A 57,671-nucleotide genomic window follows, 5' to 3' on the forward strand; every position below is an offset into this window, starting at 1 on the left:
GATAGAAGTTGACGGGTGCGACGCGGAAATTGCTGCCGTTCTGCGTGAGCAGTTCACGCACAAACCGGTCGTAGGGCATGTTGTCGCGGATGGCCGTCTTCACCCACCGGTGGTACGCCTGCACGGCGTTGGGCCACAGGTTGATGGGAAATTCCGACTTGATCCGCAGGACATCGCCCCACTTCATGGCCCAGTAGTCGGCATACTCCGGGCGCTCGAGCAGGCGATCAACCAGCGCCGCCCGCTTCGACGGGTTCTGGTCGTCGAGAAACGTCCGAGCCTCGTCCGCGGTCGGCAGCGTGCCGATGACGTCGAGGTACGCGCGGCGCACGAAGACGGCGTCCGACGACGAGCCGGCCGGCTTGAGATTGAGGCGCTTCAGCTGGGCGAAGACGATGTCGTCAATCTTGTTGTTGGAGGTGACCGCTGCCGTGCTCTCGAACGGACTCTGAGCGCCAGGCGGGCCAAGCGTGACTGCTGTCGCGGGCAGCGGCGGATTCTGCCCGGCATAGGGAGCCGCCGTGGTAGCCAGCGTCGCCGAAGCGGCGAGCACCGCGACGAGCAGCGCTCTCATCGCGCTCATCGGCGGCGATCACGTGGAACGACCGCGATCGCTTCGATCTCAACCAGCAGGTTCTCGCGGCAGATCCTGGCCTGGATGGCCGTGCTCGCGGGCAGCGGATCGAGACCCAGCCACGTGAAAAACAGGGTCCGCACCTCGTTGAAGTCCGTGTAGTCGCGTTCGATATCCCGCAGATAGCAGGTCGTCCGCACGATGTCGTGCCACGTTGCGCCTTCCGAGGCGAGCAGCGCGGTGATATTGCGATACGTGCGCCACAACTGCGCCCGGAAATCGCCCACGTGCGCGGTTCGACCAGCGTCGTCCACGCTGGCTGTCCCCGAGATCATCAACATCGACTTGTCGCCGATATCGAAACGCAGGCCGCGCGTAAACGACGCGGGTCTGGCGTAGTCGTACGCCTCGTTGAGGACCGACGGGGCTTCGATCGCGGTCCTCGAGATCGGGAGATCGGCGGGGGAGCCGCGGCGCGCTTCAACTGGCGAAGGCGGCGGGGTGGCCGTCCCGCCATCCGCCCGGATGACGCCAAGCGCCATCATTTCGTCGCGTTCGCACTCGGATCGCGGTGCGGGAATCGTCGCCGCGCGCGCGCGGGTCTCTGGTGCCATCGTCGCCATTAGTGATCCTTGTCGGCCCCGGCCAGATTGACGCGGGTATCAGGTTTAGACAGACGGTCTGAGCCGGCGGTTACATAGAGGAGGCGCCTATTTCACGATAATCGTGGCTCCCTCCAGAATGACGGCGTACGAGTAGCCGGAACCCAGATCCTTGTCCAGTGCGATCTTGCCCGTGACGGTGATGACTTCCCCCACCTTGGCAGCGGCCTGGGACGTGACCGTGATGTCGTTGGTGCCGTCCTTCGCCGTGCCGGTGCCATCCTGCAGGTGGAGCCAGTTGACACCCAGGATGCCGCCATTGAACTTGACGACCCTGCCGCGGATCGTGACCGTCTTCCCGCCGAGCGTCTTCCGCTTCGTCCAGACATCGGCCACCGTCATGCCGCCCGCTGCCGGTGCGACATTGATCACCGCCTGTGCAGGTTTCGCCTGCGGTTCGCCTGCAGGAGGCGGCGCGCCCGCAGGAGCGTAGGCGGGGGTTGATCCGTGCGCCGACATCATTGCCGGCTGCATCTGTGGCTGCATGGCGGGCGGCATGGTCTCGCCTTCACGGCCAACCCGGCTCACGAAATAGATCAGCGGAAAGTCGCGTTTGAGCGACTGGCTGTGGAAGTTCTGCATCGGCATTTCGAGCGGCACGACCACCTTATCCCCGACCGCGGCCTTGAACTGCGCGGTCGCCACCCACACGTCGGCCGTATTCACCTTCACCCTCAGGTAGGTGTAATTGGAGGCGTTCATCGTCTCCATCACCGTGCCGGTGACCGTCTGCGGAGCGGCGTTCGGCCCTTCGGCGGCAGGCGAAGCCGAGGCTGGTGCCGCTCTCTGCGGGGCCGCCTGCGTCTGAGCGGTGGATTCAATCTTGGCCGCAGGCTGGCTCGAGCAGCCGGCGACGCCAATCAGGACAACCAGGGAAATGAACACGAGTAGCCGTTTCGTCAAGATATCCTCCCAATACCAGCAAGGTACCATAGATAGGGGAACTCTCGAAGGGCGCCGTGCGTTCTACTGAATTAGAGCGGTGATGCAACTGGAACTGGCCGACCTGCTTGCGCGATGCCATGCCGGCGACCCACTGGCGTGGGAGGCGTTTGTCCGCCGGTTTCAGGGGCGCATCTACTCGATTGCCTACTCCTATACCGGGAATCCGGAAGATGCCCGGGACCTGGCGCAGGACATCTTTGTACGCCTGTATTCGAGCAGACGACAGTGGGCGGCGGCCGATCGGTTCCTGCCCTGGCTCATCGCGATTGCCCGCAACCTGTCGGTGGACTATCTGCGGCGTCGCCGGGCGAGAACGTCGGCAACCGAGGTCGGCCTCGATGCGGCGGCCGAATTGACCGGCGGAAGTCCGGACCCCGAGGCGCAGATGACGGCGAACCGTCGACGATCGCTCGTGTGGCAGGCTCTGCGCCGACTGACACAGATCAGCCGCGAGACGATAATCCTTCGTGATATCCACGGATTGTCGCTTAAGGAAGTCGCGACGACCCTGCACATTCCGGTTGGCACCGCCAAGTCGCGCACGAGCCGCGCGAGGATTGAACTGGCGCAGCAGGTTCTCGCGATCAGCCAGCCGGTCGAATCGCCTGGCATAGGGAGCCGTGAGGGATGAAGCCCCACACGCAGCAGCCGATCCTCCGCCGAATGCGGCTGACTCCGGCCGAGCGCCGAGCCATGACGTCTGCGGTGCTGGCGCGAACGACGGGGTCCGCGTGTCAGCGGGCACTGACCCTGATCGGTGGCCAGCCCGACAGCCCAATCGACAATCAGACGACGACGCTGATCGAGGGCCACCTCGAGCAGTGCGCAGCCTGTCAGGCCGTGGCGCAAACGCTGGCCGAGACGCGCGCGGTGCTCGCGACGCTGGCTGAGATCGAACCAGCAGCAGACTTCGCGACAGGCGTCGTTGCCGCGACGTCGGGCCGGCGGGCCGTCTCGCGGGGCGTGCCGTGGGTCTGGCTCGTCGAGCGCTGGGCCTGGGTCGAGACGTGTCGCGAGTGGGCAGGTTCGACGTGGGAACGGGTGCTTGCCCGGCCGCGACTGAGCCTCGAGGCGGCCTATCTGGCCACCGTGCTGCTGGTGATCGTCGTCGGGAATCCCGCGCTTGTCGCGAATGCGATCGGCGGACGCACGAACGGGATCGTGGCCGGCGAGACCACCTCCTCGGCCGGCGCTGGCGCCAGGCAGCAGGGTGCAATCTGGCAACGCGCCACATCCGCGGTGCCGGCGTATGTCGAACGCGCGATGCGGGAGATCGAGAGCAGGCAGGCGAGTGCCTCGAAGGGCTGGGCCTGGCTTGTCGATCGGACGTCGCACTGGGCGGCCTCGGCGTGGGACTGGCTGCGCGGGCTCTTTGGATGGGTCGAGGCGCAGACGGTGCCGCCCGCCCCGACCGAACCTGCGAACCCTCCTGTGCGTGGTAGTCAGTAGCAGTGAGTACCGGAGCGAGGGTTCACTCGGATATCGGTGAAGAAGGCAAAGCGCCATGTTGCGGCGCGCGAGGAATCAATCATGGATGCGACACACGATCAACAGCCCGTCGCCGACACACCGCCACCATTCGTGCGGAATGTACCCAGTGGCCTGGATGGTGCCAGGTGGGATCGCCAGACTGGCATGGTTGCCGATCCACGGCGCAAGCACCCGCTGCTGGCCATCGTCTTGTCGGTGATGCCGGGACTCGGACAGATTTACGTGGGGTACTACCAGCAGGGAATCACGCTCGTGATCATCGCGGGAGCGCTGGTGACTCTGTCGACACAGAATCGGTCATTCGGACTTCACGAGTTCATGCCGCTGCTCGTCATGTCGACGATGTTCACGTGGCTGTACAGCTGCGTGGACGCGGGGCGGCGAGCGTCTCTGTACAACCAGGCGCTCTCGGGCCTGCGGCCCATGGACCTGCCCGAGAACCAGCGGACGCCCGAGTGGCACGGCTCGCTTGTGGGCGGTGCATGCCTGGTCGTATTCGGGATCGTGCTGTTCATGCACACGATATTCGGCCTGCCGATGGAGTGGGTGACGCGATGGTGGCCGCTCGCGCTCGTGCTGGTCGGCGCCTGGCTGGTCTACGCCTCGATTCAGTCGCGCGCCGCCGACGCCGCGCCGCCGTCACAGCCATCCGACACCGGCAACCTGGAATCGTAAGGGCGCTCGGCGCTGCTCAGTATCTGAATCCCAGCGTGAACGAGAACTCCCGGGGCGGCTGGTAGTCGCCGGGCGTCGTGGGTCTGCCGAAGTCCGGTCCCAATACATAGTTCACGCCCCGGACCGGCTGATCGGTGAACGGATTGAACGCGACGTAGGCCGTATTGTCGTTGCGCGTGAGCACGGTCCGGGACACATTGATGACGGCGGCGTGATTGAACACGTTCATGCAGTGCCCGCGGAAGAACAGCTGCACTTTCGTCTTCGTTCCGAACGTGCGATTGATGGTCATCGACACATCCGTGGCGTTGAGCGTCTCCGTGCGAAAGGCTCCGCGGCCGCTGAAGTAGTAGGGCACCGATGTCGGCGGCGTGACGTATCCGGGATTCGCCACGTACCCGCTCGGGTTGATGTTGCCCACCGCACTGTAGGGCCGTGGCGTGTCGACTCGCTGAATGATGGTCGCACTGACGCGGCCCAGGAGTCTGGGGGCCGGCACATCGATCGTCGCCCACGTCCGCAGCTTGTGGCGCTGGTCGATCGCCAGCCAGCCGGTGGGCGAGTGCCACGTCGGGTCGCGGTACTCCGGGTAGTCGGTGTACGCGGCGGCATCGGGACCGATGCTGGTGGCGGTCTCTCCATCGGCATTGCCGCGCGCCCACGAGAGCGTATATGAGGTCGACCACTGGATCCGCGATCCGAGCCGGTACGAAGCCAGGGCGTTGACGGCCCCGTAGGTCCGCGCCACCTGGTTCGCGTTGGTCACGATCAGCAGGTCGTAGACGTGGCCCAGCCCGTCGCTGACGCGGCCCGTCGACATGTCACGCCGGTTCGCGTAGAAGTTGCCGGACGTACGGTAGACGCCGTCCATGCGCAACGATCCACTGTCTCCCAGCCGGCGAGTGAGGCCGAGAGCCAACTCGTCCGCATGGGGCGGGCGGAGCGATGAGGCGATCCGGCTCGTGAGGCCGGGAATGCTCGGTGCGCTTCGCGGCGTCCGACTGGTCCCGCCGTTGGCCGTGAACCAGCCGAACAGCGTCTTGAGCGCGTCGGTCGACACAACCGTTGCGGAGGCGGCATTGACGGCCGGGCCGAGGTAGTCGTAGACGAACGTCGCCGGCCGCCCGCCGGACGAGGCCGAATCGGCAATGGCCGAATTGATCGCTGTCACGTAGCGCGCGACCGCCGCATTGAGCAGCCATCGGCCGTCGCCCCGCACATCCCAGGTGAACCCGACGCGCGGACTGAATTCATAGTTATGGACCACGCTTGCGCCAAGGCTGTCCTTGTCGGCATCGTAGTCGTACCGCACACCCAACCTGGCGGTCATCCGCCGGTTCACCCGCCAGGTGTCTGCGAGGAATCCTGACAGCGTGCGCAGATCGTTGCCAGCCGCGCTCTTCAGGATCGGCGTCCAGTAGATCCACGTGGTCTTGTCCGACAGAAACACCGGGTAGATCTGTCCGCCGACAAGGCTCGACCGCGTCGCCAGCACGCGAAAACTACTGCCGCTCTGGTAACTGTTGTTCCGGCGGGACTCCTGAAACGCGTCGATGCCCGCGGTCACTTCATGCGTACCGCGCGTGCGAGTCGATCTGGTGAACCAGACCTTGGCGACCAGGTTCTGGTTGTCGCGTTCGTCATCCGATCCCGGGCATACCGCGCACCCGAAGGGCGAATTGAATCGCGCGCTCGATCGCGAACGGTCCCAGATCGGCGTACCGCCTCCGGCCAGCGTCGTCTCCTGCGAGCCAACATTGGTCATCGTCATTTGCCGGTTGGAGTACCGCGCCTCGACGAGCATGCGCGATCCGACGGTGGCGTTGTAACTGCCGGCGTAGAGCGTCTCAGGGGTGGCGTCGTTGTACAGACTGGCCAGATCCATCACCGCGCCGTTGGCGACGCGCGTGCGACGGTCGTCGACGCGGTAGTAGAAGAGACGGACGGTCCGCCGTTTTGATGGCGACCAGCTCACTTTGCCTTCGTAGTGCTGCTGCGTGTCCCCGAAGACGTAGTTGATCCTGGTATAAGGCAGGATCCGATTCTGCTCATTCTTCTCGAGCTTGATGGCGCCGAAGTACCAGAGATGGTCCTTTCGGATCGGCCCGCCGATGGTGGTCTCGAGCGTCGGCATGCGCCGATTGATCGTCCTGTCGCCTCCAAACGGGGTCAGGGCGCGCCAGCCGTCGTTGGTGAATCCGGCGCGGAACGAGAGGGCCAGCTTGTTGGTGCCCGATTTGGTGATGCTGTTGACGACCCCGCCCTGAAAGCGGCCGAACTCGGCCGCCACGCTGCTGGCGGCCACCCTGGTCTCCTGCAGCGCATCGGCGATCAGGAATGGCCGTGCCTGCTGGCGGAGGTTCTCGTTGATGACGAACCCGTCGATCAGAAACAGGTTGCCGAACGATGGCGCCCCCGACATCGTGATGGCGCCTCCAGGCCCGTTCGCGTTCACGCCAGGCGCCAGCGTGATCCGGGCCTCGAGCGATCCGTCGATGGGCATCAGCTCGAACATCGAGATCCCGAACGACGTCCCCTGGGGCAGCTCGGGATCGAAGCCGAGCGGCGCCGGCTCAGGAGTGACGGTAATGGTGGCTGGAATGGACGCAATCGAGAGTTCCACTGAGAGGATCGTCGGGGCGTCAGCCTGCACGACGATCTTGCGTCGCCGGGTTTCGAAGCCCACCAGTTCGAACGTCACGTCGCAGGCACCCGGCATCACCGGACGCAACGCGTAGGTGCCGTCCCTGCCTGTCAGCACCGCCACCGGGCGCCCGGCCTGTGTCGTCGCCGTGACGCGGACGCCCGCCAGGCGCAATCCGCTGGGATCGGTGACATCACCCGCAAGCGAACCTGCCGGTCCGATCTGCGCCGACACACCGGCGCAGGCCGAAACGATCACGATCGCGGCGACCAGGTTGCGGAACTCTGTCACGCACCAACGCACCGACGGGAAAGGCAATGCGCGCTCCGATCCGCAGGACTGAGAGAAGATGGCCGAGCGCGCATTCTATCGTCAATGTCCGCGTCAGTCACGCCGGAAACAGGCCCTCGATCGAGAGGTAGCGCTCGCCGGTGTCGTAGCAGAACGTCAGGATGCGCGCGCCGTCAGCCACGCTGGGCAACTTGGACGCGACCGCGGCCAGTGCAGAACCTGAGGAGACCCCGATGAAGAGGCCCTCCTCCCGGGCGGCGCGAGCAGCGTATGTGAACGAATCCTCTTCGCTCACCTGGATGACGCCGTCGAGGATGTCGCGATGGAGGTTGACCGGCACGAAGCCCGCGCCGAGTCCCTGCAGCTTGTGGGGCCCGGGCGCCCCGCCCGAGAGGACAGCCGATTTCGCGGGCTCGACGGCAAACACCTTCAGCCGAGGCATCAGCGGCTTGAGCACCTCCGCCACCCCGGTGATGTGGCCGCCCGTTCCGACGCCCGTGATCAGGTAGTCGAGCCCGTCGGGGAAGTCCTGGAGAATTTCCCGCGCGGTCGTTCGCTGATGCGCGGCAATGTTGGCCGGGTTGTCGAATTGCTGGGGCATCCAGGCGCCTGGCGTGTCGGCCACCAGTTGCGATGCCCGTTCGATCGCGCCCTTCATGCCCTGCTCGCGAGGGGTGAGGTCGAGTGTGGCGCCGTAGGCGGTCATGATCCGGCGCCGCTCGACGGACATGGAGTCAGGCATCACGAGAATCAGCCGATAGCCCTTCACGGCCGCGACCATCGCCAGCCCGATGCCGGTATTGCCCGACGTGGGTTCGATGATGACCGTGCCTGGCTTCAGCAGGCCGCGCACCTCCGCGTCTTCGATCATCGAGAGCGCGATCCGATCCTTGATGCTGCCCCCAGGGTTGGCTCGTTCCATCTTCATCCAGACTTCGACTCGCGAATCGAAGAGGCGGCGGATGCGGACGTGGGGCGTGCTGCCAATCGTGTCGAGAATGGTCTGGGCGTTCATGACGGTCCCTCAATGTCGAGTGCAGGTCAGAGCGTGAGTCGTGAATGGCCGGCAACTGGTTCACGAACGCCCGCGCTCTGTCAGTGGCATCGTCGTCCACGTACCCGGTTTCGAGCATGAAGTGGCGCAGCGATTCCTGCAGCCGGGCCAGTTCGGCCTCCACGCCCTGAGTGTCGCAGCGGCGCTGCGACGCAAAGTGCGGGAATAACAGCGCCAGCGCGTCGGTCACGAAATCGGTGGCCAACACATCAGCGCGGAAGGGAAGATGGTAGGCTCCGCGCGCAGCACACACCTTACTGATCCAGGACTCAATGAACGGTGACATTCAGGGCCTCACCCGTATAGACGCTGTAGACGCGCCCGAAGGCCCAAGAAAGGTCCTGTCAGCTTGCGTCACGGCCCCCACATCGTCGAGAATCGTGCGCATGTTCAAACGCACTTTCGCAGCGTCCGCCCTGCTCGGTCTCGTGATTGCCCAGACGGTCGCGGCCCAGGCGCCGAAGCCGAAGACACATCGCCTCGAGGCCACTCCCGAGACAGTCGCCTACGGCTACTACTGGTCCGAGGCCAGACCCGTGCTTCGAATTGCGTCAGGCGACATCATCGACGTCGACACGCTGTTGGCAAGTAATCCCACGGCGCTGGGGCGTGCAGGAGTGCCGCCGGAGAAGATCCAGGAGTCGCTCAAGGCGATCACCGCCCACGTGACCGGTGACAGGCGCGGGCCAGGCGGCCACATCCTCACGGGACCGGTCTACGTCGAAGGCGCCGAACCTGGTGACGCGCTCGAGGTGAAGATTCTCTCGATCGATTTCCCGATTGACTACGGCTACAACGGCTGCAGCGGGTTCGTGCCCGAGAATTGCGACAAGGCCGCGGGCATGAAGATCATCCCGATCGACAAGAAGAAGATGACGGCTGCGTACCTGCCGGGTATTGTCATTCCGCTCCGGCCGTTCTACGGCAGCATGGGGGTGGCGCCTGCGCCTGCACTGGGCCGCGTCAGCAGCGTTCCGCCGGGCCGGCACGCGGGCAACATCGACAACCGCGAGTTGATCGCAGGTTCGATCGTGTACATCCCGGTATTCGTGCCTGGTGCGCTCTTCGAGGTTGGTGACGGCCACGCGGCACAGGGCGATGGCGAGGTCGACCAGACAGCGATCGAGACGTCGCTCCGTGGCCGGCTGCAGCTCACCGTGCGGAAGGGCATGAAGCTGGCCTGGCCGCGCGCGGAGACCCCGACAGACTACATCGCCATGGCGACGGATCCTGACCTGAAGGTCGCGACGTCAGCAGCCATCCAGGAGATGGTGAACTACCTGGTGGACGCGAAGGGCCTGACCGCTCACCAGGCGTATCAACTCACGAGCATCGCCGGCAACGTCGCCATCACACAACTGGTCGACAAGCCGAATCTCGGCGTCCACGTGCGGATGCCGAAGAGCATCTTCAAGCCGACACTATAATCCGGCGATCTCGCTTCACCCGGCAGCGTCTATTTCGACGCTCCCGCTCCCAGGAACTTCTGCAGGAACCCGTCCATCCGGCCAAGCAATTGCAGCCACCGGCTGTAGAGCAGCGAGTCGTGCACATCGTCCGGGTAGACGATGAGCTCGGTGTAGACGTCACGCTGGCGCAGGAGCTGAACGAGCCCGACCGTTTGTGAGAAGGCCACGTTGCGGTCGTCGTCGCCCTGGATGAGGAGCACCGGCGACTTCCACTTGTCGATCTGCGAGATGGCCGACGACTGATACGAGAGATCGTTTGGATCGAGCGAACTGCCGTAGAGGTGCACGCCGGCATAGTCGACGCCGGCGGCGAAGATGTCGGAGTTGCGGGCCAGCGCCTGAGCGGTCAGCAGGCCCCCGTACGAGAGGCCATAGATACCGACGCGCGCGGGATCGACGTCCGGCCGAGACTGCAGGTACTTCGCGCCCGCAACCACGTCCTGATATTCCGAGTTGCCGCGCGCCTCCGTGTTGGCGGCGGTGCGGAACGATCGCCCGTACCCGACGCCGCTCCGGTAGTTGACCGACAGCACGACGTAGCCGTGAGCCGCGAGCCACTGGTTGGTGGCGTAGAACTGGTGGTAGACGTAGCGGTAATGGTAACCGAGCAGCATCTGCCGCGACGGTCCGCCGTGTACGAAGATCATTGCCGGCCGCCTCTCGCCGGGCTTGATGTCTTTGGGCAGAAACAGTTGATTGGGGATCTTGAGCCCGTCCGGCGCGGTCGTTGTGATGAGCTGTGGCTCGACGTGTGCCGCGGTTGGAAATCCCGGGCGCGATGTCGGGAAGACGATCTTCTGCGCGGCCGCCGGGGACTGGAGGGGCCAGATCCCGAGAGACTGCGGCATGTTCCACGTGGCGCTCAACGTCGCCAGTGTCTTGCCCGACGCGAGCGGAGCCGGGTACGTTTCGATGCCGGCGCCCGTCGTGACTTGTTTCGGCTCGCCGCCCGAGGTCGGGACGGCCCAGATGTGCCGCCGCTCGATGTCCTTCGCGTTGGTGCAATAGAAGAACGTCTTCCCGTCGTGCGAGACGATCACCGAGGTCTGATCCTCGATGATGCCGTCGGTGGTAGTGAGTAGCACCGGCGAGGTGTTCGGCTTCGTGAGGTCGAGGCTGTAGTACCGATCCCACTCATCCTGCGGGAGGGCGAGCGCCGCCTGAGGCTCGGTCGATGGTGCCGCAGAACCGCGCCCCCCGCGTCCGCCACCGACGGTGAGGGGGAAGACGATGAGGTCGCCCGCCCATCGGATGCTGTTCACGGTCGCGAAGAGACGGTCGTTGGGTTGATTGTGCCAGACCTCGTGGCCCTCGCCGCTGGCCGCATCCGCGACCCAGATGGACTGCGTATATCCGCCCTTGAAAGTCGCGCGCACCAGGCCCGGCACCTGTGCCGCCGCTGCCGCGACGGGCGAGCCTGCTCCGCGCCCCTGTCCGCCGCCTCCCGTCCGGCCCGTCGTCGCGGCCGCTTGAGACGCCGGTCCGGGCGGCACCCCGATTCCGCCGCCGCCCGCCTGCGACTGCTGTCCGAACGGCGTGCCAGGCCGGCGCGTGAAGACGACACGCTGGCTGTCGGCCGACCAGACCGGATTCGTGTCGAAGTCCACGCTCGGCGCCAGATACGTCACCGATCGCGTCTTTACGTGATAGACCGTCACGAAGCTGTGATCGCCACGGTTGCTCACAAAGGCGATCCTGTTCCCGTCCGGCGACCACAACGGTCCACTGTTGGTTCCGTACTGGGTGATGAACGGCTTCTCCCCTCGATCCATCTCGGTGGCTGGCTTCACCTGGGTCACAGCGGCGCGGTAGATCTGGCCGTCTCTGACAATCAGGACCCACCGCCCGTCCGGCGACAACTGCGGGTTGCTGCCTTCGGCCACCCGCCACGAGACGCCCGGACTCGCGATGCGCGCCGCCCAGACCGCCTCGTCGGGGCCGTTCGGGTCGCTTGCCGGATTCGCGTGCCAGCCCGCACGATTGGCCGCGCTGCCTCGCACGAACACCACTGTCGATCCGTCGGCGGAGATGCGGACGGCCGTCAGATCGACGCCATCATCCTTCAGGTAGTTCGTCAGCCGAACCGGCGTGAACGCCGCAGCCGCCGCCGTGTAGACGTTGCGTTTCCCCTCTTCGAACGCTATCCACGCGATCCGATCCACGTTTCTGGCTGCCACCACCTCGATTGGCGACGCGGAACTGAGGAACTGCGCGATTGTCGGTGCCGATCCGGTCTGAGCCCAGGTCGGGAGAAGCGCCGTGACGAGGAGCGTCATCGCCAGCGGGACGACATAGAGGTAGCGAGGGAGACGCATCGTATTCCTCCGTGGGTACTCGACAGGGCGTCTGAGCCGTTGAGGTCGCGGTGAGCTTACCACCAGCCAACCAACCCGACAACGCGGAGCCGGGCAGGCGGAACGTCGAAGCACATCAGCACAAGTTACGTGGAGCGCCAGAACCTCACGATGCGGATGTCCATGCGCCGGTTCACGCGCCTGACGAACGGATCTTCAAAGAAGGTCGAGAACCACACGGCGGCGGCTGCCATCCACTATATGCACTACAACCTCGCGCGGATTCATCAGACGCTCGGTGTGACTCCAGCGATGGAAGCCCGACTCGCGAATCACGTGTGGAGTCTCGATGAAACCGTCAGTCTGCTCGAACGCGCCTGACTCGGGCTACAATCGGCCCGACATGAACCAGCTCTACTACGGCGACAACCTAGACGTGCTGCGGCGCCACATTGATGACGAGAGTGTGGACCTCGTCTACCTCGACCCGCCGTTCAACTCGAATGCGAGCTACAACGTGCTTTTTGCCGAGCGGGACGGGGCACGGGCCGCCTCACAGATCAAGGCGTTCGGGGACACGTGGAAGTGGGACGACAGCGCGGCGCGGGCCTGTCAGGAGGTCATCGAGGCGGGCGGCAAGGTATCGGAGGCCATGCAGGCGTTTCGGACGTTTCTGGGTGACTCCGACATGATGGCCTACGTCGCGATGATGGCGCCGCGCCTCGTGGAGATGCGCCGCGCGCTGAAGCCGACGGGCAGTCTGTATCTGCATTGTGATTCGACCGCCAGTCACTATCTCAAGATACTCCTCGACGCGGTATTCGGCCCGGCTCACTTTCGGAACGAAATAATCTGGCTGCGATCAAAGAACCCGAAGGGATCACAGCACGGACTGACGCGGTTTAGCCCGTTTACGGACACGATCCTCTACTACACAAAGTCCACGTCAGCCCCGATCTACTTGGATCGGATTCGCACCGCGCTGAGCGCCGAGGAATTGGGCGGTAAGTACTCGCATTCTGACGAGTACGGGCCGTACGAGGATGGCCCGATGCTCCGGTCTGACAGCATGGGACCGCGGCCGAATCTCGTCTATGAATACAAGGGATTCACACCCGGGCCTGCTGGCTGGCGCGTCGAACGGTCAGTACTTGAAGAAATCGACCGACAGGGTAATCTGAATTGGACAAAGAACGGAGTGCGCCGGAAGCTGCGACCTTCGACTGAGAAGGGCCAGCCTATTGGTAGCTTCTGGGGAGACATCCCACCGATCAACTCCCAAGCACAGGAACGACTCGGCTATCCGACGCAAAAACCGGAAGCTTTACTCGAACGGATCATCTCGGCCAGCTCGAACGAACGCGACGTCGTGATGGACCCGTTCTGCGGATGCGGAACGACGATCGCCGCCGCGCAGAAGTTACACCGCCACTGGGTCGGGATCGACATCACGACACTAGCGATCAGTCTGATTCGGCATCGCTTGGCGGACGCGTTTGGCGCACGGGCGAAATACGAAGTCGTTGGTGAGCCGGTATCTCTGCCCGACGCCGCGAAGCTGGCCACAGACGACCCATACCAGTTCCAGTGGTGGGCGCTTGGACTGGTAGGTGCGCGACCCGTCGAAGGCAAGAAAGGTGCGGACCACGGAATCGACGGCCGCATCTACTTCCACGAAGGCGACACCGCGAAGACGAAACAGATCGTCCTGTCGGTGAAGGCCGGACACGTGACGGTGTGCCATCTGCGAGATCTCCTCGGCGTCATGGATCGCCAGAAGGCCGAGATCGGTGTCCTGCTCTGCATGGATGAGCCGACAACGCCGATGCGGAAAGAATGCGCCAGCGCCGGGTTCTACACGTCTCCGTGGGGCAAGCACGCGCGGTTGCAGATCCTGACCGTGGAAGACATGCTGACCGGCAAGACGATTGACCGGCCTCCGGCCCAGACGAGCGTCACTTTTAAACGGGCTCCGAAGGCACAGCTAGAAGTCAGAGAGACAAGCCCCATGCCATTCGGCGATCCTGAAGAATGACACTTGACCACTACCCCGGCGAGTCGACGCTGGACAGGCGCGACCCCGGTGGAGTAGAAGCAGACTCCGACCGGCCGACTCGTCACCGTCTCCGGGTCTTCTGTCACAGCGGATCAGGGCTATGGAACTGACTTCCGACCGCCGCCACGCTAACCCGTGCGAACGTGCCGCCTGGATTCTCGCTGGGATTGCCCTCGTGCTGATTCTGGGCCTGCACCTGGTGCCCGCGCTTCTGGCCGGCCTGCTCGTCCACGAACTCGTGCACGTTCTTGCGCCGCGGTTCAAGATCTTCCGTATCCATCGGAAGCGACGCAAACTAGTCGCCGTCGCGTTGCTGGCGACGTTCGTCGTGCTGGCGATCGTGCTTGTGGGGATCGGGATCGTGGCGTTTGCCAGGAGCGACGCCGGCAATCTGCCGACATTCCTCAAGAAGATGGGGGAGATCCTCGATCGATGGCGCGCCGTACTGCCGGCGTCGGTGGTCGGAAGTTTTCCAGGCGACATCGAGGAGCTGAAGACGGTCCTGGTGCAAGGTCTGCGCGGGCATACCAGCGAGGTCGAACAGTTCGGCGCTCACACCGGTCGCGTGCTCGCCCACATACTGGTCGGGCTGGTCGTTGGCGCGCTGGTTGCGCTGCGTGAGGTGGAGCCGGGCCTCACGCCTGGTCCGCTGGCCTCAGCGCTCCAGGAACGCGCGCGTCGCCTCTGCCGCGCGTTTCGTCGAGTCGTATTCGCTCAAGTCCGGATTGCGTCTATCAACACACTGCTCACCGGTGCGTACCTGCTTGTAGCGCTTCCGCTCTTCGGCGTCCATGTCCCGCTCGCCAAGACGCTCGTCCTGGTCACGTTCGTGACCGGGCTGCTGCCGGTCGTTGGTAATCTCATCTCCAATACGCTCATCGTCTTCGTGAGCGTGAGCGTATCGGTCTCGGTGGCGATCTCGTCGCTCGTCTTCCTCATCGTCATCCACAAGCTCGAGTACTTCCTCAATGCCAGGATTGTCGGAAGCCAGATCAACGCGCGAGCGTGGGAGATGCTGCTGGCGATGATGGTGATGGAGGCCGCCTTCGGCTTGCCCGGACTGGTCGCGGCACCCATCTACTACGCGTACGTCAAGGATGAGCTGACGAGTCGGCAGTTGATCTGACAACGCACGCAGCCAGCATCACCCAGGAGCCACGCTGGAGCGTGGCGATCCCAGGCTCGCAACGGATCGGACAGCTGGTCAGCGTGACACCCCTGGAATCGCCGGGCTCCAGCCCGGCCTCCAGCACGAGGCCCCCGCCCTGCCGAATCCCGAACCCTGAATTCCCAATCCCGCCCCTTCTTCCCCCCCGGGCGTCGCTCGACGAACTTCCAGCCGCCCGCCATCGACGAGATGATGCCGCGGCCCTCGACGTAGTCGTGATAGTAGACGAGGTACACGTGGAGGATGTTGAGGTTCCGGTTCAGGATTGCGCCGCACGGGCCGCGGCCGTGCGGGAGAGGGCGAACGTGGCGCGGATCGAATCCGGAGAGAGAACCAGAGAGACCCACGTCGCGAGTGGTCGATGGCCGACCGCATCGAAGACGCGAAGTCAGAACCCTGCCGGAGACAGGCGCGGGACATCGTGTTGTGTTGTGCTGGTTGTCCAAGTTCGGGTCAACCAGACGCGCGTGAATACAGGCATGCCGACCGGCTACCAGGTGGCTGATTCTAACGTCGTGACGAAGTTGATCGCGTTGAAGAGATGAATTCCTATGTGGAAAGTCGGTACTGACCCCGCCTCACGAGCACGGGATACAGTAGAGGCCGGAGGGCACGTGAATTCTGCAGACGTCGCGACCCTGACTGAACTGCTCCGCCTGCGCGAGACGGAGACACCGGATCGCGCGGCGTTCCGTTTCCTGCCTGACGGGCTGGCGGTCACGAAGGAACTGACCTACGCCGAGTTGGGCGTTCGCGTGAGGGCCATCGCCGCCGAACTGCAGGAGCGCCTGCCGCCTGGAAGTCGCGCGCTGCTGCTGTACCCGCCCGGCCTGGAGTTCGTCTGCGCGTTTCTCGGCTGCCTCCACGCCGGCGTGATCGCCGTACCGGTCTATCCGCCGCGCGGCCACGATGTCGATCCGCGAATCCGTTCGATCGTGCAAGATGCCGCCCCGGCCCTCGGCCTTGCACCCGCGTCGATGCTTCCCGCCGGGACAGCGCCGCCCCCTCTCGCCGGGCTGAACCCGGGCATGGCCTGGCTGGCGACCGATTCAGTCGATCCGGCGGGGCAGGCCGATTGGCGCCACTGGAAGCCAACGCCTTCGACGGTCGCCCACCTGCAGTACACGTCTGGCTCGACGGCCGCTCCGACGGGAGTCATCGTCACGCACCACAACCTGCTGCGCAACCTGCTCGACATGCACCACGGTTGGCGCCACGAGCCAGACAGCGTGATTCTGTCCTGGCTGCCGCATTTCCACGACATGGGGCTGGTGTACGGCGTGCTCGAGCCGCTTTTCGCCGGCATTCCCGGATACCTGATGCCAGCGATCACCTTCATCCAACGGCCGGTCCGGTGGCTGCAGGCCATCACCACGTTCGGGGTGACGCATAGCGTGGCGCCGAACTTCGCCTACGACCTGTGCGCCAGAAAGATCAAGGCGGCCGATCGCGACCGGCTGGACCTGAGCCACTGGCACGTCGCGATCAACGGCGCCGAGCCGATTCGCGCCGAGACGCTGAAGCAGTTCGCCGCGTACTTCGCGTCGTGCGGGTTCCGCGAGGAGGCGTTCTGCCCAGGCTACGGATTGGCAGAAGCGACGCTGAAGGTGACGTCTTCGCGTCGCGGCGAGCCGGTTCGGTACGCGCGCGTGGACGGGGATGCGCTCGATCTCGGGCGTGTCGAAGCCCGGCCGTCCGACGACACGCAGGCGAGGACGCTGGTCGGCTGCGGGCGCTCCGAGATCGACACCGAGGTGGTGATTGCCGATCCCGCGACAAGTCGCGCCCTCGGCGACGGCGCGGTTGGCGAAGTGTGGGTGGGTGGGTCGACCGTTGCCTCCGGCTACTGGCAGCTTCCGGAGAGGACGGCAACCAGCTTTGCCGCGACGCTGGCCGACACGGGGCGCGGGCCGTTTCTGCGGACGGGCGATCTCGGGTTCATCCTGGACGGCGATCTGTTCATCAACGGGCGCTTGAAGGACATGCTGATTATCAGGGGCCAGAACCACTATCCGCAGGACATCGAACTGACGGTTGAGGCGTGCCACGCGGCGTTTCGGCAGAACGGCTGTGCGGCCTTCGCCGTGAACGTGGAGGGTGAGGAGCGCCTGGTGGTCGCGCAGGAACTCGAACGCGAGGCCAGGGAACTCGATGTCGAGGAAGTGATCGGCCTGGCGCGCCAGGCGGTGGCCGAGGCGCACGAGATCGGTGTGTATGATATGGTTTTTCTTCGGCCGGGCGGAATTCCCCGCACGTCCAGCGGCAAGATTCAGCGCCACGCCTGCCGCCGGGCGTATCTTGACGGCGCCTTCAGGGGCCGTCTCTGAGACCACCCATCATGACGGACGACATCGACGCGGCGCTCCGGGCGATCGACCAGGCGTCGGGCGGCGACGGGTTGTTCAGGAACCTCGACGAAGCCACCCGGCAGGGCATTGCCAGGGAGGTGTCGTGGGTTCACGTACCGGGCGGGGAGCTGCTCTTCCGATGCGGCGACGTCGGCGATGCCCTGTTCGTCGTCATCACGGGCCGCCTCCAGGCCATCATCGAGGTGCCTGACGGATCGCCTGTCGTCGTCGGCGAAATCTCGCAGGGCGAGGTCGTGGGCGAGATGTCCGTGCTCACCGGCGACCCCCGTTCGCTCACCGTGCGCGCGATCCGCGACACGACGCTCGTCAAGCTCTCGACGCAGGCATTCGAGCGAGTCACCGACCGAAATCCCAAGGCCATGCTCGCGGTCACCCGACGCATCATCGCCCGCCTGCAGGACCGAAACAGGGGAACGTATCCGCCAGCCAGGATCGCCACGATTGCTGTCCTGAGCGCCGGTGGCGGCGATCGCCATCGAGGCGTGGTCGAACAGCTCGCGGCGGCCTTCGAACGCATCGGAACGACGCTGGTGCTGACCGGATCGAAGGTCGAGCAGGCCACCCGTGGCCTGGACGAGCTCGCCGCCTCCCGCTGGTTCGACGATCAGGAGCGGCAGCACGCCCACACGCTCTATGTCGCCGATGCCACGTCCACGCGTTGGACCGCCAGGTGCGTCCGGCAGGCCGATCGCGCCCTGATCGTGGCCGACGGTGATACGCGTCCCGACCACGACCGGCTGGTGTCCTGGTCGCTCGACCTGAGCCTCCGAGACGGACTGCCGCCGGTCGAGCTGGTCCTGCTGCACGCGACGACGGCCACGCCGAGCGGAACCGCCGCGTGGCTCGCGGCGACGGGGGCGGTGTCGCACCATCACGTGTGCCCGAGCGTTACCGGCGAATACGATCGGGTGGTGCGGTTTCTGACCGGCCGCGCAGTCGGACTGGTGCTCGGCGGCGGGGGCGCGCGCGGGTTCGCGCACATCGGCGTGATTCGGGCGTTTCGCGAGGCAGGCGTGCCGATCGACGCCGTTGGCGGCACGAGCATGGGTGCCATCATCGCAGGGCAGTGCGCCATGGATCTGGACCCGGCTGCCATGCTGGCCCTCAACCGGCATCACTGGATCGTCAACAACCCGCTGAAGGACAAGACCCTGCCGGTCGTGGCTCTGCTCGCGTGTCGCCGGCTCGATGCGATGGTGGCCGCCATGTTCGGCACGATCGACATTCCGGACCTGTGGCTGCGCTACTTCTGCGTGTCGGCCGACCTCACCAACGCCGAACTGCGGATCCACCAGGATGGCCGGCTGGCCCGCGCGACGCGCGCCAGCATGTCGCTGCCTGGCATCGCGATTCCCGTGCACGACAAAGGGGCGCTGCTGATCGATGGCGGCGTGCTCAACAATTTGCCCGCCGACATCATGAAGAAGGTGGTGGGGGGGCCGGTGGTCGCCGTCAACGTGACACCCGAGAAGGATCTCGCCATCACCGGTCCGTATCCCGAGGCCATTTCGGGGTGGAACCTGCTGCTGAACCGCCGGCACCGCAAGGTGCCTGGCATCCTCTCCATCATCATGCGGACGACGATGCTGGCGAGCGCCCGCGAACGCAAACGCGTGACCGACGACATCGATCTGCTGCTCAATCCGGCGGTCGAACAGTTCGGCATGTTCGACTGGGACAAACTCGACGCGATTGCCCAAGTGGGGTACGAGTGCGCTCGGGGTGCGCTCGAAGGCTGGCAGGCGAGATGAGAAGCGCCGGCCGGTCCCACGAGGACATCGTCACCTGGCTGCTGGCGGCGGTCGCGGCCGAACTACGGCTCGATCCGGTCACGATGGATGTCGATCGCGCCCTCACGTTCTACGGCCTCGACTCGCTGACCGCGGCGACCATTGCCGGCGAACTTTCCGATTGGCTGGGAAGGCAGCTGCCGGATGATGTGCTGCAGGCGGGTGTCAGTATCAACGTCCTGGCCAACCGGCTCGCCCGGCCAGTGGCCGACGACCGGCCGCCCCGCGCGGTTCGCCGCCGGCGAAGCTCCGATGCGATCGACTACGCCGCGATCGATTACCACCGCACCCCTTCGCTTGAACGTGCCATCAGGGCGGTCATTCGGATCCTCGTCAAGGTGACCAGCGACGTCCATGTCGAGGGTCTTGATCACTGTCCGGTATCAGGGCCCGCGCTCGTCGCCAGCAACCACCTGCACATTCTGGACGCGGTCTGGATGCTCGCCGTCCTGCCGCGGCGGACCATCCTGCTGGTGGCCGAGGAGTTCGAGCGGAAGCCCGTGCTGGGCTGGCTGCTGAACATCGGCCGCGTGATCTACATCTCACGGGGAACAGCCGACCACGCCGCGCTCGACCAGGCGCTCCTGGTGCTTCGGCACGGCGGCGCGCTGGCCGTCGCCCCCGAGGGCAAACTGAGCCGCACGGGCGGCCTGATCAGGGCACACAGCGGCATCGCGTATCTGGCGACGCACTCGGGCGTGCCAGTGACGCCAGCCGTCCTGTGGGGACAGGAGCGGGCCTGGAGGTCGTGGCTGCGGCTGAGGCGGGTTCGCCTCGAAGTGCGGTTCGGGTCGGCCGTGCACGTGCCGTTCGGGCCCGCCGGGCCGCGCGAGTTGAGGCGCCACACCGACGGGATCATGCGATCGCTGGCTGCACTGCTGCCGCCGGCGTACCAGGGCGTGTATCGGACGCCGTCCGGCCCTGGCGCGGGCTGATTTCGCCCGGTCAAACGACAAAAACCGCCCGGGCGCGCGAAGCGCACGGGCGGCTCTTGTGGGATTATCTGAGTACGAGCGGGCTCAGGCGGCCCGCCGTGCGTCGGCCAAACTAGGCGACGTTGACGTTCTCAGCGCGCGGACCCTTGGGCCCCTGACCACGCTCGAAGGTCACTGCCTGGCCTTCGCGCAGGTCGTCGAATCGCGTGTTCGTGCACGCTGACTGGTGGAAAAAGTACTCGCTGCCGTCTTCTGCGGCGACAAACCCAAAACCCTTGTCGCTCACCAGTCGCTTGATCGTGCCGTTGATAGCCATCGTCGTCTCTCCTAGACTGTCGTAGAACCGATTCCCGCCGTTACGCCGCATGCAGCGCCGTGAGGTGTTCACGTACCGGATGAGGTCGCCTTCGGGTCTGCAGATATCACAGAGACGAGCGGGTCGCGCGACCGGTAGCTTTGAAGTAGACGGGAGCGGCAAACCACGAGGCGTGCCGTCGGCGGCGGGACTCAAAGCGGAACGTAAAGCAGTATAGCACGGTTGTGCCCAACTCTGACAAGATACTGATGCGCCTCTGGAGGGCCGTTCATGACAGCACGCCAAACCCACAAGACCCGCCCATCCGCCTTCGATCGACTCGACAGCACCCGGAAGCTGTCGGTGGTCGACAAGCGCGCGATTAAGAAAGCGACCGAAGCTGAGATCGACGCCTTCCTGGTTGGAGCCGGCATTAAGGACCCGCTCAAGCTGGCGGACAAACGCGGCGGCCGATACCTGCCGTTCGAGGACACGCCGGCCTACGTGTGTGTGGAGGAGCTCGAAGGCGACCTTTATCTGCGGGTCGAATCGAAGGTCATGGAACTGCCGGACGATCGGGACCAGGTGTTCGTGCTGATGAACGCGATGTTGGAAATCAACGCGAGCGTGCCGGGCGTGTGCCGGCTGGCGGTAGACGACGGACTGGTTGTCGCGGCGGGCTCCGAGACGCTGAAGGCGCTGCGGGCTCCGGACGCGCTCACCCAGCACATCGAGCTGGTGATTGAGTTCGCCGAAGAGGCGGCCGCCGAACTGAAGCGGATCATGCGGCGATCTGCCGGCGCCAGGCGCCGACGAAGCTGATCCGTCAGACGTCGACCTGCTCGGATTCGGCGACACCTCGGCTGACGCACTGAATTGAATCTTCGTCGAGCTTTGCCAGTTCCAGGCGCCGGAAGATGGTCTGACGTTGGTTGCCGAGTCCGTCCGGTGGGCCTGATTCCCAAAGCCCAAGGCCGACAGGTGTTCCCGCCGCGGGAACTTCGGGGCCGCGTAATCCGTCCCATACCGTGGATCGGTGTCGAGCGCCCGGTCCCACAACCTGACGGCCGTGTCCGTTGCGTCCGTGTCCGCACGAATCACACGACAGAGTCGCTGGAGGTCAGGGAATGAGCGAGAAACACTCCGTGTCGAGGCGAGCAAGCTTGAAAGGTCTGGGGGCCATGGGCACAGTGCTTGTTCTGGGGGGGGCCGGGGCGGCGGCACGTCAGGCCGAACCGAAACCTGCCGGGAGGGTCCAGGACAAACAGGCAGGGAATGTCGTCGATGTGGCCGCCGGCCGCTTCATGAAAGGGCATTCTTGAGCGCAAGCCGTATTCTCGGCAGTTGCCGAGCAGATGGGCATGGATTATCAGACGGCCGTGAAAGTTTCCGCGGGCTTCGGCGGCGGGATGTACCTCGGAGGCGTTTGCGGTGCCGTCGCCGGTGGGATCATGGCGATTGGACTGAAGCATGGCGGATTGGGTCCGGCATCGATGCAGACGGCGATCCTGGTGCGCGATCTCGCCGATCGATTTAAAGCGCAGCACAAGTCGATCAATTGCCCGGACCTGACAGGTTTCGATCTGGGCAAGATTGATATACGCAATCCCGAGACGCTCAAGAAGCTCCTTGGGAATCAGAGCACGCCCGAGGGCCAGAAAGCGGCCAGAGAAATGCTCGGAGGACGCGATCCGAAAGAATTGTTCACGGCTTGCCAGAGCTACGTCCGGGACGCAGCCGCGATCGCCAACGAAATCGTGAACGCCCCTGCCAAGGGGGACTAGCACCCCGCCTTGGGGTCAGGCTCAGGGTAGTTGCCGGCAAATATGGGTTCAAATCCCCGGGGCGCAAATGGAAAAAGCCACACGGTTCAGCCCTGTGGCCTTCATGGTTGCGGGGGCCCGCAACCAACGACACTTGCAGCCGCGGTTGCCGGCTTCGTTCTGCCGCCGGCCATGGCCGCCGCCGCAGGGTCTGTTTTCGAGCATCGATGGGAGCCTGGCGGGCCGTGGAAAATGTGACGCAGGGGGAACGGGTGGGGGAACACCCTCCAAAGCGCACTGTTCCCCCTCCGGAGATTCTGCACACCCATGGTGACTGGAGAGTCTGTCGCAGCATCGAGCGAGTTTCACACCTCAGGTTAGTCCCGCGCAGCCAAGAGACTGCCGCCAGATCCAACGTTTCATTCTTGTGGCATACTCTCGGCGCCGAACGCCGGAGGAGAAGTTTCGAAACTGGCTTCCGACCTTCATGTCCAATCCCGAAATCGCCGCGAGCGCAGCCCGGTCAGCGCTTGCGGCAGGAGCAGTCGATAGCGGCGGCGACGTATCCGTTGTCAGCTTCGAGGGTCATTTCCGTTCTCGGTACGTCGAAGTTGCGGTGACTGGGCCGAAGATGACGTTCAAGAGCTTCGTTCCGGGTCTGGAAGAGGAGTTCGAATGGCACAGTTGGGTCGTCGACTCGGAGCGGCCGGCCATCTTGAGAATGGAGAAGGGACCGGAGTTCTTCTCATTGGGATAGAGTGAAGGCCGGTTGTCGCGGCGTTGCGCGCCACCGCCGCCCGTGTCTGCGAACAGCGGCTGCGCGTGAGCCCGACACGGTTGGACGGCGACGCAGGCGCAAGAAGTGGAGCGGGATGTCGGTGGAATCGAATTTCAACAACCGCGCGCTTTTCCTGTCAAACGCGACGCGGCACGTGCCAGAGTGCCTCCATGCACTCCCGCGTGGTGTAAGTCCGAATCGTGATGGGGCGGGGTGTCCTCAGGACACGCTCGCTCCCCCTTCTGTCAGTCTCTTCATACGGCTGCTACAACCACGCGTGACCTGATCTGTCACGAGTCCGGGGTATAGTAAGCGCCGTCACGAACGGCCAGGCGGACTGCCCCCACAGGCCGCCTGAGTGTTTCTCCGTGTTCGTTCCGCCACATCAGGCCCAGCGCTGACCACATCGGTCTGGGCGAAATCATCACCCTTGTACAGCAAAGGCAGGCCGCGCACCTTGGCCAGCGCATAGCTGAACACGTCGCCGAAATTCAAGCCGGCAGGGTGGCCGCTGCCTTTGCCGAAGGCCACGAAGGCCGAGTAGGCCGCGTCCATCTCGGGCAGTCCAGGCGCGACGATCTCGAAGGCTGGCAGCCGCAGCAGATCGTCCAGCAGCACCACCGCTCGCTGCCCGCGCCGGCCATGCACGACCATGCGTGCTTCGACCACCGACACCGTGCTGATCAAGGCCTTGTCGGCTTGCTGGATGGTTCGGACGAAGGCGTCGCGCTCGGGCTCCGCGAATGCCATCGCCACGATGGCCGAGGTGTCCACGACGATCATGTCGGCAAGCCCAGAGGATCCCACTGCAACGGATCGAACGCATCCGGGCGGTCGGGAATGCGGTCCAGTTGGGCCAACAGCGCGGCCATCGGCGCGGCATTTCGCGCCGGGTCGGCTGCCCCGAGGGTTTCGCTGGCGAGGCGATCGATAGCCCGCTCGACAAGCGCCGTTTTCGTCAGGCCCGTGGCCTTGGCGAGCCGCTCGACCTTCGCCACGACGACGGGGTTGGCTATTTGTAGCGCCATAGGATTCTCCTGAATGTTGATCTGCGCAAGGTCAATATACATCCCAGCCCACCGTCAGACAAGCACGAGCACGGGGCCCGCAGCATAGTTCCATGTCGAGCCCGCAACGTCCGCGTCGCCGGAGGTCCGCCCGACCGTCGTACGGGCAACCGCCGCACGTGCTGCTGGTAAGAGGTGACCCGCGCGAATCCGCGGAATGCGCCGCGGAATGCGCCTTGACAACCCGGCCGCAGCGGCCATTATCGGCCCCGTGCCCGGGGAGTGTCTGCCAAGGCGAGGTCTGGTAGCGGGCGTTGCGTGAACCTGCCCAGCGGAAGGCGAGCGGAGACCCGGTTTATGCGTCCTATCGTCCGATGAACGATCGCCGGGAGGTTCTCGAGGCCGTGTGGCACGCGGCCCCCGATGACGATCGCATCGCCGGCGCGCTTGCCAGGGGATTCTTGAATACCTAATCGTGCCCGCACATCGCGGTTTGCTAGCGTCCCACGTGCCTTGCGGTGAGGTATGAATGTGAGTGAGTTATGCCAACACTGAAACCGAGCGCACCGAAGAAGGCACAACAGAAACGGGTGAAGGGCGAACTGCACAAGTTCAAGGAGGGCACGTTGCACTCCGGCTCCAAGAAGGGGCCGACGGTCACGGATCGGCAACAGGCCATCGCCATCGCGCTCTCGGAAGCCGGCCTATCGAAGACAGATAGTCAGCGTCCAGCGAAGAGGAAGGCCATGCGATAGCGGCTGTTCAACCTGGTACAGCATCGGACGTCGACCCCGATCATGGTGAGTGGCGTCCGGGGCGTCAGCCCTCCTCGATTCCTCCGACTGCAACGGGGGACTGAACTCGTGGCTGACGAATGAGGAGGCCAGAATGAACCGCTCCACCACGCTGCTCCTGATTGCTGTCGCGCTGTTGGGATATGGCATCTGTGCCGCCAGCTACGTGCCCGGGTTGCTGGTCGCACCTCCCGTGCCGGCGCTGCTGATGGGTTTTGTCCTTCAGGCCGTATGTGCCCTCGCGGCCGCGTTCGGCGTGTGGCGGAGTCAGCGGTGGGCTGGTGTCGCCCTGGTGCTTCTTGGGGTGAGCATTGCCGGGACGTGGCTCTTTGAGGCGTTCATCCTCGGCATCGTCGCCTACTTGCGCGCGCTGCTGATCGCGGTGATCGCTCTCGTCATGGCTCTCGTCATGGCGGCGTACGTGAATCGCGAACACTCCAGCGTGTAGAACCAGGCGAACGAGTTCTGGATGTCGACGGTTGTGCGCCGACTGTGCCTGGCTGGCGGAAGGCGAGCGGAGACTGCTCTCATGCTTCCTATAGTCACGAAATCCATGTCGCAGCGCACGTCATTGTTGTCCCGCAGCAGGAACGAGAACGTCTTGACGGCCCAGTCGAACTTGCCTGGAGCGCGCCGATCGCGGTGAGCGTCCGGCCGCCAATCGTCACGTCCGCCAGATACCCATACGCCTCGTTGTGCAGATCGTAGTGGCGGTTCAACAAGAGGCCTCACGGCACAGGGCCTGACGACAAACGGGGAATGGCGGGATGACGCGGGTCAGGTTTCCAGGTCGGCCCGCCGAAGACGTCATGAGCGGCGCGGCCGGAATCCACGACTCCGCCGGGTGCACATGTTCTCAACTGCACAGACCCCCGTCGGCGATTGCCGCATCGTGGGTGGGTCGGATCGCGGATCGTCGTCGCCCGTGGCGGCGTGGGCGAGAGTAATTGCGGTACCGTCCTGGCAAACGCCAATATTGAGAGAGGAGACATGCATGTCTGCAATACGGAACATCATGAGTGTTGTCGCGGTGGCCATCCTGACGCTGGGCGCATGCTCACACGACGGCATTCCCCCTGCGTCTCCGGCAACCACCGAGTCCCCGGCGTCGGCGCCCGCGACCGAGCGTGTCGTCGGGCCGTTGACCCCGGCGGACGCGGAGGCGCTTGCGACGATGAACGTCCGTCTAAAGGAATACGTCGCGCTGCACGTGAAGCTCGAGCGATCACTGCCGAAACTGCCGACGGAAGCGACGCCAGATCAGATCGACAAGAACCAGCGAACGTTTGAAAAGCTCATGCGCGCGGCCCGCGCGACCGCGAAGCCCGGCGACATCTTCACGCCAGAGGCGCGCCCGGTCGTCAAACGCCTGCTCGCGACCGTCTTTGCCGGGCCTGTTGGCCGGAAGTTGAGGAGGTCGGTCCTGGAAGAAAACACGGTCGACCCGGTCGCGCTGAGGCTCACCGTAAACGGCCGCTACCCCGACGCCGTGCCCCTGAGCGGGGTACCGCCCGAGGTCCTGCAGACGCTGCCGAAGCTGACTGAGGATCTCGAGTACCGGTTCGTCGGGCTCTGGCTGATCCTGCTGGACACCCACGCCCATGTCATTGCGGACTTTATCGACAACGCCATCCCGAAGTAACCGGAGACAGAGGACATCATGCGCACGCGTCACCTACCGTTCATCGTTCTCCTGGGCCTCTTCGTCGTGGCCGGGGTCGGTTACCGCGACAGCGGCATCATCACCGGCGGCGCCCGTCTCGATGCCAGGCAGGCGCCTGCCGTACCGATAGCCCCGTTTCCGAACACGGACGGCTCGTTCAAGTTCGCCGTGCTTGGGGACTTCGGCGACAACACCCCGGCGCAGTACCAACTCGCCGGGCAAATGGCCAAACTCCACGAGCGGTTCAAGTTCGACACGGTCGTGACGGTCGGGGACAACCTGCTCGGATCGGAGCGCCCGCAAGACTTCAAAACGAAGTTCGAGGTTCCCTACAAGCCGCTCCTCGATGCCGGCGTGAAGTTCTACGCGTCGCTCGGCAACCACGACGCCCGCGAACAGCGTTACTACAAGCTGTTCAACATGGGCGGGAAGCTCTACTACACCGTCAACCCGAGGCCGGAAATCTGCCTCTTCTTGCTCGAGGCCACCTACCCCACGCCGGAGCAGTTCCAGTGGCTCGAGAATGAGCTCAAGGCCTCGAGCAGCGACTGGAAGATCGCCGTCTTTCACGAACCGATCTACTCGTCAGGCGAAATGCACGGCTCCGATCTGAGTCTGCGCAAAGTGCTCGAGCCGTTCTTCGTGAAGTACAACGTGAGCGTCGCCTTCAGCGGGCACGACCACTTCTATGAACGCGTGAAACCGCAACAGGGGATCGCGTATTTCGTCGTCGGATCGGGGGGCGAACTGCGGAAAGGTAACATCGACCGGCAGAGCGGCCTGACGGCGAAAGGGTTCGATACCGATCAGGCGTTCCTGGCGGCCGAAATCATCGGCGACCAGATGTACTTCAGTGCCATCTCACGCACGGGCCAGACCGTCGACTCGGGTGTCCTCATGCGCCGCAAGATCACGCCCTGATACCGAGGCCTGGTCCGGACGAATCCACCGGCACCGCGAGGCGACCTCGGTCAAGGCCCGCGTTCGGCGCGTGCGATAGAGGGCAACCACGAGGACAGCCAGGAGCAGCGTTGCTACGAGCGACGCGGCTCGCGACGGCGTCTCAATGGCCCAAGCCTCCAACCGGCCGAAACCGACCGTGGATAGCAGGAACGCTCCGAAATACAATGGCCAGGTGAACTTTAGCGTCCCCGTCGAGCCGTAGGCACAGGTGAACGGCAATGAGCGAAGATCGAAGAAGGCGACTTCGACCAGCAGGGCGGCGCCAAGCATGCCAACCACCAAATGCAGGGCGGCGACGGTCGGCCCCCATGCTAGTGTAGTGTCTCACACATAACTTTACATACAGCTTCGTCGGGAGCTATGCTCTCGGCATGAGAACCGCGCCACCGGTCGTACTGTCTCCTGATGAGCGCGCCACCCTCGCGACCTGGGAACGAGGGAGGAGTTTCCCTTTGCGTCTGATGCAGCGTGCGAGAATCGTGATACTGGCCAGCGACGGGATGGCCAATCAGGACATCGCGCGTGAGGTGGGTGTCTCTCGGCCAACCGTGCAACTGTGGCGCGAACGCTTTCTGGCGTTGCGCGTGGCGGGGCTGGAACAGGACGCGCCGCGCCCCGGTCGCCTGCCCAGCATCCCCGAACAGAAAGTGCGGGCGGTCATCCACGCGACCCTGCGCACCACGCCGTCGGCGGCAACCCACTGGAGCGTGCGCACGATGGCCGACGCGCAAGGTATCAGCCCGGCCAGCGTGCAGCGTATTTGGAAGCAACATGGCCTCAAGCCGCATCTCACCAAGACCTTCAAGATCAGCCGAGATACACACTTTGTCGATAAGCTCTACGACGTCGTCGGACTGTATCTGAATCCCCCGGACAAATCCCTGGTCCTGTGCGTCGACGAAAAGAGCCAAATCCAGGCGCTCGATCGCACCCAACCCGGGCTCCCCTTGAAGAAGGGCCGCTGTGGGACGATGACACATGATTACAAGCGGAATGGTACGACCACGTTGTTTGCGGCTCTCAGCATGCTGGATGGCACGGTGATCGGCGAGTGCATGCCACGCCATCGACATCAGGAGTTCATCCGCTTCCTCAACACGATCGACGTCGAAACCCCACCCGACCTGGACCTGCACATCATCGCGGACAACTACGCGACCCACAAACATCCGCGCGTGCAAGCGTGGCTCACACGACATCCCAGGTTTCATCTGCACTGCATCCCGACGTCGAGTTCCTGGGTCAATATGGTCGAGCGATGGTTTCGCGATATCACCGACAAGCGCATCCGCCGGGGTGTCTTCAAGAACGTGCCGGAATTGATCGCCGCGATTCAGGAGTACTTGGACAACCACAACCAGAATCCCAGAATCTTCAAATGGACCGCATCCGTGGAGCAGATCTTGGCCAAAGTCGCCAAATGTAAAGAAGCGTTCGAGACACTACACTAGCCGTCGGGAGGGAAAGCCCACTCCGGTGAGGATCGTTAGATGGCTGTTAGATGCGGCCGAAATCGCGACCAGAGGTGGAAAGGGCCGGACCCATGATTGGCTCAATGGATTCGGCCCTCTCGAAGATGGTTGCGGGGGGCCGCAACCAACGGTACTTGCAGCTGTGGTGCGGGGCGGCGTGAGAGGGGGCAGTTGTTGCCTCACTATCCACTGGAAGGCATAATCCCTCACGTCAGTTGAGGTTATATACCGTGAAACGGCACGACGCGGGAAGACGACTCCACCGGTCGCGCGCCGACCGTGGTGACGTGGCGATTTCGGTCGCTGGGTCCCGGTAGGAATGGGCGAGTCGGTGTTACAATACATAGGTCATTATGCGCAAAGACCTTGTGAATGTAACAGCGCGGCGCGGCAGTCCTGAGCAGCGAGCCATCGCTGTAGCTCGTCGCCAGGGTATTGCGCGTACCCGCGATTTCGAGACCGCGGGCATCGCCCGCACCGCCCTTCGCCGGATGTGCGACAGAGGGCTGCTTGTGCGCACGGCGCGAGGACTCTATCAGGTTCCAAATGCCGAACTGTCCGCGGCGCACAGCCTTGCTGAGACTGCCCGCGTCGCGCCTGGGGCCACCGTGTGCCTCCTGTCGGCGCTGCAGTTCCACGAACTCACTACGCAACTGCCACGCGCCGTCTGGATACTAATCGGTTCGAAGGCATGGACCCCGCGCAACCCGCCCGTTCCCCTGGAGATTGTCCGTTCTCGGGGGGACGCTCTCACGGCAGGCATCGCGCGGCACGTGATCGAGCGAGTTTCGGTGCCGATCACTGTGCCGGCGAAGACGGTCGCTGACTGCTTCAAGTACCGGAATCGCGTCGGGCTCGACGTCGCCATGGAGGCGCTACGGGATTGCCTCCGGCACAGGCGCGCGACAGTGGACGAACTCTGGCGTTTTGCATCGGTCTGCCGCGTTCGGAACGTGATGCGTCCCTATCTCGAGGCGATGGTATGAGCCCGAGTCGCGAACGGCCGCGCAACATGGCCGCGTCGGTTCGCGAGCGCCTGACTCAGCAGGCTCGATCGCGATCCGCAAACGTACAACTCGTGATGACACGCTACGCGATTGAGCGGCTGCTGTACAGACTGAGCCTGTCCCGGCATCGGGAACGATTCGTACTCAAGGGCGCGATGCTCTTTGCCGTCTGGGCCACTGCACCGTACCGCACGACCGCGGATCTCGACCTGCTCGGCTCGGGCGACCCAGAGCCGCAGTTGCTCGCACGGGCCATCCGCGAGGTCTGCTCGGTCGTTGTCGAGGATGACGGCGTCACGTTCCTCGCCGACACGCTCAGGGTCGAGGCGGCGCGTGAGGACCAGGAGTACCAAGGCGCGCGGATGACGATGACCGCGATGATCGCGGGTGCCCGCCTCGCGATCCACGTGGACATCGGGTACGGCGATGCAATCACGCCGGGCGTTCTGGATCTGGAATACCCGTCACTCCTCGATATGCCTCGCGCGAAGCTCCGCACCTATCCGGCTGAGACTGTTGTCGCCGAGAAACTCCACGCGCTCGTCGCGCTCGGGATGGCGAACAGCCGCATGAAGGACTTCTACGATCTGTGGGCGATCGCCGGCTCCCTGGCATTCGACGGTGCCGTTCTCGCCCGGGCCTTCGGAGCCACGTTTGAACGCAGGAGAACACCGTTGCCGACCGCAGTGCCGGTGGCGCTCACCGCCACATTCGTGGGCGATCCGGCGAAGCAGGCGCAATGGCAAGGGTTCCTTCGGCGCACGGAATTTACTCTCCAGCCGAGTCCGCTTCACGACGTTGCAGCCACGGTCGCCGGCTTCGTTCTGCCGCCGGCCATGGCCGCCGCCGCAGGGTCTGTTTTCGAGCAGCGATGGGAGCCTGGCGGGCCATGGAAATGATGATGCAGGGGGAACGGGTGGGGGAACACCCTCCAAAGCGCACTGTTCCCCCCTCTGCCGATTTCGCCTATCCTTAGTGACCGCAGGATGTGCAACAGCGTCAACGAGTTCCTAACCTCAACTTAGTCCCACGCAGTCAATAACTTGCCGCCAGCTTTCTGAATCACAAATGAGCGGCGTTCCTCGCCGCGCCGATCGCCACCGAGGGGAGCAGACGATCGGAGATGGGGCGTGAGCGACCCCCCTTTTTACCCCGGCTACCGGCCCCAGGGCCGTCCCGGGGGGTCGCTCACGCCCCGCATATCGCCGTCATTGTCCGCGTGGAATGCGAGCCCGATCCAGCCGTGCAATGTCGGCCAGATCTCCCGTGCTGACGACGTCGAGTTCATCGTGTCTGGCGCGTGCGTTTTCGCTCGCGGTAACTCGTGCGTCGCCGGCCGCCGCGGGACGCGGATGCACAGCTGCATGGCGGGTCGCGGAGCGTTACGAAATGTCATGCCAACCGTGCGGCGATGCCGTCGCTCCGAACCCGATCATGCGGGACCGCTCCGACGCGTCAAGGCTTCGCTCGCTCCGCTCGCCGCGGACGCGGCCTTGACCCGCCTGTCGCGCTCCCTTCACAGACGCAGTTATCGGAGCGACGGCCAGTCCAGCCCACCCATTCACCAAGGCTGTCTGAACCGGAATCGCCATGGTGGGACCCGACTCGCCTTCGACTTCTCTGGCGGAAGCTGCGACTCGACCGGTCAAGCGAACCGTCGGCTGTTGCCAGGTCGATCGACCACCACCATAAAGCCTCGCACCACACTGGGTCGGAGGGCGACCGCTCAGCTGGCGCCGCTTACGCCGAGGCGTTGGGTCGCACGGTCGTCCGGAACGTCAAAGGCGACCTCAGTCACGGCCCGCGTTCGGCGCGTGCGATAAAGGGCAACCACGAGGAGAGCCAAGAGCAGCGCTGCTACGAGCGACGCGGCTCGCGACGGCGTCTCGATGGCCCAAGCCTCCAATCGGCCGAAACCGACCGTGGAAAGCAGGAACGCTCCGAAATACAGCGGCCAAGTGAACTTCAGCGTTCCGGTCGAGCCGTAGGCACAAGTGAACGGCAATGAGCGAAGATCGAAGAAGGCGACTTCGACCAGCAGGGCGGCGCCAAGCATGCCAACCACCAGATGCAGGGCGGCGACGGCCGACCCCCATGCTAGGACATGAAGTGGCGCCAGGGCGAAGAGCGGGACCATGGCGACCAGGAGCGCCGCGCGCCGGACGCCGGAAAAGTACCGGGTGGGCTCGCGCATCCACGTTACACGGAACGTCCAGTTGGCGCGGAGGTCCGCCGGTACGGCGAAGCCGACTCGCAGGCCAACGCACACGCAGAACACTACGACCATCTGGACGGCGAGCAGGGCGGCGGTGGGATTCGTGGACGTCGTCAGCGCGCGCGCCGCCTCGCCCGGTGATATGAGGACCACGGTTGCGGCGAAGGCCACCGCTCCACAGGCCGCGAGATAGAAGCGTTGAGTGCTGCTGCGCGCCAGGGTCTGGAGCGTGAAGAAGAAAGTGGCGCGTCCAATCGGGTCACGCACGAGCGTCCGCTCGACGGCCGACGAGACAATTCGAAGCAACTTCGGCCAAACGGACGCCTGTCCCCTCGACATCCGCCGCGCCAACCGCCGGGTTTCGAGGGCGTATCCGCCGAAGGCGACCAAAGCCGCGAGTGCGAGAGCACCGGCGCCGACAGCAGCGAGTCGGTTGAACACAGGCATCAGTCCGAGGTACTCCGCCTGGGCGCGGCCGGCATCCCGCGGCTCCCACAGCGCCTTGCCGCGGGGCGACTGAACGTCGGGCTCGTCGAGGACGCCCTCCGATGTCAGTGATTCGTAGAGACCGAGAAACCACATGGGCGGGCTGGCGTAGACCGCCGCCCCGCCTTCCGGAAGGATGGATGCGGCGACGCTCCGGTGGCCCGGCAGCAGGAGGAGGGCAGACAGCAGGGCCAGCACCAACGCGCCTTGCAGGAAGACCGACACCCGCCGGAAAAGCCGTGGGCCAGCCAGGCCGCTGGCGACCACGCGAACGCTAAGGACCACGAAGAACGCGAATGCGGCAGCGGCAAGCGAGGCCGCAGCGTGAACGAACATCAGCCACAGGCCTCGAGCCATGCTGAGCTGCAACGTCCCGAACAGAATCAGCGGGTAGACGACGCTTGGAATCGCGTTGACCGCAGCGGCGAATGCCACCACAAACTGCGCCAGCGCACCAAGCTTTGCGAGCAGGAGCGTACGGCGCATAAGTGGCAGTGGTCCGAGGATGGCGATGTCGCGGACGTCGAGCACTAGCGCGTCCCACTCGACGAGCGTGACGATCCCCATCACGATCATCGAGAGCGCGAGGCACGTGAACTTGTCGTCGAGCGCGATGAGCAGACGATGACCGGGCAAGATGTACCGGTTCATGTACTTCAGCAACAACGGGGCGACCGCGAGCAGCCCAGGCACGGCCAGAAGGGCGAATACAAGACTCACGTTTTCGTGGTCGTCACCGCTCGGGGAGATCAGGTCGTTGTCGAAGAAGCGCCTGAAGAAGATTCGTCGAAGCAAGCCGACCGAGCCCTGATCGCTCATTGCTCCACCAGGTCGACGATGTCCTTCGACACACGTTCGGGGTCATCACGGTAGACAAGCTGCGCGAACACCTCCTCGAGCGTGTCCCGCGCCATCAACTCGCGGAGATGCTCTACCGAGTCGTCGGCCACGACGCGGCCGCGGTTCAAGACCATTACTCGCGAACACAGTTTCTCCACCACCTCGAGGACGTGGGAGCTGTAGAGGATCGTCTTGCCCCGCTCGGCTAGCGTCCGAACGAGGTGTTTGAACACCAAGGCTGCCGTCACATCGAGGCCCGAAAGCGGTTCGTCGAAGATCAGCAGATCGGGATTGTGTACGATCGCGGCGGAGATCAGTACCTTCTGTCTCATGCCCTTCGAGTACGATCCGATCGCCTGGTCTCCGTCATCTCCGAGTCCAATCAGGTGCAGGAGCCCGTCGATTCGGCGTTCGAGTGTCGGTGCCGCGATCTCGCGCAGCCGACCGACCAACTGCAGGAACTCGCGGCCGGACAGGAAAGGGTAAAGGTGCGGTTCTTCGGGAACGTACCCGAGACGGCGTCGAAACCCGACGAGGTCGTCATGGATGTTTCGGCCGTCGAACAGGACTTGGCCGGACGTCGGATCGAGGAGGCCAGTCACCATGTTGACGGTGGTCGTCTTGCCCGACCCATTCGGTCCCAGGTAGCCGAGAATCTCGCCAGGCTTCACGCAGAAGTTGACGTCCTGAACGGCTGCCACGCCTGAATAGCGTTTCGTAAGACCCCTCGCCTCCAGCATCGGCTTACCGCCGCCTTTCTGTCACAAGGGCGATGTGGACAAACTCAACTGCGCGGCCCGACGTCGCAGTCTAGACCATGTTCCAGAACTCTGGCCACAAGTGTAACAGCCGCAGGCTATTGAACCTGCGGCCGTGATGGTTGCGGGGGGGGGGGCAATGCAACGCGGCACCTCGGCATCAGGTCGGGTGCCGTGGTTGCCGGTCAGTAAAGGTTCAAATCCCCCGTACAAGGCGAAAGCCGCCTGGTTTCCCAAGCGGCTTTCATGGTTGCGGGGGGGGGATTTGAACCCCCGACCTTTGGGTTATGAGCCCAACGAGCTACCGGACTGCTCCACCCCGCGTCACGGGCGCATCACTCGCATGCGCCATATCAACTGATGATACCACGCCAGCCGAGAGCGGGCAAACACGCGAGGGGGCTATCGCTCTTCTTTCTTTCTTGCGCCCGGCGCATCGCGGACGATGAAGAGCATCTCGCCCGGCTTGATAAGGTCGAGCTCGCGCCGCGCGATGTCCTCAATGGCGGATGGGTCGGTCTCCAGGCGGCGCCATTGTTCGCGCATTCGCGCATTCTCCGCCTTCTTCGTGGCGACGGCGTTCGCCATGTCCGCGTACTGCGCTCGTGCCCGCATCAGCGCGAACGCGCCGTTATCGCCGACGATGCCGTTGATCATGAGAAGGCAGACCGCGAATCCGAGGCCAATCAGCACGTGACGACGGCCGCGTCCCCACGTACGGGCGTTCGCGACACCATTGGTCTTCATGCGCGTGGCAGGCATCAGCCAACTGTTGTACCCTAACTCGCGACGTTTGTACACCGGAAAACGCAAGAGGATTCTTGTCGGATCCGAGGAGCCAAACCGTGGAGCCGTCCGACGTCGTGATCGTACTCACCACGCTGCCAGCGGGCGCCGACCCAGGCCCCTTCGCGACTGCTCTGGTGGAAGAACATCTGGCGGCGTGTGTCTCCGTCTCAGCCGAGGTGCGCTCGACCTACCGTTGGGAGGGCAGCGTGACCGAGGACGTCGAACGGCAGGTGATCATTAAAACCGCCGCGAGTCGCATCCAGGATCTGCGCGCCAGGCTGACGATCCTGCATCCCTGTACCGTGCCCGAGTTCATCGTCCTCACCGCGGCCGGCGGCAGCGACGACTATCTGGCGTGGGTTCGTCAGTCGGTGCTTGGCTGAGCTATCATCCTTGACACGTCAGATGGCACGTCCGTCAGAACCCGTCCAGTCGCCGTCAGGGCAGCCCCGAACCGCGTTCGATGGCGTGCGGGCGTTCATGCTGACGAGCATCGCCGGGTACCTCATCGCCGTCGGCGCCAGCGTCAAGATCATCATCTTCGCCCTGTCCTCCGCCGGCGTGGCAGTTTCCGGCGTCCTGCAGGTGCTGAGCAGCCTGGGCGGCCTCGCGCTCGCCACCGGCGCCGGCGTCATGGTCTACAAGCTCGTCCAGGTGGCCCGTCGCCGTCTGCTCTGGCGCGTGCGCCGCAAGCTGATAGTCTCGTATCTGCTCATCGGGTTCGTGCCGGCCGTCCTGATCGTGATCTTCTTCGTGCTGTGCGGCTGGCTGCTGCTCACCAACGTCAGTTCGTACCTCGTGCGTTCGTCGCTGGCTGAACTCGGAAACCGGGCATCCAGCGTCGCCGCCAGCGCGGCTGTCGAGCTCGAGCGTGCGTCGGACCGCACCGACGCGACGGCCATCCTGGAGCGCCACCGCGCGTCGAATCGGCAGAGGTTGCCGGGTCTCTCACTAGCCGTCGTGCCCATCGATCCCAAACGATGCGCCGGCCAGAACGGCGGGCGATCGGCCCTAAGTGCTGTCTTGCGAGCCTCGCCCGTCACGGTCGGCGAGTGGGCGGTTGGCGAGCCGCCGGAGCAGCTGCCGCTCTGGATCGGATGTGACGGATTCGCGGGGGCTCTGGCGTACGAAGTCGGGGACGCGACCGCCGTCGATCGAGAGGCGACTCTCGTCGTGCGCGCCGTGGCAATGTCGCCGAGGTCGGCCGGCTACGCGGTTGTCGCCGATCTGCCGGTGTCGGAAACCGTCAAGACGCGGATCGAGGAAGCCACCAGTATCGCGATAGGCCGTGCGAGCCTGATCGCCCCGGCGGCCACCCCGCTCAAGGGCCAGGCGCGCCCCGTCGCCGCGCGCGCGGCCGGCCCTGGAGAGCCGACCCCGATCCCGTCGGTGGCGCTGCTGGACGTGTACGACTGGCCATCCGGAAGAGCCGAGGCACTGCCGCTGCAGATCGGCATGAGCGTGCAGGGCATCTATCACCGGCTGTCGGTCACGCAGGCCTCGATCGGAAAGCGCACCTTCGAGGACCTGCTTATCTACTGGCTGCTCGGGGTGACCGCGTTGTTCCTGATCATCGAGGTCGGCGCAGCGGCCACGGGTATGGCATTGGCTCGATCGATCACCGGCTCGGTGCACGAGCTGTTCGCCGGGACCGAACGCGTGAGGCAGGGAGATTTCGGGCATCGCATCGCCGTCCGCGCCGACGATCAGCTGGGCGAACTGGCCGATTCGTTCAACCTGATGACCGCGAGCATCGAAGACTTGCTGCGCCAGTCCGCGGAGAAGAAGCGACTCGACGAAGAGATGCGCCTCGCCAGAGAAAGCCAGATGTCGTTGCTCCCGCGAGGCCCGCTCGAGATTCCGGGCATGCGCGTGGCGGCCGTCTGCGTGCCAGCACGGGAGGTGGGCGGCGATTACTACGACGTGCTGCCGCTGCCGGATGGCCGGGTCGGCATGCTGATCGCCGACGTGTCGGGCAAGGGGATGTCGGCGGCGCTGTATATGGCCGAGTTGAAGGGCCTGATTCTCTCTCTCAGCCAGATCCATCAGTCGCCGCGGGATCTGCTGATAGCGGCCAACCGCCTGATCTCGGAACATCTGGACAGCCGGAGTTTCATCACCATGACGTACGCCGTCATCGATCCGGCCGCGCGGACGATGACGTATGCCAGAGCGGGGCACACACCGCTGTTGTACCTGCCCGGCAGCCCCGCATCAGGCCGGAGGGTGAAGATTCTCGTCCCCGATGGCATGGTGCTGGGACTGCGCCTCGACAACGGCGAGCGCTTCAGCGCGCTGCTCTACGAAGCCACGCTGTCGCTCGGGCCGGGCGACCGGCTCGCGTTCTTTACCGACGGCATCAGCGAGGCGATGGACGATCAGTCCGAGTGCTTCGGCGAGCCCCGGCTGGGCCAGCTCATCGAGGAGCATGCCCATCTGTCGGTCGAAGAATTGCGTGAGCGCATCCTGCGCGAGATCGACGCGTTCGTGGGGGGCATCCCCCAGCACGACGACATGACGCTCATCCTCCTCGAGGTGGACGGCGGCCAGCGGGACGAATCGAATCATGGCTGAACCTGTCGTGGTGCTGGTCACCCACTCGAACATCGAAGCCAGCGTGGTCACGAGCCTGCTCGACGCCCACTGCATCCCCGCGGCGATTCAGTCCGACGTGCCGAACTCGGTCCTGCCGTTCAACCGGGACGTGTTCGGCACGGTGTGCGTCTCGGTTCGAGCCGAGAACGCCGAGCAGGCGCGGCAGGTGATCGCCGACTACCGGAGTGCCGAGCACGCGGGCCAGGCCGTACGTCTGCGTGACGAGTTCCAGGCCGTGTCGGCGATTCTCGGATACAAGTTTCGCGATCCGGGATTGCTGGAGCAGGCGCTCACTCATCGATCGCGGGCCAACGAGGACGTGACCGGCGGCGTCGAGGACAACGAGTCACTCGAGTTCCTCGGAGACGCTGTCCTGGGGCTGGTCATCGTAGACATGCTGTTCGACCGATATCCGGACCGCGACGAAGGGCAGAAGTCGAAGATGAAGGCGGCGCTCGTGTCCACCGCGACGCTGGCGCGCCTGGCGGCGCGGCTGCAACTGGGCGACCATCTGCTGCTCGGCAAGGGCGAGGAGAAGACGGGCGGCCGTCGCAAGCAGGCGCTGCTGGCCGACGTCTTCGAGGCCGTGATCGCGGCGTTGTACCTGGACGGCGGGCTGAACGCCGCACGCACCTTCATCGTCCGCGAGTTCGACCAGATCATGCGCGACTCCGCCGTCGACGGCGGCATGAGCGACGATCACAAGTCCGTGCTGCAGGAACTGCTGCAGTCGCGCGGCGACCCGCTTCCCGAATACGTCGTGGTGGCCGAGACCGGGCCCGCTCACCGGCGAGTGTTTCGGATCGAACTTCGCGTCCGCGGCGACGTGATCGCCGTTGGAGAAGGGCGGACGAAGAAGGATGCCGAACAGGACGCCGCCCGCCTCGGACGTCAGGCCCTCTCCGAGTAGCGCCGACACCGCCCCGTCGGCGAGACACCACACGGACTTCCATTCTGTAAACCCGCACTGGCCTCGACGAGTCGCGGTTTGCGGCGGCGGCGTGATATCGTCGCGTCTGGATCGTCATGGAGAAACACGTCGCGTGGATCGTCCTGATCTGCCTGCTGCTTGGCGCGGCCGCCATGTTTCAGAGTCGGCTCAAGCACCAGATGTACGACTTCGAGGTGTACCGCGTGGCCGGCGTCAGGGCCGCCGCCGGCGAAGCGCTCTATCGGGTCGAAGACGGCCACTGGCAGTTCAAGTATTTCCCGGCGTTTGCGCTGGCCATCGCCCCGATCGCGCAATTGCCCGCGATGACCGCCCGCGCGGTCTGGCTGGGTCTGTCGGTCGTCCTGCTGGTGATCCTGGTGTCGCTGTCGACATCGCTGCTTCCGGAACGACGGCATTCAGCGTTTGTCATCGCCGGGTTTGCCTCGCTGGCGCTGGGCAAGTTCTTCATCCGCGAGGTCGGCCTGGGGCAGAGCAACGTGCTGCTGGCGGTGCTCGTGCTCTCGGCCGTGGCCGCGTGGCGGGCGAAGCGTGAAGGGGCTGCCGGGGCGTGGCTCGCGGCCGCAACGATCGTCAAACCCTATGCTGTTCTGTTCCTGCCGTACCTCATCCTGCGTCGGCCGACGCGCGGCGCCGCAGCCTACCTCGGCGTGGTCGCTGCTGCATTGCTGCTCCCGGTCCTGCGCTACGGATGGTCAGGCAATCTCACGCTGCTAGAGGGCTGGTTTGCGACGGTCACCCAATCGACAGCCCCGAACCTGGCCAGCCAGGACAACACGTCGGTGGCCGGGATGTTCGCGGCGTGGTTCGGCGTCGGCCCGCTGGCCAGTTGGCTGGCGCTCGCGCTGACGCTGGTTCTGCTCGCGGCCTGCACGCGCGCCTTTCTGAAGACGCGGGGAGTGATTCACCCCGAGTACCTCGACGCGGCGCTCCTTCTCTTCCTCATTCCGCTATTATCGCCGCAGGGGTGGGACTACGTCCTCCTTGTCTCGGCCCCGGCCGTGATGCTCCTTATCGACCGCTTCGGCGAGATGACACGGCCGCTCCAGTGGCTGGTCGTCGCCTGCATGGCCATTCCGGCCTTCACGCTCTGGGACGTGATGGGACGTGAGGCCTATCGCGTGTTCATGATGTCAAGGCTGGTCAGCCTGTGCGCCCTGGTCGAGTTCGCCCTCGTGCTGCGCCTCCGCGATCGTCGGGCTGCGTGATCGGCGGTGGGGTCCGACCCCATTTCCGGTCAGGTTGATTCCGGTGCGGTCGAGAGCCGGGCAGCCGCGTATCGCTGCACCAGATCGGCCACCCGCGTGTCGTCTGGTGCATCGCAGTGGGTATGCAGCCTCACCCAGAGGCGCAGGACCGGATCGGCAAAGCTGTAACGTTTGCGATGGGAGACCACCAGATCGACGTCCTCGAGCCAGCCGAGGTAGTCCTTGGTTGATCCCGGAGTGCGCTGCATCCGTGTCGCGACGGTCGTCAGCGTCACTGGCTCGTCTTCGGAGAGGATGCCGAGAATGGCCTTGAGCGCGCCGTAGCCGCGCGCGCGATGCAGCCTGAACTCGTAACTGTTCCGGCACCGGGCGCAGATGGCGCCTCCCGGCGAGAGCAGCGCCGCGAACGCCGAGATGGGATCCCGGACGCGCAGGGTCGGATCACCCAGCGCGCGTACGACATCGGCAGCGTACGCCAGTCGGCCACCCGTGAGGGCGACAATCACACGGCCGGCGTCTTCGGCGGTATCCGAACGAAACCCCGGGATCCGCAGGAGATCGGCGGCGACATCGGCCGTCGCGAGCGGCGGCACGTGCAGGACCACGAAGCGCTCGGGTGCCTCTCGCAACGTGCGCAGCGTCCGCGCGACGAAGCGCGACGTCAACACAAACCGGTTGTCGCTCGCGGCCAGCGCCTCGACGGCCTCGGGGACGACCCGCCGAAGGCCGGGGAAACTCTCGAGGGTCTTGAGTTCGAGAAACTCGTCGAGCAGCCACGTCGCTGGTGCCTCGTTGGGTGAGCGGGCACCGGTCAGACACAGCGAGACCCGGTCGAAGGCCTCCCTGGGGCTCGCGGTGGACGCGCCGGGGCGCGCCCACGCGAACGGGGATGCGGCCGACAATTCGGCGAGGAAGCGTTCCGGCGTCGACACCACGCGATCAAGCGCCACATACTGGCAGCGCGGTTTGCCAACCCGGTCGCCCACCCGCCGCAGCAGCGACGTCCGGCCGGCTCCGCAGGGCCCGACCACCACGGGGATCCGCGACGGCGTCGCGTCGAGGGCCGCCAGGACAACGGATTCGAAATACTGGAATCCAGTGCTCATCGCGGCAGCATTGGGATGTTCACGCCCCGTGCGAGGGCTGTTTCGATTGCCCTCGGATAGCCGGCATCGGCGTGCCGCGCGATGCCGGTTCCGGGATCGCACGTCAGCACGCGTTCCAGCCGCTCGTCGGCGTCGCGCGTTCCATCGGCGACGATCACCATGCCGGCGTGTAGTGAGTAGCCGATGCCCACACCGCCGCCGTGATGCACCGATACCCAGGTGGCCCCAGCCGCCGTATTCAACAACGCGTTCAACACGGGCCAGTCGGCGATCGCGTCGCTGCCGTCCCGCATTCCCTCAGTCTCCCGATTCGGTGAGGCCACCGAGCCGGTATCCAGATGATCCCGCCCGATGACGATCGGCGCCTTGATGACGCCATCGCGAACCAGGGCGTTGATCTTCAGGCCGAAGCGCGCGCGCTCACCGTAGCCGAGCCAGAAGATCCGGGCCGGCAGGCCCTGAAACGCCACGCGTTCGCCGGCCATCTTGATCCACCGGCAGAGGGCCGCATTGTCGGCGAACATCTCGAGCGCCGCCGCGTCGGTGGCGGCGATGTCGGCCGGATCGCCCGACAGCGCCGCCCAACGGAACGGCCCCTTGCCTTCGCAGAACAGCGGCCGGATGTACTCGGGGACAAATCCCGGGATGTCGAACGCATCGGCCACGCCGCCCTTGACCGCCTGCGCGCGGATGTTGTTGCCGTAGTCGAAGGCGATCGCACCGCGCTTTCGCAACTCGAGCATCGCCCGGACATGCGTGGCCATGGCCGCGATCGATCGCTCGATGTAGTCCCGGGGCGCGTGGCGGCGGAGTGCCGTGGCGTCGCTCAGGCTCATGCCATTCGGCACGTACCCGTCGAGCGCATCGTGCGCGGACGTCTGATCGGTCAGCACGTCGGGCACGAACCCGCGCGCCACGAGAGCGGGCAGCACGTCGGCCGCGTTGGCGCACAACGCCATCGATCGCGCCGTCCCCTCATGCTGCCAGCGCGTCACGGCGGCGATCGCCGTGTCGAGGCTGTCGGTCGCCTCGTCAACATAGCGGGTGGCCAGCCGACGTTCGATCCGGCGCGGATCGACCTCGACCACCAGCGCTGCGCCGCCGTTCATCGTCGCCGCGAGCGGCTGCGCCCCGCCCATGCCGCCGAGGCCGGCCGACACGAACACCCGGCCTGCCAGCGTGCCGCAAAAACGCTGACGCGCCAGCTCGGCCAGCGTCTCATAGGTGCCCTGCAGAATGCCCTGAGTGCCGATGTAGATCCAGCTGCCCGCTGTCATCTGCCCAAACATCGTCAATCCGCGATCCTCGAGATCGCGGAAGTTCTCGACCGTGGCCCACGCCGGCACGAGCAGCGCGTTGGCGATGAGCACGCGCGGCGCGCCCGGGTGCGTGCGGAACACGCCGACCGGTTTCCCCGACTGCACGAGCAGCGTCTCGTCGTGGCCGAGCGCCCGCAGCGATCTGACGATCGCGTCGAAAGCATCCCAGCTCCGCGCGGCACGGCCCGTTCCGCCATACACGATCAGGCGATCCGGATCTTCGGCGACCTCGGGATCGAGGTTGTTCATCAGCATCCGCAAGGCCGCTTCCTGCTGCCATCCCTTGCAGGACAGGAGCGTTCCGCGGGGCGCACGCACTGGACGGGCAGATGACACGTTCATGATGGCACCTCAATGAATGTCTTGGGCATAGGCCCTAGAACTTATGAGGACCGGAGGCCGATGTCAACCTGCCCGCCGGAGAGCGTTGCGATTCCGGGTCCTGTGCTAACATCATCGGTTGGTTTTCCAGGGATGGTTTGGCCCGCGCAGGAGCAGGACAGTCTATGAATATCGCTGTAGTCGGGGCGCAATGGGGGGACGAGGGCAAAGGGAAGGTCGTTGACCTGCTGGCGCCGCGGTTCTCGATCGTGGCGCGGTACCAGGGGGGCCACAATGCCGGGCACACGGTGCACGTCGGCGGCAAGCGATTCGTCCTGCGGCTCATCCCGTCCGGGATCCTCAGTCCAGGCGTGATCTGCGTCATTGGCAACGGACTCGTGGTGGACGTGAAGGCCTTGTTCGACGAAGTCGAAGAGCTGAAACAGGCCGCGATCGGGGTGGAAGGCCGGCTGTTCGTCAGCGACCGCGCGCACGTGATTCTGCCGTTCCATCGCGACCTCGACAAGCTGAACGAAGCCAGCCTGGGAGACCGGAAGATCGGAACGACGTCGCGGGGGATCGGGCCTGCCTACGAAGCGAAGATTGCCCGCCGCGGCCTGCGCATGTGCGATCTGGCCGATGCGGAGTACGTTGAGGAGCACATCCGTCAAGCGCTCGACACGCTGAATCTGATGGACGCGGACGCGCACTACGATTGGCGCGAACTGGTGGGGGAGACGTTGGCGCTTGGCGAGCGTCTCGAGCCGATGCTCACCGACGTGTCGGTGCTGCTGGCCGACGCGATGGCGGCGGGACAATCGATCCTGTTCGAAGGGGCCCAGGGCACGATGCTCGACGTGGACCACGGCACGTATCCGTACGTCACGTCTTCGAGCGCGACAGCCGGCGGCGCGTGCACGGGGCTCGGCATCGGCCCCGGGGCAATTGGGGCGGTGATCGGTATCGCGAAGGCGTACACGACTCGCGTGGGAGAGGGGCCGTTTCCAAGCGAACTGCACGACGCTTCCGGGGCGGCGCTTCGCGCGAGGGGGCAGGAGTTCGGCGCCGTGACCGGCAGACCGCGGCGCTGCGGCTGGTTCGACGCGGTGGTCGTCGGTCACGCCGTGCGGGTCAACGGACTCGATGCGTTGGCGCTCACGAAACTCGACGTGCTCGATGGCCTCGACACGGTCGAGATCTGTGTCGGCTACCGGATTGACAACTCGATGGTGACGCGGTTTCCCGCCGATCTCCGTCGCGTCCAACGTGCCGTGCCGGTGCTCGAATCGATGCCGGGGTGGAAGACGCCGACGGCCGGTCTGCGCGATTTCGGCGCGCTGCCTGCCGAGGCCCGGGCGTACATTGCCCGCCTCGAGGCGTTGATCGCCGTGCCGGTGTTGCTGGTGTCGACCGGTCCCGCGCGCGAGGACACGATCATCAGGGAAGATGCACGGGCGGTCGAGTGGTTTGGAACACCCGCCGCCCAGCGGGGCTAGCAAATCACGCGAGTCAGTACTTCACGTGGACGACGCCCGGATCGCCGCGATCCTGAAGCGTCAGCGCGTAGATCGCAGCCAGTTCTGACGTCCGGGGCTCGGCGAGCGCGCCATCGACTGCCAGCAGGAACTCGTCGTCGTTCATCTGCGGGCGGTTCGCCCCGACTGCACGCATGACAGGCACGGATTGCGGCCCGGCCGGGGCGATGGCGACCGCGCTGCGCGTGGTGAACCGGCTGCCGGCGAACTCGAATACATCCAGGTAGCGCCCGGCGGTGATGCCGACCATCACGCCGGCGATCGCGGCCGCCGCCACCCACCGCATCATCGGCCGGAAATGCAGGGAATCGCGCTCGACGGGTAACACCGCAGGGAACGCCAGAATGCGGGCGCCGTTCTGCGCTTCGATGCGGCGCATGATGCGCTCGCGCTGGTGCACGAGGCGATCGGCCGTGAAGGCGGCATCGACCCGTTCGACCACCACGTCGCGGCTCTCATCCAGTGCGGCGACGAGCGCATCGTAACTGGCGTGGCACGACGCACAGTGCGCCACGTGCCGCAGCAACGGCTCGTCGGCCGCATCCAGCACCTCGAGCCCCCGTTCGGCCAGATAGCGTCGAACGAGCGCCTTGTCGTCCAGATGATGTTTATCGGCGAACACGGCTTCCCTCCAGCACCGCTTTCAACTTGCGCAACGCCCGAAAGAGATGAACTCGCACCGTCGATTCATTGAGCCCGGTCAAGATCCCCACCTCTCGCGGCGACTGGCCTTCGACATGGCACATCAGCAACACCGTGCGCTGGCGTTCGGGGAGGGCGTCAATCGCCGTCATCACCGTCCGCCGCGTCTCCGCACCGAGCACCAAGTCTTCCGGCGACGGCGCATGCGAGACGGCCCGCTCGACCCGCGAACCGTACTCGGGATGATCGTCGATTCCGGTCAGTTCCCACCGCTCCCGCCGCCGCCGCGCCTTCTTGCGATCCCGGCAGGTGTTGGCCAGGATACGCGTGAACCACGCCTCGAATGACAGGTCTTCGCGGTACGTCGTGATATGCGTGAAGACCTTGACAAAGGCGTCCTGCACGGCTTCGTCGGCATCCGAGACGTCCCTCAACAGGTACAGCGCCAGTCTGGATGCCTGTTGCTGTTGGGCAGCTACCAGGTCGGCAAAGGCCTCGTGGGCCTTGTCCATCTCGCCCGACAGCACCAGGGCCTTGACCCGACGGGCCTCCTCGGAACTGCCCGGCTTGGCCCGATCGACCGGCGGGACTGGCCCGGCACCCAATTCTGCCGTCAGATCGCCACCCGGAGACCCCGACTTCGCGCCGAACCAGGACCCGGGTTTTCGAGCCACCATCCTCTACACCTGTTTTACGCCTGAAACCCGGGCTTCGTTTACCATTTCCCCGAGATTGCGGCGACCAGCGCCGGGGATCGGGTCCATCCTATCCGATAGGGTGCACGAGGGGCCAACATATTGAGCCCGACAAAGTTAGGGGATGTTGGCGACTCGAACGAAAGTCGGCTCGGCTATACTCGTGGCTGACGCGCCGATCGCAACGATCCGGTGCATCCAACCCGTCATGCACGAACCCGTCATCGGCCTCGAGGTGCATGCTCAGCTGCAGACAGCGTCCAAGCTGTTCTGCGGCTGCGCCACCCTGTGGGCGGCTCCCCCCAATACCCAGACCTGCCCCGTCTGTCTCGGCCTGCCCGGCGCGCTGCCCGTGCTCAACAGGCGCGCCGTGGATCTGGCGGTGACCGCCGCGCTCGCGCTGGCGTGCCGCGTGCAGCGCGAATCCGTCTTTGCGCGCAAGAACTACTTCTATCCGGACCTCCCAAAGGGATACCAGATCACCCAGTACGATCGGCCGCTGGCGCTGGATGGACACCTGCAGTGGGTCGAGGACGGACAGCCGCATCAGGTCCGCATCATCCGCGTCCACCTCGAGGAAGACGCCGGCAAGTCGCTCCACGACGGCTTTCGCGACGCCGATCGCACGACACGCCTCGATTTCAACCGGAGCGGACTTCCGCTGATCGAGATCGTCACCGCGCCCGATCTCCGGTCCGCCGCCGATGCGGCGGAGTGCTTCCGCCGCCTGCGCGCGCTCCTGGTCGCCATCGGCGTGTCGGACGGTAACATGGAGCGAGGCAATCTGCGTTGCGACGCGAACGTCTCGGTGCGCGTTCGGGGCGCCGCCATGCTTGGCTCTCGAACCGAAATCAAGAATCTGAATTCTTTTCGATTCGTCGAACATGCGTTGACGCATGAGATTGACCGCCAGAGCCGTGTGCTCGACGGCGGCGGAACGGTTGAGACCGAGACGCGGCTCTGGGACGAACGTGCGGGCGAGACGGTGGTGATGCGGAGCAAGGAAGACGCAGACGACTATCGGTACTTTCCGGAACCCGATCTGCCGCCCCTGGTCGTTGGTGACGAAGCCATCGCGGTCCTGCGGGCGTCGTTGCCCCCGCCGCCCGGCGCGCTGCGCGAACACCTCGCGTCGCGGTACGGCCTGACCGGAGACGATCTGGACGCCCTCGCCGCGTCGCCCGGGCTGGCGACACTGTTTGAACAGACGGTGGCCGGTGGAGCAGAGCCCTCCGCTGCGGCGATGTGGATCAGGGGTGAGTTGGCCCGCCGGCTGCACGAGAGCCGGTGCCCGATCGACGCGATCAAGGTGACACCATCGGGCCTGTCCCGTTTGATTGCGATGGTGTCGTCGGGCATGCTGTCGAACTCGGCTGCCAAACAGGTGCTGGCCCGCATGTTCAGGACGGGAGAGACGCCCGACGTGATCGCTGACGCCGAGCATCTCGCGCAGCAATCGGACGTCGGCGCGCTCCGGAAGCTGGTCGATGACGTCGTGGCGAACCACCCTGAACAGGTGGCGCAGTTCAGGGCGGGACGGCGTGGAGTGGCCGGCTTTCTGATCGGCCACGTGATACGAGCCAGTCAGGGACGGGCCAACCCGAGACTTGTCGACCAACTGGTCAGGCAGCGTCTGACTGACCTCGGAGGGGTTTGATGACGGGACCTTCGGCGCCGACTCGCGGCCGCGTGTCACCCGGCCACTACGCGGTCGGGATCTCGTCAGACCGTGTGCTATACTCGCGCCACCTCGCCGGAATGTGTGTGGTGTACAGTCGCCTGGTGGCCGCTCGCCAACTGCCGTGATCGAAATCTCAAATCTCTCCAAGACCTACCGCCGGGGCATCTACGCGCTCCGCGATCTCTCGGTGTCGATCGGCAAAGGAGAGTTCGTCTTTCTGACGGGTCCGAGCGGCGCCGGCAAGTCGACCCTTCTCCGATTGTTGCTGCGTCAGGATGTGCCGTCGGCAGGGCTCCTGCGCGTGGGCGGGCACGATCTGGCGACGCTCTCGCTGCGCCAGGTGCAGACCTACCGGCGCACCCTCGGCTTCGTCTTCCAGGATTTCAAGCTGCTTCCTGCCAGGACCGTCCTCGAGAACGTGGCGCTCGTGCCGCGCGTCCTCGGCGACACGTCCGTGCAGCAGCAGCGACGCACCTTCCAGGTGTTGAAATGGGTCGGTCTTCAGCACCGGATGAATGCGTATCCGGTGGAGCTGTCTGGAGGCGAGCAGCAGCGCGTCGCCATTGCGCGCGCGCTGGTGAATGAACCAGCGCTCGTGCTCGCTGACGAACCGACGGGCAATCTCGACCCCGATCTCTCCCTCGAGATCATGAACCTGTTCCGGGACATCAATGCCCGGGGCACCACCGTCGTGGTCGCCACGCACGACCGCGAACTAATCGGCCGCGTCGGACGGCGTACGCTCACGCTCGATCACGGCCGGCTGTTGCCGTCGACATAACCAAGAGCCGCCGATGCACGCCTTGAAGTACTGCCTGAGAGAAGCGTCGCGAAGCATCCGGCAGCAGCCCGGTTCCTCGGCTCTGTCGATGCTGACCATCGCTGCCGCTGCGCTGGTGGTCGGAGGGTTCCTCCTCCTGACGGTCAACCTGGAACGTGTGCTGGCCCGATGGACGGCGACCGCCGAAGTGTCGATCTACCTGCGCGACGACATCACGCAGGAGCAGCGCGTCGAACTGATCCGCGTGCTGACCGCGAGCCGCGCCGTCGCGTCGCGGGAATTCGTGTCGAAGGCCGATGCGCTGACGCGATTTCAGCGGGACTTTCCCGACCTGTCTTCCGGGCTGGACGGGACGCCCGACAACCCGTTGCCGGCGTCGTTCGATGTTCGGCTGCGGCCACAGGGGGCCGACAGCGGGGAGGCCGACGCCCTCCTCCAGAAGGTGCAGCGCCTGCCTGGCGTCGCCGACGTCCGGTTCGACCGGCAGTGGCTGGCCCGGCTGTCGTCGATCATCCTGGCGCTGGAGTGGACAGGCTGGGTGCTCGGCGCCGTGCTGATCGTGGCAGCCGTCCTGACCGTGGCGACGGTCGTTCGGCTGGCCCTCCTTGCCCGTCGCGACGAGATCGAGATCATGCAACTGGTGGGGGCGCCGCTCGGACTCCTCCGTGGACCTCTCATCACCGAGGGTCTGCTTCACGGTGGGGTTGGCACCTTGGTGGCCTTGATCGCTTTGTACGCGGCGTTTGTCGCGGCAAAGGCGCAGACGGCAGCGGTGCTCGCAACCGTCATCGAGCCGGAGCTGCTGAGCTTTCTGCCGGCCTCCAATGCTATGGCGTTCCTGGCCGGCGGCATGGCGGTCGGGTGCTTCGGTGGCTGGCTCGCCGCCAGGCACGTCAGGTGATCCGTTTGACAGCGTGCAGACGTCGAAATACACTTGAGTCGTCCTGCACTCGCATTGTCTGAGGATCCGGATGCACAGCGCTCTTCCTGGACAGCCAACTGCAAGTTCGTTCTCTCCGCCGACTCTGATCTCCAATTTCTATCGAGAAGAATTTCTGAAGCACCGCGAATTCATGCAACTCCAGCGCGAGGCGTACTCCGAGCGGGCCGTTGCCAGCGCCGAGGCCGCCATCTGCCTGGTGCTCGGACAACTGGACCGTCTATGCACCTGTCATGGCGGCGTCGAGGTCGTCAGCCGCCTTCTTCGATCTTTTGACGCCGTGACTGGCGTCTCGGCCTGTTGTTGCCGTCAGAAACTACACTGAATCTGACCGTTGCCAATCTCCGGGAACACGCGCTCGCGATCGCGGCGGCCGCGATCGTGTCGGCCGACGCGGGGCTGCGCGTTGAGCGGGCAATGCCGTCGGTGGTCGAGACGATCGCGGCCGCGACCCGATGGCACGTCATCGCGGCAGGGAAGGCGGCCGGTCCCATGCTGCGCGCGTGTCTGGCCGCGGTCGGGCGGCCGCCCGCGACCGCGATGGCGGTGGCGCCGAGCGGTCTTGATGGCTTGCCCGCGCTGGTGCGCTTGTTCGCGGGCGGGCACCCGATTCCCAACCAGGCCAGCCTCGACGCGGGCGATCGCGCCTTCGAGACGGCCGCGGCCGCGGGCGCCGAAGACGTCATGTTGGTCCTGGTGTCGGGAGGAGCCTCGGCGCTGCTGGTGCGTCCCGTCCCGGGGGTCTCGCTCAACGACAAGCAGGTCACCACATCGCGGCTGCTGCGAGCGGGCGCCGATATCAACGCCCTCAACGCGGTGCGCAAACACCTCTCGGCGGTGAAGGGAGGGCGGCTCGCAGCGGCGACACAGGCACGGGTCATCGGCCTCCTTGTGTCGGACGTGGTAGACGATGACGTGTCGGTCATCGGATCGGGACTGACTGCAGGGGATCCGACGTCGTTCGCGGACGCGCTCGACCTGCTCGATCGGTATGGCGGCACGGACGCATTTCCGCCGAGCGTCGTCGGCGCGCTGCGCGATGGGGCGGCCGGTCGACTGGCCGAGTCCCCCGTGCCCGGCGCGCCGGCTCTCTGCCGAACCGAGACGCGGATCATCGGCGGTCGGAAAGACGCGATGGCGGGCGCCGTGAGGGAAGCCGAGCGCCTTGGCTACCGCACGCAGATCATGGCCGAACCCCTGGTGGGTGAGGCGCGGGTCGCCGCCGCGGCGTACGGGGCGACCCTGTGTGATATCGCATCTGACGCCAGACATCCACTCTGCGTCGTGTCGTCGGGCGAGACCACCGTTCGCGTCACCGGCAGCGGAACCGGCGGCCGCAACCAGGAATTCGCGCTCGCCTTGGTCCAGGCGCTTCCGGCGGTGAGAGGCGCGGTCGCCGTCGCCAGCGCCGGAACGGACGGGATTGACGGGCCCACCGACGCCGCCGGGGCAGTGGTCACCTCCGACACATCGGCGCGAGCCGAGCGGCACCATCTCACACCACAGGCGTTTCTCGACGAGAACGACGCCTATCATTTCTTTGAGGCGTTGGCTGACCTGATCAAAACGGGGCCAACCCGCACTAACGTAGGAGATATTCAAATCGCATTGATCGATCCCGGAACAGGACCGGTACACCTGTGACCAAAGAAGACGTTCTTCGTGCCATCGAGTCGCACGTCGCGCATCCCGCCTCCGGGAGAGAGCTGATCCAACTGCTCAAGATCCCCCGCGAGGCGCGGGTAACATTCCGCCGCCTGCTGCGCCAGCTTGTTGCGGAGGGCGCGCTCCTGCAGATTCGCGGCCACCAATACGGGCTGCCCAGTCAGACGGCTCTCGTCGTCGGCGCCCTGACGATGAATCCCGGCGGCTACGGTTTCGTCGTCCCCGAGAATGCCCGTGAGGGCGAGGGGGATGTGTACGTTGCCGCGCCACATGTGAGCGACGCCATGCACGGCGATCGCGTCGCCGTGCAGATCGAGCGCCGCCGCGACGAGCGGAGGAGGGAAGGCAAGATCGTCCGCGTGATCGAGCGGGGGCAGGCCAGCCTGGTCGGCCGGCTCGAGGTCGATCGCGCGGGTCGCGCCCGAGTGGTCCCCCACGAGAAACGGGTTGTCCAGGACATCCAGGTGCTGCCTGCCGATGTGCGAGGGGCCAGCGCGGGTGACATGGTGGCGGTGGAGATCACCCGATGGCCGACCGCAACGCGCCCCCCGCTGGGACGGGTGATTGAGGTATTTGGATCCCTGGACGAGCCTGGCGTCGACACGCGCGTCATCATCTACAAACACGGACTTCCCGATGCCCACAGCGAACAAGCCATCCGCGAGGCGGCGCGGCTGGGAGAGCACGTGCACCCGCGCGATCTCGACGGACGCACCGACTTCCGGTCCTGGCAAACCGTCACGATCGACGGCGAGGATGCGCGCGACTTCGACGACGCGATCACGCTGGACCAGTTGCCCAACGGGCACTACTGGCTTGGTGTGCACATCGCGGACGTGGCGCATTACGTCAGCGAAGGGACGGTCCTCGACGGGGAGGCGTACGATCGGGCGACCTCGATCTACTTCCCGGAACGTGCCCTCCACATGTTTCCGGCCGAACTCGCCACCGGGCTCTGCAGCCTGAAACCGGATGTCGACCGCCTCGTGCAATCGTGCCTGATGGAAGTGGATGCGCACGGCGACGTCGTGCGGTACGAATTGCACGACGGCGTCATCCACAGCGATGCCCGGATGACGTACACGGCCGTCAACGCGGTCATCACCGATCACGATCCCGCCGAAATGGCGCGCTACGAACCGCTGGTGCCGATGTGTGTCCGCATGCGCGAACTGTTCGTCATCCTGAACGCCCGGCGGCACCGTCGTGGCTCGATCGACTTCGACCTGCCGGAAGCCAAGCTGGTGCTCGACGAGGAAGGTCTCGTGTCGGACATCACGCAGGCCCAGCGGAACGTGGCGCATCGAATCATCGAAGAGTTCATGCTGCTGGCCAACGAGACGGTGGCCCGCCACCTCGAACAGAGCGGCGCGCCGGCCCTCTACCGGATCCACGAACGGCCCGATCCGATGAAGGTGGCCGAGTTCGAGACGTTCGTGTCGAGCCTCGGATACAGCCTCGGGGTGGAGCCAGAGGCCGTGCGTCCTGGTGATTTCCAGCGCCTGATCGAGCGCATTGCAGGACTGCCGGTCGAGCGGCCGATTGCGCTGCTCATGCTCCGAACGATGTCCCAGGCTCGCTACAGCCCGGGCAACGTGGGCCACTTCGGTCTGGCGGCACCTGCGTACACGCATTTCACGTCGCCGATACGCCGGTACCCGGATCTGGTCGTCCACAGACTGCTCAGGGAGGTGAGGACCGGGACGCCGGGCGCGGAACGCCGCGACGCCCTTGACGAGCAGATGCCCGAGATCGCGCGTCATACCTCCGAGCGCGAACGGCGCGCGATGGACGCGGAGCGCGAATTGGTGCAATGGAAGAAGGTCCGCTTCATGGCGGACAGGGTCGGTGACGAGTACGACGGCTATGTGACTGGCGTCAGCGCCTTCGGGCTGTTTGTCGAGCTGATCGAACACTTCGTCGAGGGACTCGTCCACGTGTCGACGATGACCGACGATCACTACCGGTTCATGGACACCGCGCACGTGCTGAAAGGCGAACGATCCGGCAGGGTGTTTCGCCTCGGAGATCGCATCCGCGTGCAGGTGGTGCGCGTCGACAGCGAACGTCGGCAGGTGGATCTGGGCCTGGTCGAAGTGCTCGAGCACATGCGAACCGGCCGTGTCCGGCCCACCGCACGCCTCAGCCAGGCACGGCCGAAGAGCGAGCGCCGCCGCCATACCCCGCGCCAGCCGAAGCGCGCCAGGCAGAGTCGCCGCCATTGAGCCGGGCCGCAGGATGCCAGAAGATGCTTTCGGGCGAAATGGTGAGCGAGGGCACCTGACCGCCCCGGTTTCTGACAGCCGAGTCGAACCATGAAGCACATCGTCGTTGGAACCGCCGGCCACATCGATCACGGCAAGAGCGCGCTCGTGCTGGCGCTGACCGGCACCGATCCGGACCGGCTGAAGGAAGAACAGACGCGGGGGATCACGATCGATCTGGGGTTCGCGCACTGGCAGACGCCCGACTTGAGCGTGGCGTTTGTCGACGTGCCGGGGCACGAGCGGTTCGTCAAGAATATGCTCGCCGGTGTCGGGGGCATCGACGCGGTGCTGTTTGTCGTGGCGGCCGACGAATCGGTGATGCCTCAGACGCGGGAACACTTCGAGATCTGTCGCCTGCTTCATGTGCCGGCCGGCATCATCGCGCTGACCAAAACCGACTTGGTGGATGACGATGTCATTGACCTCGTGCGCCTCGAAGTCCGCGAACTCGTGCAGGGGTCGTTTCTCGAGCAGGCACCCGTCATTCCCGTGTCGGCACGGACGGGCGCCGGATTGGATGCGCTGCGGGGCGCGCTGGCCGAGCTTGGCCGCACGAGCCGGCGGCGTCCCGCCGATGGTCCGGTCCGGCTTCCAGTGGACCGGGTGTTCTCCGTCAAAGGCTTCGGCACCGTCGTGACCGGAACGCTCGTGTCTGGCACGCTTGCCGCCGATCGTGATCTGGTTGCGCTGCCGGCGGGGCTCGGCGTGAAGGTGCGCGGCATCCAGGTGCATGGGACCAAACAGGCCACCGGTGAGGCCGGGCAACGCGTTGCCGTCAATCTGGGCGGCGTCGAGGTCGCCGACATCACGCGCGGTGACACGCTGGTGTCGCCCGGCGATTTTGTCGCGACCCGGGTCTGTGATGCACGCATCGAGGTGCTGGCGTCGGGACGGCCGATCCGGCACGGGGCTCGCGTCCGTGTGCATCAGGGAACCAGCGAGGCGCTGGGGCGCGTGGCGATTTCGTCACTCGTGGCCGAGCGGACCAGCGGCGACCAGTTATCTGTCGCCGAGGTGCCCCCCGGTCGCGCCGCTTACGTGCGCCTCCGCCTCGAATCGCCGCTGGTGCTGGTCGGCGGCGACCGCTTCATCCTTCGCGCCTACTCGCCCTCGGTCACGATTGCGGGCGGCAGTGTCCTCGATCCGATCGCCCCGAGAATCGGAATCCGGACGCCGGCCGGCCGCGACCGATTCAGACGACTGGACCGGCTGGCGGCAGCCGCTGGTGCGGGGATACCGGAAACAGGCGGGCTCGAGCTGTTGCTCGACGAGGCGGACATCACCGGTGTGCCGCTCACCTCGCTGGTCTCCCGCCTGGGTCTATCGCCCGACGTCGCTCGTTCTATCGCCTCGCACTTCGAGGACCAGGGTCGCGTCGTCCGGGTGGAGCGGAGTCTGGTGGCCACCGCCGCGCTCGCCAGATTGTCGGACACGATCGTAGCGAATCTCGCCGAGTACCATCGTGCTCAGCCGCTCACCGACGGTCTCCCGCGTGAACACGTGCGGGAGCGGCTGTGCGCGCACGCCGCCGCTGGGGTGTTCGACCGCGTGGTTGCCGATCTGGTGGTTTCCGGGCGAATCGTGGCGACCGACCGGCTGGCCCTCGCGTCGCATCGGGTGGAAGTGATCGGAGAGGAAAAGGCGGCGCGCGACGGGCTCGAGCGGATCTATCGCGAGGCGGGCCTGAGGCCGCCCGACCTCAAGGACGCGGCGGCTGCGCTGGCGCTCGGTGCTGATGTGGCGGATTCAATAACGGCGCTGCTGGTGCGGCAGCGCGTGCTCATTCGGGTTGAGACGTTCCTGTTCCACCAGGAGGCACTGGCGCAGCTCAAGCAGGACATGACAGCGCTCAAGCAGACGGGAAACCACCCGGCCGCAAGGCTGGACGTGGCCGTGTTCAAGGATCGTTACGGAATCTCGAGGAAGTACGCGATTCCGCTGCTGGAGTATCTCGATCGGGAACGCGTCACGCGGCGCGTCGGGGACAGCCGCGTCTTCCTCTAGCCAATCGCGGGAACGCGCGACGAACGGCTACTCGCGTTTGTCGCCGCTGCCGTCGTTGGTGGCATCCTTGAAATTACGGATGGCCTTGCCGATGCCGCGGCCGAGTTCGGGCAGCCGGCTGCCTCCGAAGATCAGGATGGCAATCGCCAGAATGATCAGGAGTTCTGGAACACCAAGTCTCATGAGCGAATTGTAGCACCGTATTGAACCTTGAAGCCATGCGGCATCAGGCGTACAGTTAGATGAGATCCTCTGGCGTTACTGATACGGGATATGTGGAGTCGCGAATGACGAAGGTCGAACAGACATTGTTTACGGTGGGCGTATTCAAGGATGCCGCATGGGCAGAACGGGGCATCGAGGCGCTGCGCAAGCAGGGCTTTCAGTCGTCGGTGATGACCGTCCTGATCAAGGACGGCCCTGAAGCGGAGTCGTTCGTCCAAAAGATGACCGGAGTCAGCCCCGAGCGCCTGGAACTGCCGAAAGTCGGAGCGGTGCACGGAGTCGGGAGTCTGATGGGCGCCCTTCAGGGGGGGGCTCGCGATCTGGGACGGATCGGAATGGCCGCAGCGATGCGCAGAGCGGGGTTCCAGCCGCACGACGGACTCATCTACGAGACCCTGACCGAGCGGGGCGGGGTGTTGGTGGCCGTCGAAGATCCGGCCAGGGCGTCGGACGCTCTGGCGGTGATGCTGTCGTTCGGAGGTGGAAACGCCGCGATCGGCGCGTGGGCTGGCCGCGTCTAACCGTACGGACGTGCTGTCATCGAACGAAACAGATCAGCGAAGGCGGGCGTAGTTACTGGAGGGACGTTTGGTAGCGGTCTTGCATCGGAGGCAGTGACCGCCGCTGCGGTTCAATCAATGAAGCGGGTGTGCAGTCCATGTCCAAGCTGACGGCCAACACTCCGGCACCGACGAAGTCGGTCGGCCATGTGTCCGTGCAACTGGACCATCTGCACCCCCGACCGGTTCAGTTTTCGTTCGAGACCCAGGCTCCCCGCATGAGCGGATCTCTGGGGTTTTCGTTCGCTTTCCACACCATCATCGTCGCTGCGCTTCTGTACGTCGCTCTCGCGCCGGGGCCTCCCGTAGACCTCCGGAACCCTGCGTCTGTGATCGATGTGGTCTATCTCCAGCAGCCGGGGCCTGGCGGGGGTGGCGGAGGTGGCGGAAACCGAACGATCCAGCCGCCTCTCAAGAAGGTGGTGGTGCCGAAGCAGAAGAAGCCCGAGATTCAGCCCACCTTGATGCCGGAGAATGTCGTTCCGATGCCGGACTTCCTCGTGCCGGCCAAGTCCCTTGACGAGTCGGCTCCTGTCAACGTGGGAGGCAGCGGAACCGGCGGAGGCTCGGGGACTGGAACTGGGACGGGAATCGGCGGCGGTTCCGGATCGGGAATCGGAGACGGATGGGGCGGCGGCACCGGTGGCGGCGCGTACCGGCCCGGCAGCGGCATCGAGAATCCGGTTCTGAAGACGGAAGTCAAGCCGCGGTACACAGCCGAGGCGATGCGCGCCAAGATCCAGGGCGTGGTCTACCTGGACTGCGTGGTCAAAGCGGACGGGACGGTGGGGGAGTGCGGCGTCGTCCGTTCGCTCGACTCGACCTTCGGTCTCGATCAAGAGGCGGTCAAGGCGGCGCGCCAGTGGCGATTTACGCCGGGCAAGCGGTTGGGGCAGCCGGTGGCCGTGCTGGTCACCATCGAGCTCAGGTTCAATCTCTACTGACACACCGCATCGCCGAACGCCTGCCCGGTCCTGGGGCGACTGCTCTCGAACGGCTGTGCATGAACACAAGCGGCCCGGCGGGCGTTTAGCCCACCGGGCCGCTTCACTATCTGTCGCGATCGGTCTCGGAAGTGGTTCAGGCCGACTCCCGACTCCCGAACCCCGCTTGTCCGCCGAAGCCCTGCGAGAGGCTCTGGGCGGAGGCGGGAATCCCGCTCTTAGTACATCCCGCCCATGCCGCCGCCACCCGGGGGCATCGGATTGTCCTTCTTCTCTTCCGGAATGTCCGCCACGATTGCCTCGGTCGTCAACAGCAACGACGCGATCGACGAGGCGTTCTGGAGTGCCGAGCGCACGACCTTGGTCGGGTCGATGACGCCGGCCGCCACCAAATGCTCGTACTTGTCGGTCAGCGCGTTGAAGCCGAAGTCGTCCTGGCCTTCTCTGACCTTCTGCACGACGATCGAGCCTTCCTGTCCGGCGTTCTGGGCGATCCACCGCAGCGGCTCTTCGATCGCCCGCTTCACGATGTTGATGCCCACCTGCCTAACTGTTCTTGTTTTACCTGTTCTTCTTTTGGCAGTCGCTCTCTGATTTCGTAACTATTGAGACCATTGGGATGCTCTTTTAGCATTCTAAGAATTGCTAATGCAATCTTTCCAGGTTTTTTTTGTTCGCTCATATGGCCCCCTAAATACCCTATAGGATTCCTAAACCTTTGACCAACATACCAGATTCAGTCAGAGATTGGAAATTTTCCTCTTGGACCTGTAGGGAGAGAGGAATAATTATGATAAAATTAAAATATTTCGGAAGAAGGAACCATTGGCCACCCAACCTGTGAGTTTAACCTATGGATAGAACACGCAAATCTGGTTGTGAAAATAGATTCCCCTTGCTTAGTCTGTTTTGTGGGCCAGGCTGCTTAGATAAAGGGTTTGACCAGGCTTGGTTCAATACAGAGCTTGCTATCGATATTGATGAGGA

General features: G+C 65.0%; 49 protein-coding genes, 1 tRNA gene and 4 pseudogenes (2 of these 54 cut by a window edge). 34 read left to right on the plus strand and 20 right to left on the minus strand.

The window, feature by feature from the left end:
- The 3 genes from NTV05_09605 to NTV05_09615 form a co-directional block, all read right to left on the minus strand.
- On the minus strand, positions 1–583 hold the 5' portion of the coding sequence (locus NTV05_09605) for a DUF1553 domain-containing protein (GenBank protein ID MCX6544655.1). It extends 1,082 nt beyond the left edge of the window; 583 of the gene's 1,665 nt are visible here — the first part of the coding sequence; its start codon is at positions 581–583; its stop codon lies off the left edge, out of view.
- Positions 580–1,188, minus strand: a complete 609-nt coding sequence (locus NTV05_09610; protein ID MCX6544656.1) for a Rid family hydrolase — start codon at positions 1,186–1,188, stop codon at positions 580–582. Before NTV05_09610 ends, NTV05_09605 begins: the two co-directional genes overlap by 4 nt.
- Positions 1,189–1,284: 96 nt before the next feature.
- A complete protein-coding gene (locus NTV05_09615) occupies positions 1,285–2,139 on the minus strand; it encodes an OB-fold nucleic acid binding domain-containing protein (protein MCX6544657.1) in 855 nt (284 codons plus the stop codon).
- Positions 2,140–2,221: 82 nt separating this feature from the next.
- Here NTV05_09615 and NTV05_09620 point away from each other — a divergent pair, with 82 nt between their 5' ends.
- The 3 genes from NTV05_09620 (at position 2,222) to NTV05_09630 (ending at position 4,347) form a co-directional block, all read left to right on the plus strand.
- A complete protein-coding gene (locus tag NTV05_09620; protein ID MCX6544658.1) occupies positions 2,222–2,812 on the plus strand; it encodes an RNA polymerase sigma factor in 591 nt (196 codons plus the stop codon).
- Entirely contained in the window at positions 2,809–3,630 is an 822-nt protein-coding gene (locus NTV05_09625) for a hypothetical protein (GenBank protein MCX6544659.1), read from the plus strand. Before NTV05_09620 ends, NTV05_09625 begins: the two co-directional genes overlap by 4 nt.
- A gap of 81 nt (positions 3,631–3,711) precedes the next feature.
- Positions 3,712–4,347, plus strand: coding sequence for a hypothetical protein (locus NTV05_09630; protein MCX6544660.1), 636 nt, complete (start codon positions 3,712–3,714; stop codon positions 4,345–4,347).
- 16 nt (positions 4,348–4,363) lie between these two features.
- Here NTV05_09630 and NTV05_09635 read toward each other — a convergent pair whose 3' ends face one another.
- Together NTV05_09635 and cysK are read right to left on the minus strand one after the other, a co-directional pair.
- Positions 4,364–7,282 carry a TonB-dependent receptor gene (locus NTV05_09635; protein MCX6544661.1) on the minus strand — a complete coding sequence of 973 codons (2,919 nt, stop codon included), beginning with the start codon at positions 7,280–7,282 and terminating at the stop codon, positions 4,364–4,366.
- Between the two features lie 97 nt (positions 7,283–7,379).
- Positions 7,380–8,297: a cysteine synthase A gene (gene cysK / locus NTV05_09640; protein ID MCX6544662.1), complete on the minus strand. Its 918-nt coding sequence runs from the start codon at positions 8,295–8,297 to the stop codon at positions 7,380–7,382.
- A gap of 425 nt (positions 8,298–8,722) precedes the next feature.
- On the opposite strand from cysK, the gene NTV05_09645 reads away from it, so the two are divergent.
- Entirely contained in the window at positions 8,723–9,763 is a 1,041-nt protein-coding gene (locus NTV05_09645) for an acetamidase/formamidase family protein (protein MCX6544663.1), read from the plus strand.
- 29 nt (positions 9,764–9,792) lie between these two features.
- Here the strand turns inward: NTV05_09645 and NTV05_09650 are convergent, their stop codons facing one another.
- Positions 9,793–12,120, minus strand: a complete 2,328-nt coding sequence (locus NTV05_09650; protein ID MCX6544664.1) for a prolyl oligopeptidase family serine peptidase — start codon at positions 12,118–12,120, stop codon at positions 9,793–9,795.
- 114 nt (positions 12,121–12,234) lie between these two features.
- On the opposite strand from NTV05_09650, the pseudogene NTV05_09655 reads away from it, so the two are divergent.
- The 3 genes and pseudogenes from NTV05_09655 (at position 12,235) to NTV05_09665 (ending at position 15,281) form a co-directional block, all read left to right on the plus strand.
- Positions 12,235–12,480 (plus strand): annotated as a pseudogene (locus NTV05_09655) (IS1 family transposase).
- Positions 12,449–14,134: a DNA methyltransferase gene (locus tag NTV05_09660; protein ID MCX6544665.1), complete on the plus strand. Its 1,686-nt coding sequence runs from the start codon at positions 12,449–12,451 to the stop codon at positions 14,132–14,134. The pseudogene NTV05_09655 and the gene NTV05_09660 overlap by 32 nt, the downstream one beginning before the upstream one ends.
- Positions 14,135–14,255: 121 nt before the next feature.
- Positions 14,256–15,281, plus strand: a complete 1,026-nt coding sequence (locus NTV05_09665; GenBank protein ID MCX6544666.1) for an AI-2E family transporter — start codon at positions 14,256–14,258, stop codon at positions 15,279–15,281.
- Between the two features lie 197 nt (positions 15,282–15,478).
- On the opposite strand, the pseudogene NTV05_09670 reads toward NTV05_09665, so the two are convergent.
- A pseudogene (locus tag NTV05_09670) lies at positions 15,479–15,568 on the minus strand (Ni/Fe-hydrogenase, b-type cytochrome subunit).
- A 369-nt stretch (positions 15,569–15,937) separates the two neighbouring features.
- Here NTV05_09670 and NTV05_09675 point away from each other — a divergent pair.
- From NTV05_09675 to NTV05_09685, 3 genes are read left to right on the plus strand one after another with little or no spacing between them, the layout of a single operon-like run.
- Entirely contained in the window at positions 15,938–17,650 is a 1,713-nt protein-coding gene (locus NTV05_09675) for a fatty acyl-AMP ligase (protein ID MCX6544667.1), read from the plus strand.
- Between the two features lie 11 nt (positions 17,651–17,661).
- The gene (locus tag NTV05_09680) at positions 17,662–19,443 is read left to right on the plus strand and encodes a cyclic nucleotide-binding and patatin-like phospholipase domain-containing protein (GenBank protein ID MCX6544668.1); all 1,782 of its coding nucleotides are present in this window, start codon (positions 17,662–17,664) and stop codon (positions 19,441–19,443) included.
- Positions 19,440–20,417 carry a 1-acyl-sn-glycerol-3-phosphate acyltransferase gene (locus NTV05_09685; GenBank protein MCX6544669.1) on the plus strand — a complete coding sequence of 326 codons (978 nt, stop codon included), beginning with the start codon at positions 19,440–19,442 and terminating at the stop codon, positions 20,415–20,417. The genes NTV05_09680 and NTV05_09685 overlap by 4 nt, the downstream gene beginning before the upstream one ends.
- A 112-nt stretch (positions 20,418–20,529) precedes the next feature.
- On the opposite strand, the gene NTV05_09690 is transcribed toward NTV05_09685, so the two are convergent.
- A complete protein-coding gene (locus NTV05_09690; GenBank protein MCX6544670.1) occupies positions 20,530–20,733 on the minus strand; it encodes a cold shock domain-containing protein in 204 nt (67 codons plus the stop codon).
- Positions 20,734–21,003: 270 nt separating this feature from the next.
- Between NTV05_09690 and NTV05_09695 the strand changes: the two genes are divergently transcribed.
- The 3 genes and pseudogenes from NTV05_09695 to NTV05_09705 all read left to right on the plus strand — a co-directional run bounded on the left by NTV05_09695 (position 21,004) and on the right by NTV05_09705 (position 23,232).
- Positions 21,004–21,534 (plus strand): hypothetical protein, encoded by a 531-nt coding sequence (locus tag NTV05_09695; GenBank protein ID MCX6544671.1) that lies wholly within the window; start codon positions 21,004–21,006, stop codon positions 21,532–21,534.
- A gap of 515 nt (positions 21,535–22,049) precedes the next feature.
- Positions 22,050–22,496: pseudogene (locus tag NTV05_09700) on the plus strand (C-GCAxxG-C-C family protein).
- A gap of 466 nt (positions 22,497–22,962) precedes the next feature.
- On the plus strand, positions 22,963–23,232 hold the full coding sequence (locus NTV05_09705; protein ID MCX6544672.1) for a hypothetical protein: 270 nt from the start codon (positions 22,963–22,965) through the stop codon (positions 23,230–23,232).
- A 339-nt stretch (positions 23,233–23,571) separates the two neighbouring features.
- On the opposite strand, the gene NTV05_09710 is transcribed toward NTV05_09705, so the two are convergent.
- Together NTV05_09710 and NTV05_09715 are read right to left on the minus strand one after the other, a co-directional pair.
- Positions 23,572–24,036 (minus strand): type II toxin-antitoxin system VapC family toxin, encoded by a 465-nt coding sequence (locus NTV05_09710; protein ID MCX6544673.1) that lies wholly within the window; start codon positions 24,034–24,036, stop codon positions 23,572–23,574.
- Positions 24,033–24,281, minus strand: a complete 249-nt coding sequence (locus NTV05_09715) for a type II toxin-antitoxin system VapB family antitoxin (GenBank protein MCX6544674.1) — start codon at positions 24,279–24,281, stop codon at positions 24,033–24,035. Before NTV05_09715 ends, NTV05_09710 begins: the two co-directional genes overlap by 4 nt.
- A 521-nt stretch (positions 24,282–24,802) precedes the next feature.
- Here NTV05_09715 and NTV05_09720 point away from each other — a divergent pair.
- The 7 genes from NTV05_09720 (at position 24,803) to NTV05_09750 (ending at position 31,058) form a co-directional block, all read left to right on the plus strand.
- On the plus strand, positions 24,803–25,015 hold the full coding sequence (locus NTV05_09720) for a DUF6496 domain-containing protein (GenBank protein MCX6544675.1): 213 nt from the start codon (positions 24,803–24,805) through the stop codon (positions 25,013–25,015).
- Positions 25,016–25,148: 133 nt separating this feature from the next.
- Positions 25,149–25,502: a hypothetical protein gene (locus NTV05_09725; protein MCX6544676.1), complete on the plus strand. Its 354-nt coding sequence runs from the start codon at positions 25,149–25,151 to the stop codon at positions 25,500–25,502.
- A gap of 546 nt (positions 25,503–26,048) precedes the next feature.
- Positions 26,049–26,696, plus strand: a complete 648-nt coding sequence (locus tag NTV05_09730; GenBank protein ID MCX6544677.1) for a hypothetical protein — start codon at positions 26,049–26,051, stop codon at positions 26,694–26,696.
- Positions 26,697–26,714: 18 nt separating this feature from the next.
- Entirely contained in the window at positions 26,715–27,638 is a 924-nt protein-coding gene (locus tag NTV05_09735) for a metallophosphoesterase (GenBank protein ID MCX6544678.1), read from the plus strand.
- Between the two features lie 413 nt (positions 27,639–28,051).
- The gene (locus NTV05_09740; GenBank protein MCX6544679.1) at positions 28,052–29,131 is read left to right on the plus strand and encodes an IS630 family transposase; all 1,080 of its coding nucleotides are present in this window, start codon (positions 28,052–28,054) and stop codon (positions 29,129–29,131) included.
- A 374-nt stretch (positions 29,132–29,505) separates the two neighbouring features.
- Complete coding sequence (locus NTV05_09745; GenBank protein MCX6544680.1) at positions 29,506–30,138, plus strand: type IV toxin-antitoxin system AbiEi family antitoxin domain-containing protein; 633 nt, start codon at positions 29,506–29,508, stop codon at positions 30,136–30,138.
- Positions 30,135–31,058 (plus strand): nucleotidyl transferase AbiEii/AbiGii toxin family protein, encoded by a 924-nt coding sequence (locus tag NTV05_09750; GenBank protein ID MCX6544681.1) that lies wholly within the window; start codon positions 30,135–30,137, stop codon positions 31,056–31,058. The genes NTV05_09745 and NTV05_09750 overlap by 4 nt, the downstream gene beginning before the upstream one ends.
- A gap of 827 nt (positions 31,059–31,885) precedes the next feature.
- Here the strand turns inward: NTV05_09750 and NTV05_09755 are convergent.
- The 4 genes from NTV05_09755 to NTV05_09770 all read right to left on the minus strand — a co-directional run bounded on the left by NTV05_09755 (position 31,886) and on the right by NTV05_09770 (position 35,115).
- Positions 31,886–33,679 (minus strand): hypothetical protein, encoded by a 1,794-nt coding sequence (locus tag NTV05_09755; protein MCX6544682.1) that lies wholly within the window; start codon positions 33,677–33,679, stop codon positions 31,886–31,888.
- Positions 33,676–34,440 (minus strand): ABC transporter ATP-binding protein, encoded by a 765-nt coding sequence (locus tag NTV05_09760; protein MCX6544683.1) that lies wholly within the window; start codon positions 34,438–34,440, stop codon positions 33,676–33,678. Before NTV05_09760 ends, NTV05_09755 begins: the two co-directional genes overlap by 4 nt.
- Before the next feature lie 265 nt (positions 34,441–34,705).
- Positions 34,706–34,782: transfer RNA gene (locus tag NTV05_09765), tRNA-Met, on the minus strand.
- A gap of 78 nt (positions 34,783–34,860) precedes the next feature.
- A complete protein-coding gene (locus tag NTV05_09770) occupies positions 34,861–35,115 on the minus strand; it encodes a septum formation initiator family protein (GenBank protein MCX6544684.1) in 255 nt (84 codons plus the stop codon).
- Between the two features lie 188 nt (positions 35,116–35,303).
- Here NTV05_09770 and NTV05_09775 point away from each other — a divergent pair, with 188 nt between their 5' ends.
- The 4 genes from NTV05_09775 to NTV05_09790 all read left to right on the plus strand — a co-directional run bounded on the left by NTV05_09775 (position 35,304) and on the right by NTV05_09790 (position 39,999).
- A complete protein-coding gene (locus tag NTV05_09775; protein ID MCX6544685.1) occupies positions 35,304–35,630 on the plus strand; it encodes a divalent-cation tolerance protein CutA in 327 nt (108 codons plus the stop codon).
- Between the two features lie 22 nt (positions 35,631–35,652).
- Complete coding sequence (locus NTV05_09780) at positions 35,653–37,821, plus strand: SpoIIE family protein phosphatase (protein ID MCX6544686.1); 2,169 nt, start codon at positions 35,653–35,655, stop codon at positions 37,819–37,821.
- Positions 37,814–38,752: a ribonuclease III gene (gene rnc, locus NTV05_09785; GenBank protein ID MCX6544687.1), complete on the plus strand. Its 939-nt coding sequence runs from the start codon at positions 37,814–37,816 to the stop codon at positions 38,750–38,752. Before NTV05_09780 ends, rnc begins: the two co-directional genes overlap by 8 nt.
- Positions 38,753–38,868: 116 nt before the next feature.
- Positions 38,869–39,999 (plus strand): glycosyltransferase family 87 protein, encoded by a 1,131-nt coding sequence (locus NTV05_09790; GenBank protein MCX6544688.1) that lies wholly within the window; start codon positions 38,869–38,871, stop codon positions 39,997–39,999.
- A 29-nt stretch (positions 40,000–40,028) separates the two neighbouring features.
- Here the strand turns inward: NTV05_09790 and NTV05_09795 are convergent, their stop codons facing one another.
- Positions 40,029–41,105 (minus strand): hypothetical protein, encoded by a 1,077-nt coding sequence (locus NTV05_09795; GenBank protein ID MCX6544689.1) that lies wholly within the window; start codon positions 41,103–41,105, stop codon positions 40,029–40,031.
- A complete protein-coding gene (gene hutU, locus NTV05_09800) occupies positions 41,102–42,766 on the minus strand; it encodes a urocanate hydratase (protein ID MCX6544690.1) in 1,665 nt (554 codons plus the stop codon). Before hutU ends, NTV05_09795 begins: the two co-directional genes overlap by 4 nt.
- A 164-nt stretch (positions 42,767–42,930) precedes the next feature.
- On the opposite strand from hutU, the gene NTV05_09805 reads away from it, so the two are divergent.
- Positions 42,931–44,241 (plus strand): adenylosuccinate synthase, encoded by a 1,311-nt coding sequence (locus tag NTV05_09805; GenBank protein MCX6544691.1) that lies wholly within the window; start codon positions 42,931–42,933, stop codon positions 44,239–44,241.
- Between the two features lie 13 nt (positions 44,242–44,254).
- On the opposite strand, the gene NTV05_09810 is transcribed toward NTV05_09805, so the two are convergent.
- Together NTV05_09810 and NTV05_09815 are read right to left on the minus strand one after the other, a co-directional pair.
- A complete protein-coding gene (locus tag NTV05_09810; protein ID MCX6544692.1) occupies positions 44,255–44,902 on the minus strand; it encodes a hypothetical protein in 648 nt (215 codons plus the stop codon).
- Positions 44,889–45,599: a sigma-70 family RNA polymerase sigma factor gene (locus tag NTV05_09815; GenBank protein ID MCX6544693.1), complete on the minus strand. Its 711-nt coding sequence runs from the start codon at positions 45,597–45,599 to the stop codon at positions 44,889–44,891. The genes NTV05_09810 and NTV05_09815 overlap by 14 nt, the downstream gene beginning before the upstream one ends.
- Positions 45,600–45,825: 226 nt before the next feature.
- Here NTV05_09815 and gatB point away from each other — a divergent pair, with 226 nt between their 5' ends.
- The 6 genes from gatB (at position 45,826) to selB (ending at position 54,955) form a co-directional block, all read left to right on the plus strand.
- A complete protein-coding gene (gatB, locus tag NTV05_09820; GenBank protein ID MCX6544694.1) occupies positions 45,826–47,274 on the plus strand; it encodes an Asp-tRNA(Asn)/Glu-tRNA(Gln) amidotransferase subunit GatB in 1,449 nt (482 codons plus the stop codon).
- A 145-nt stretch (positions 47,275–47,419) separates the two neighbouring features.
- Entirely contained in the window at positions 47,420–48,079 is a 660-nt protein-coding gene (gene ftsE, locus NTV05_09825; GenBank protein ID MCX6544695.1) for a cell division ATP-binding protein FtsE, read from the plus strand.
- Positions 48,080–48,092: 13 nt separating this feature from the next.
- Positions 48,093–48,980, plus strand: coding sequence for an ABC transporter permease (locus NTV05_09830; GenBank protein MCX6544696.1), 888 nt, complete (start codon positions 48,093–48,095; stop codon positions 48,978–48,980).
- Between the two features lie 342 nt (positions 48,981–49,322).
- Positions 49,323–50,663: a DUF4147 domain-containing protein gene (locus NTV05_09835; protein ID MCX6544697.1), complete on the plus strand. Its 1,341-nt coding sequence runs from the start codon at positions 49,323–49,325 to the stop codon at positions 50,661–50,663.
- Positions 50,660–52,909, plus strand: coding sequence for a ribonuclease R (gene rnr, locus NTV05_09840; GenBank protein ID MCX6544698.1), 2,250 nt, complete (start codon positions 50,660–50,662; stop codon positions 52,907–52,909). Before NTV05_09835 ends, rnr begins: the two co-directional genes overlap by 4 nt.
- A 90-nt stretch (positions 52,910–52,999) precedes the next feature.
- Positions 53,000–54,955 carry a selenocysteine-specific translation elongation factor gene (gene selB / locus NTV05_09845; GenBank protein MCX6544699.1) on the plus strand — a complete coding sequence of 652 codons (1,956 nt, stop codon included), beginning with the start codon at positions 53,000–53,002 and terminating at the stop codon, positions 54,953–54,955.
- Positions 54,956–54,982: 27 nt separating this feature from the next.
- Here the strand turns inward: selB and tatA are convergent, their stop codons facing one another.
- Complete coding sequence (gene tatA, locus NTV05_09850; GenBank protein MCX6544700.1) at positions 54,983–55,138, minus strand: twin-arginine translocase TatA/TatE family subunit; 156 nt, start codon at positions 55,136–55,138, stop codon at positions 54,983–54,985.
- A gap of 104 nt (positions 55,139–55,242) precedes the next feature.
- Between tatA and NTV05_09855 the strand changes: the two genes are divergently transcribed.
- Both NTV05_09855 and NTV05_09860 read left to right on the plus strand, forming a co-directional pair.
- A complete protein-coding gene (locus NTV05_09855; GenBank protein ID MCX6544701.1) occupies positions 55,243–55,701 on the plus strand; it encodes a hypothetical protein in 459 nt (152 codons plus the stop codon).
- A 137-nt stretch (positions 55,702–55,838) separates the two neighbouring features.
- Positions 55,839–56,684, plus strand: a complete 846-nt coding sequence (locus tag NTV05_09860) for an energy transducer TonB (protein ID MCX6544702.1) — start codon at positions 55,839–55,841, stop codon at positions 56,682–56,684.
- A 218-nt stretch (positions 56,685–56,902) separates the two neighbouring features.
- Here the strand turns inward: NTV05_09860 and groEL are convergent.
- Positions 56,903–57,238 (minus strand): annotated as a pseudogene (gene groEL, locus NTV05_09865) (chaperonin GroEL).
- A gap of 299 nt (positions 57,239–57,537) precedes the next feature.
- On the opposite strand from groEL, the gene NTV05_09870 reads away from it, so the two are divergent.
- Positions 57,538–57,671 carry part of the coding region annotated (locus NTV05_09870) for a DNA cytosine methyltransferase (protein ID MCX6544703.1) on the plus strand (this coding region is incomplete at its 3' end). Its footprint extends 247 nt past the window's final position, so 134 of the 381 annotated nt are shown.

Source organism: Acidobacteriota bacterium (assembly GCA_026393755.1).
In the GTDB taxonomy this organism is placed as follows: domain Bacteria; phylum Acidobacteriota; class Vicinamibacteria; order Vicinamibacterales; family JAKQTR01; genus JBAXOX01.

Bases quoted from the DNA above. Each gene is read 5' to 3' on its own strand.
- gatB (MCX6544694.1), top strand. From the start codon at position 45,826: ATGCACGAACCCGTCATCGGCCTCGAGGTGCATGCTCAGCTGCAGACA.
- hutU (MCX6544690.1), bottom strand. From the start codon at position 42,766: ATGAACGTGTCATCTGCCCGTCCAGTGCGTGCGCCCCGCGGAACGCTC.
- selB (MCX6544699.1), top strand. From the start codon at position 53,000: ATGAAGCACATCGTCGTTGGAACCGCCGGCCACATCGATCACGGCAAG.
- NTV05_09860 (MCX6544702.1), top strand. From the start codon at position 55,839: ATGTCCAAGCTGACGGCCAACACTCCGGCACCGACGAAGTCGGTCGGC.
- NTV05_09620 (MCX6544658.1), top strand. From the start codon at position 2,222: ATGCAACTGGAACTGGCCGACCTGCTTGCGCGATGCCATGCCGGCGAC.
- NTV05_09695 (MCX6544671.1), top strand. From the start codon at position 21,004: ATGACAGCACGCCAAACCCACAAGACCCGCCCATCCGCCTTCGATCGA.
- cysK (MCX6544662.1), bottom strand. From the start codon at position 8,297: ATGAACGCCCAGACCATTCTCGACACGATTGGCAGCACGCCCCACGTC.
- NTV05_09760 (MCX6544683.1), bottom strand. From the start codon at position 34,440: ATGCTGGAGGCGAGGGGTCTTACGAAACGCTATTCAGGCGTGGCAGCC.
- NTV05_09770 (MCX6544684.1), bottom strand. From the start codon at position 35,115: ATGATCAACGGCATCGTCGGCGATAACGGCGCGTTCGCGCTGATGCGG.
- NTV05_09805 (MCX6544691.1), top strand. From the start codon at position 42,931: ATGAATATCGCTGTAGTCGGGGCGCAATGGGGGGACGAGGGCAAAGGG.
- NTV05_09610 (MCX6544656.1), bottom strand. From the start codon at position 1,188: ATGGCACCAGAGACCCGCGCGCGCGCGGCGACGATTCCCGCACCGCGA.
- NTV05_09660 (MCX6544665.1), top strand. From the start codon at position 12,449: ATGAAACCGTCAGTCTGCTCGAACGCGCCTGACTCGGGCTACAATCGG.
- NTV05_09720 (MCX6544675.1), top strand. From the start codon at position 24,803: ATGCCAACACTGAAACCGAGCGCACCGAAGAAGGCACAACAGAAACGG.
- NTV05_09630 (MCX6544660.1), top strand. From the start codon at position 3,712: ATGGATGCGACACACGATCAACAGCCCGTCGCCGACACACCGCCACCA.
- NTV05_09830 (MCX6544696.1), top strand. From the start codon at position 48,093: ATGCACGCCTTGAAGTACTGCCTGAGAGAAGCGTCGCGAAGCATCCGG.
- NTV05_09685 (MCX6544669.1), top strand. From the start codon at position 19,440: ATGAGAAGCGCCGGCCGGTCCCACGAGGACATCGTCACCTGGCTGCTG.
- NTV05_09650 (MCX6544664.1), bottom strand. From the start codon at position 12,120: ATGCGTCTCCCTCGCTACCTCTATGTCGTCCCGCTGGCGATGACGCTC.
- NTV05_09645 (MCX6544663.1), top strand. From the start codon at position 8,723: ATGTTCAAACGCACTTTCGCAGCGTCCGCCCTGCTCGGTCTCGTGATT.
- NTV05_09795 (MCX6544689.1), bottom strand. From the start codon at position 41,105: ATGAGCACTGGATTCCAGTATTTCGAATCCGTTGTCCTGGCGGCCCTC.
- NTV05_09665 (MCX6544666.1), top strand. From the start codon at position 14,256: ATGGAACTGACTTCCGACCGCCGCCACGCTAACCCGTGCGAACGTGCC.
- NTV05_09680 (MCX6544668.1), top strand. From the start codon at position 17,662: ATGACGGACGACATCGACGCGGCGCTCCGGGCGATCGACCAGGCGTCG.
- NTV05_09745 (MCX6544680.1), top strand. From the start codon at position 29,506: ATGCGCAAAGACCTTGTGAATGTAACAGCGCGGCGCGGCAGTCCTGAG.
- NTV05_09755 (MCX6544682.1), bottom strand. From the start codon at position 33,679: ATGAGCGATCAGGGCTCGGTCGGCTTGCTTCGACGAATCTTCTTCAGG.
- NTV05_09750 (MCX6544681.1), top strand. From the start codon at position 30,135: ATGAGCCCGAGTCGCGAACGGCCGCGCAACATGGCCGCGTCGGTTCGC.
- NTV05_09625 (MCX6544659.1), top strand. From the start codon at position 2,809: ATGAAGCCCCACACGCAGCAGCCGATCCTCCGCCGAATGCGGCTGACT.
- NTV05_09730 (MCX6544677.1), top strand. From the start codon at position 26,049: ATGTCTGCAATACGGAACATCATGAGTGTTGTCGCGGTGGCCATCCTG.
- NTV05_09705 (MCX6544672.1), top strand. From the start codon at position 22,963: ATGTCCAATCCCGAAATCGCCGCGAGCGCAGCCCGGTCAGCGCTTGCG.
- NTV05_09710 (MCX6544673.1), bottom strand. From the start codon at position 24,036: ATGATCGTCGTGGACACCTCGGCCATCGTGGCGATGGCATTCGCGGAG.
- NTV05_09715 (MCX6544674.1), bottom strand. From the start codon at position 24,281: ATGGCGCTACAAATAGCCAACCCCGTCGTCGTGGCGAAGGTCGAGCGG.
- NTV05_09735 (MCX6544678.1), top strand. From the start codon at position 26,715: ATGCGCACGCGTCACCTACCGTTCATCGTTCTCCTGGGCCTCTTCGTC.
- NTV05_09855 (MCX6544701.1), top strand. From the start codon at position 55,243: ATGACGAAGGTCGAACAGACATTGTTTACGGTGGGCGTATTCAAGGAT.
- NTV05_09780 (MCX6544686.1), top strand. From the start codon at position 35,653: ATGGCACGTCCGTCAGAACCCGTCCAGTCGCCGTCAGGGCAGCCCCGA.
- NTV05_09690 (MCX6544670.1), bottom strand. From the start codon at position 20,733: ATGGCTATCAACGGCACGATCAAGCGACTGGTGAGCGACAAGGGTTTT.
- NTV05_09790 (MCX6544688.1), top strand. From the start codon at position 38,869: ATGGAGAAACACGTCGCGTGGATCGTCCTGATCTGCCTGCTGCTTGGC.
- rnc (MCX6544687.1), top strand. From the start codon at position 37,814: ATGGCTGAACCTGTCGTGGTGCTGGTCACCCACTCGAACATCGAAGCC.
- tatA (MCX6544700.1), bottom strand. From the start codon at position 55,138: ATGAGACTTGGTGTTCCAGAACTCCTGATCATTCTGGCGATTGCCATC.
- NTV05_09815 (MCX6544693.1), bottom strand. From the start codon at position 45,599: ATGGTGGCTCGAAAACCCGGGTCCTGGTTCGGCGCGAAGTCGGGGTCT.
- NTV05_09725 (MCX6544676.1), top strand. From the start codon at position 25,149: ATGAACCGCTCCACCACGCTGCTCCTGATTGCTGTCGCGCTGTTGGGA.
- NTV05_09740 (MCX6544679.1), top strand. From the start codon at position 28,052: ATGAGAACCGCGCCACCGGTCGTACTGTCTCCTGATGAGCGCGCCACC.